The sequence below is a fragment of the Ralstonia sp. 22111 genome, assembly GCF_052045895.1.
GTDB lineage: Bacteria > Pseudomonadota > Gammaproteobacteria > Burkholderiales > Burkholderiaceae > Ralstonia > Ralstonia wenshanensis.
This window is the reverse complement of record NZ_JBQEPR010000002.1, coordinates 508668-565097: the sequence shown is the minus strand read 5'-3', so window position 1 is coordinate 565097 and position 56430 is coordinate 508668. Positions and strand designations below refer to the sequence as shown.

Below are 56430 nucleotides of genomic sequence, written 5' to 3'. Positions count from 1 at the left end.
ACGGCCGCCATCAAGGCTTCGTCGCCCTCGTGGCCACCTTCTTGCAAAAGGATTTCCAGACGGCGCGCAACCACGGCAGCCACCCGGCGGCCGAGCGCGAGATCCGCAAAGACATCTTCACGCGCCTTGTTGCCCGTCCACTGCACGATGCGTTCCCACACCTGGGCGGACACGGCCTTCATGTCGATGCCGATCTGACGCAGCGCCTGTTCGAGCAATCGCTCGCCGAGTTGAATGGCCTCATCCAGCTTGGCCGTCTTGAGGAAGTGCCGGATTGCCGCGCGCGCTTTGCCGGTGCGTACGAACGTGAGCCACGCCGGGTTCGGCTTCGAGTACGGCGCCGTCACCACCTCGACGATGTCGCCGTTTTTCAGCTCCGTGCGCAGCGGCAGCAGCTCGTTGTTGATCTTGACCGCCACACACTGGTTACCCAGGTCACTATGCACCGCGTAGGCGAAGTCCAGCGCCGTAGCACCGCGTGGCAGCGCGCGGATCTCGCCCTTGGGCGTGAACACGTAGACCGCATCCGGGAACAGGTCGATCTTGACGTGCTCCAGAAACTCCTGCGAGTCGCCCGTCTGGCTTTGAATGTCGAGCAGCGATTGCAGCCACTGATGCGCTTGTTGCTGCGCCCGATCAGGCTCATCGTGGTGCTGCTTGTACATCCAGTGCGCGGCCACGCCGGCCTCCGCGATCTGGTTCATCTCGCGCGTGCGGATCTGAAACTCGACCGGTGTGCCGAACGGGCCCACCAGCGTCGTGTGCAGCGATTGATAACCGTTGATCTTGGGGATAGCGATGTAGTCCTTGAACTTGCCGGGCATCGGCTTGTACAGGCTGTGCAGCGCACCCATCGTCATGTAGCACTGCATCTGCGTGTCGACCACCACACGGAAGCCATACACATCCAGCACCTGCGAGAACGACAACTGCTTGTCGTGCATCTTCCGGTAGATGCTGTAGAGCGTTTTTTCGCGGCCCGTCATCTCGGCCGGGATGCCTGCGTCGGCCAGCGCACGCTGAGCCGTTTCAAGAATGCGGCTCACAACCTCGCGTCGATTGCCGCGCGCGGCCTTCACCGCCTTCTCAAGCGTGGCGTACCGGAACGGTGAGCCGATGCGGAAGCTCAGTTCCTGCAGCTCACGATAGGTCGTGTTGAGCCCAAGGCGGTGCGCGATCGGCGCGTAGATCTCCATCGTCTCGCCCGCAATGCGGCGGCGCTTTTCCGGCGGCACGTGGTCGAGCGTGCGCATGTTGTGCGTACGATCGGCGAGCTTGACGAGAATCACGCGCACATCGCGCGCCATCGCGAGCAGCATCTTGCGGAAGCTCTCCGCCTGCGCCTGCTCGCGGCTCTGGAATTCGAGCTTGTCCAACTTGGTCAGGCCATCGACCAGTTCTGCGACTTTGGGGCCGAACTTCTCGGCCAGCTCGCTCTTGGTCACGCCCTGATCTTCGATCACGTCGTGCAGCAGCGCCGCCATGATCGATTGCACATCCAGCTTCCAGCCCGCGCAGATCTCTGCCACGGCCACGGGATGCGTGATGTAAGGCTCGCCGCTCTGGCGATACTGCCCGAGGTGCGCCTCGTCGGAGAAGTGAAACGCTTCCTTCACCAACTTGAGATCGGCCGGCTTCAGATACGAAAGCTTTTCGGTCAGCCCCGAAATGGAAACCACTTGCTGCCGAGGCGGTGCCGCCGGCTGCGAGGTCGGGCCAAACAGATGGCGATAGGTTTGCTCCAGCACCGCATCGATGAAGAGCGTGTCCGCGCCTTCGGACTTGGCCGTCTCCTCGGGTGCATCAGCACTTGCGCCCTTGTGCGATTTTGGCGGCAGGGCCGCCCGCTCCCCGACCAGGTCGGCACCACGCGGATCAGGCAAGTTCGGCGCGCCCGTACGAGGCGACGCAGGGCCGGAGCCGGAAGCGGAGGACGGCATGGAAACGATGGAAGCGGTGGAAGACCCGGAGGGACCCGTGGAGACGCCCAGCGCAGGACCGGACGACCTCGCGGACGATTCCACCGACGGCACGTTGTATTCGTGCGTGGCGGAATGTTCGGTCCTGGGCGAAGAAGCGGGCGAGGTAGGCATGCCGGGGTCTAGTGCGTTCGCGGCTTTTACATCCACGAAAGATCGCAATAACGATCAGTGACCGAGGCAGCGTACCACGCCAGGTAATGCCAAGTAACGCGTGTCAGCTCAGGACGGAACCTTCTTGAGCATCTCGATACCAACCTGGCCGGATGCGATTTCGCGCAATGCGGTCACGGTCGGCTTGTCCTTGGCATCGACCTTGGGCGTGTGGCCCTGCACCAACTGACGGGCGCGGTACGTTGCGGCCAATGCCAGTTCGAAGCGATTCGGAATCTGTTTCAAGCAATCTTCGACGGTAATACGCGCCATGAAAACTCCACCTGGTGGCAAATCTTGTTGATCTCGATATTTTAGCAGCAGCGCAGCACTTCCCTCGGACAGCGCGGGGAAGCGGGCGCTACCACACTTTCGCAATCGCGCTGAAAAACGCGATTGCGCTGCTTGCTCAATGAATACCCAGCTCGACGAACAGCTCGCCGTGGCGCGCCTTCTGGGCACCGAAGCGCAGACGCGTGGCCTGCACCACGGTGCGCAGCTCGGCCAATGCGGTATCGAACACTTCGTTGATGATCACGTAATCGGCTTCAGGTGCGTGCGCCATCTCGGAGCCCGCCGCCAGCAGGCGGCGCACGATCACGTTAGGCTCGTCCTGACCGCGCTTCTTCAGACGCTCTTCCAGCGCCGTGAGCGACGGAGGCAGGATAAAAATTTCGACCGCGTTGGAGAAACGCTGGTGCACCTGCTGAGCGCCCTGCCAGTCGATTTCGAGCAGCACGTCGGTGCCGGCGCGCATCTGCTCTTCGATCCATACGCGTGAGGTGGCGTAGTAGTTGCCATGCACCTCGGCCCATTCGAGAAACTCGCCGCGATCACGGCAAGCCTTGAACTCCTCGACGGTCATGAAGTTGTATTCGCGGCCGTGCTGCTCGCCCGGACGCGGCTTGCGCGTGGTCGCTGAGACCGACAGGCGGATCGAGGAATCCTGTGCCAGCAGCGCATTCACCAGCGTTGACTTACCGGCGCCCGAGGGCGCCACGACCATGAACAGGCTGCCCGGAAAGTGATTCTCGATGGGCGTATCGACGGCAGAGTGCGCTTGAGAGGATGGCATGTTCTAGTTCTATCGTTTCGAGTTATTCGAGGTTCTGGACCTGCTCGCGCATCTGCTCGATGAGCAGCTTGAGTTCCATCGATGCATCGGCCAGCTCCTTGGCGGCGGCCTTCGAGCCGAGCGTGTTCGCCTCCCGGTTCAGCTCTTGCATCATGAAGTCCAGGCGCTTGCCGATCTGGCCGCCCTTTTCCAAGATGTGGCGCGTTTCGCGCAGGTGCGCCTGCAGGCGCGAGAGCTCTTCGGCGATGTCGATGCGGATGCCATAAACGGTGGCTTCCTGGCGAATGCGCTCGGACAGCTCGTCGCGCGTCAGTGCCGGAGTGCCTTCGGGCGCTGCCAGGCCAAACGCCTCGCGCAGGCGCTCGGTCAGCTTGTCCTGATGCTGCTGGATCAGGACCGGCACCATCGGCGTGAGTCTGTCGACGATGCCGAGCATTGCGTCCGCACGGTCAAGCAGCACGGCCTTGAGCGCATCGCCTTCGCGGCGGCGCGATTCGAGAAGTTGCTTGAGCGCCTCTTTGGCCGCCTCGATCACGGCGTCGCGCAAAGCGTCCTGTGTCAGTTGCGGCTCGGCCAGGACACCCGGCCAGCGCAGGATTTCGCCCATGCGCAGCGAACCCGATGCCGGCAGGTGGCGCGTGACCGCCTGCTCCAGCTTGGCCAGTTGTTGCAGCAGGTCCACATTGAGCGCCGCGACATCGCTCGCGGCTTCCTGGCGCTGCAGGTTGATCCGGCACTCCAGCTTGCCGCGCGACAGTGCGCTCATCAGCATTTCGCGCAGGGCCGGCTCGAAGGCGCGGCATTCCTCCGGGGCGCGGAACAGCAGGTCGAGAAAGCGTGAGTTGACGGTGCGAAATTCGACCGAGACGGTAGCGACGCTCCCGCTGGGTGCGCCATGGGCGTCGGTAAAGGCTGCCTGGCGTGTGGCAACGCCGTAGCCGGTCATGCTGTGGATCATGGAATCGTGGTGTGTTGTTCTTGGTCGAATCAGGAAATCCGGCGGCGGTTATTTAACGCCCGGAATTGGCGGGGAATCCCCCACCTTTTGTCGCTTTACAACGTGTGGACTGGTCAGGGAGAATCCGACAGCCATTTCGCCACACAAACCCATGACAGAGTCAAAAGGCTCAGGACAGCCGCGCAGTGCCCCGTTGCCGGTCGGTACCTTGCTGTCCAATTATCGTATTGTAAAGAAGTTGGCCAGCGGGGGGTTCAGCTTCGTCTATCTTGCGACCGACGAACATGGGACGCCGGTGGCCGTGAAGGAATATTTGCCGTCTTCGCTGGCGCGTCGTGCACCGGGCGAATTGATTCCTGTCGTGCCTGAAGAAAGCGGGAGTGCATTCCGCCTCGGGCTGAAATACTTCTTTGAAGAAGGCCGGTCGCTGGCCAAGATTTCTCACCCTGCCATCGTGCGCGTGCTCAATTTCTTCCGGGAAAACGGCACCGTCTACATGGTGATGACGTATGAGCAGGGTAAAACGCTGCAGGAACACATCCTCACCGCGCGCCAGCAGGGCAAGTTGAAGATGCTGCGCGAGCGCTTCATCCGGCAGGTCTTCCATGACCTGATGAGCGGCCTGCGCGAAGTCCACATCCACAAGCTGCTGCACCTCGACATCAAGCCCGGCAACATCTACCTGCGCGAAGACTTTTCACCGATCCTGCTCGACTTTGGCGCCGCAAGGCAGACGCTCACCGCCGAGGCCTCGCGCTTCCAGCCGATGTACACGCCGGGCTTTGCCGCGCCGGAGCTGTACCGCAAGCACAATGAGCTGGGCCCGTGGACGGACATCTACAGCATCGGCGCCACCATCTATGCCTGCATGGCCGGCACGCCGCCCCAGGAAGCCACGCAGCGCGAGAAAGACGACAAGTTGGAAGAAGGCCTGGAGCGCTTGCGCAAGGTCTATACGGCCAGCCTGATCGATCTGGTTGGCTGGTGCCTGAAGATGAAGCCGGAAGAGCGTCCGCAGAGCGTGTTCCGCCTGCAAAAGGTGCTGCGTGAAGAAAGCAACGCGCTGACAGAGTTGCAGGCATTGACCGCCGTCACGCAGGGCGGCCCGGTGCCAGAAGAGAAAGAGGCGTTGACGACACGTTTCATGAGCCGCCTGTTGCGCCGCCGGGACAGTTGACCGCCCAGTCGCCGCCCATAGGCGGAGTATGATTCCAAAACGGTGTAACACCAGGCGCGACGTGCCGGTGCACCGCATCCCTCACCGAATATTTATTTAGCCGCAATGCGATTCTCGGTTTATCAGGAAAGCAAAAAAGGCGCGCGACGCGTCAACCAGGACCGCATGGGCTACTGCTTCACGCGCGATGCCATGCTCATGGTGCTGTGCGACGGCCTGGGCGGGCATTCCCTGGGCGAAGTTGCGGCCCAGCAGGCTTTGCAGACCATGGCGCGCCAGTTCCAGCGCCACGCCCGTCCGTCGATTCGCAATCCGCGTGATTTCCTGCACGAGAGCATCATGCTCGCGCACCGCGACATCCATCGCTATGCCGAAACGAACGGCCTGCCGGATGCGCCGCGCACGACGATCGTTTGCGCACTGGCCCAGCGCGGGTCGCTGCATTGGGCGCACGCCGGTGATTCGCGCATGTATCTGATGCGCAAGGGCGAGCTGGTGACGCGCACGCGCGATCACTCCAAGATCGAAAACCTGCTGCAACAAGACCGCGTGCTGCCGATGCAGGTCGCGAACCACCCCGAGCGCAACAAGATCTACAACTGCCTGGGCTCGCCCAATCTGCCGCTGATCGACATCGGCGGGCCGGTCAACCTGGAACCTGGCGACGTCGCCATGCTGTGCTCTGACGGCCTGTGGGGCAGCGTGGAGGAAGACGAACTGATCGACACCTGCACCAGCTTCTCGGTCACGCAGGCAATTCCCGAACTGATTGCCCGTGCGCTGCGCAATGCCGGCGACACGGCCGACAACACCACCGCCATCTCCATGATGTGGGAGCTGGACGCCGTAACCACCACGCAGGATTCGGTGCAGACCGACACCCTCCCCCTGAACGCCTTCACCACGTCCATCCTGGACGCGCCGCAAAGCGAATCGGGGCTGATGTCGGAAGAGGAAATCGAGCGCTCCATCGCGGAAATCCGCGCCGCCATCGACAAGACCAGCAACCTGACGCGCTAAGCACGTCGCGCAGTCCTCATCCGGCCCGCCCTGCCGAGCGCAGCGCGGGCCGGTATCATGTCGGGCTATCCGTTTTCTTAAGCGAGACCCCCAATGCGACCCAGCGGCCGCCAGCCCGACCAACTCCGTCACGTCACCCTCACCCGCAACTTCACGCGCCACGCCGAAGGCTCGGTGCTGGTCTGCTTTGGCGACACGCAAGTGCTCTGCACGGCCAGCGTGCTGCCCAAGGTGCCGCCGCACAAGAAAGGCAGCGGCGAGGGCTGGGTGACGGCCGAATACGGCATGCTGCCGCGCTCGACGCACACGCGCTCCGACCGGGAGGCCGCACGCGGCAAACAGACCGGCCGCACGCAAGAAATCCAGCGCTTGATCGGCCGCGCGATGCGCTCGGTGTTTGATCTGCGCGCGCTGGGCGAGCACACGCTGCATCTCGACTGCGATGTGCTGCAGGCCGATGGTGGCACGCGCACGGCCAGCATTACCGGCGCGTTCGTCGCCGCATATGACGCTGTCTCGGTCATGCGCGAAAAGGGCCAGTTGGTGGGCAACCCGGTCCGCGACTTCGTGGCCGCCGTATCGGTGGGCGTGGTGGATGGCGTACCGGTGCTCGACCTGGACTACCCCGAAGACTCGGCGTGCGATACCGACATGAACGTCGTCATGACGGGCAGCGGCGGCTTTGTGGAAGTGCAAGGCACGGCGGAAGGCACGCCGTTCTCGCGCGCTGAAATGGACGCACTGCTGAATTTGGCCGACCAAGGCATCCGCACGCTGATCGGCCTGCAAAAGCAGGCCTTGGGCCTGTGAACGACACTGCCATGCGCAAGATCGTTCTGGCATCGAACAACGCCGGCAAGCTGGCCGAGTTCAACGCGCTGCTGGCCCCCCTCGGTTTCGACGTGACGCCGCAAGGCGCGCTCGGCATTCCCGAGGCGGAGGAGCCCTATGCGACCTTCGTTGAAAACGCGCTCACCAAGGCACGCCACGCGAGCCGTGTCTCCGGCCTGCCTGCGCTGGCAGATGACTCCGGCATCTGCGTGCATGCGCTGGGCGGCGCGCCGGGCGTGTATTCAGCGCGCTATGCGCAACTGGTGGGCGAGCCCAAAACGGACGCCGCCAACAACGCCCGCCTCGTCCGTGAACTGGCCGGCAAGGCGGACCGCGGCGCGCACTATGTTTGCGTGCTCGTCTACGTGCGCCATGCCGATGACCCGCAGCCGATCATTGCCGAAGGCAACTGGTTTGGCGAGGTGATCGACACCCCGCGCGGCGACGGCGGCTTCGGCTACGACCCCCACTTCCTGCTGCCTGATCTCGGCAAGACCGCTGCCGAGCTGACCAAGGCCGAGAAGAACAGCGTGAGCCATCGTGCACAAGCCCTCGCGCAGCTTGTCGAACGGCTGCGCACCTTTGAAAACGCCTGAAGTTCCGATGATCCCGATTCACCCCGCCGGCGCAGCCAAGACGCCTTCCTCAACTGCCGCTGAGACTGGTGACAAGGTCACCTCCGTCTTCCTGCAGCCGGGCAAGATCAGCCTGCCCGCTTCGCCGCCGCTGTCCTTGTACGTGCACGTGCCGTGGTGCGTACGCAAGTGTCCGTACTGCGATTTCAACTCGCATGCGGAGCCGGACCAGGGCATCCCGGAAGAGCGCTTTCTCGCTGCCGTGCGTCAGGATCTGGAGGCCGCGCTGCCGATGGTGTGGGGCCGGCATGTGCATACGATCTTCATCGGTGGCGGCACGCCCAGCTTGTTGTCGGCACAGGGGCTGGATCGTCTGCTGTCGGACATCCGCATGCTGCTGCCGGTCGACGCCGACGCCGAGATCACCATGGAAGCCAACCCGGGCACGTTTGAGGCAGAACGCTTCCGCAGCTATCGCGCCAGCGGCGTGAACCGCCTGTCGATCGGCATCCAGAGCTTCAACGACGCACACCTGCAGGCGCTTGGCCGCATCCACAGTGCCGCCGAAGCGCGCGCCGCGATCGACATCGCCCGCGCGCATTTCGACAACATCAACCTCGACCTGATGTTCGCCCTGCCGGGCCAGACACTCGCCGAATGCGAGGCTGATGTGGAGGCCGCGTTGTCGTGCGATACGAACCACGTGTCGCTGTACCACCTGACGCTGGAGCCGAACACGTACTTCGCCAAGTACCCGCCCGCGCTGCCGGATGACGACACGGCGTTTGCGATGCAGGACTGGATTCACGCGCGGCTGGCGGCGGCGGGTTACGAGCACTACGAGGTATCGGCGTATGCCAAGGCGGGCAAGCGCTGCAAGCACAACCTGAATTACTGGCAATTCGGCGATTACCTCGGCATCGGGCCAGGCGCGCACGGCAAGCTGAGCTTTCCGCACCGGGTCATCCGCGAGATGCGGCACAAGCATCCCGACACGTATCTGCGTCAGGCTGAGACGGCCGGCGGTGCGGCGGTCATGCAGGAGCAGCGCGAAGTCGACGCCGCCGACCTGCCGTTCGAATTCATGCTCAATGCGCTGCGTCTGACCGACGGTTTCCCGGTCACGCTGTTCCAGGAGCGCACCGGCCTGCCGCTGCGCTCCATTGAGCGACAACTCGACGCCGCCGAGCAGCGCGGCTTGCTGACGCGCGACCATGTCGCCATCCGCCCGACCGAGCTGGGCCAGCGATTCCTCAATGATTTGCAGGAATTGTTCTTGGCTGACGACGAAAACTGACGGTAACCGGTGCCAAGTTGCGCCAGGTGCCGTTACAATGGCGCCCTTGCTCGCAACGAGCAGCGCAGTACGAAGGAAGCGTGGCCGAGTGGTTTAAGGCAGCAGTCTTGAAAACTGCCGATGGGGTGACCCATCCGTGAGTTCGAATCTCACCGCTTCCGCCAGTCTTTGCCTTGCCACAGGGCGCTCCAGATTTCTCCAGCACGCCCTCGCCGCGTCGATTGACAACGCCGTGCGGCGGGCATTTCCGCTTTTACCAGTTCCGGGTCTTCAATAGCGCATGCCGTGTTAGTGCCGCGCCATTGGCCAAAGCGCATCGGGATCTTGTCCAAGCGCCTTGGCAATGGCCAGACGAACGCGCTTGGCCCCACTGCCCGCGATGGAAGACGACAGCAGTTGCGGAGTGACGTCGTCCAAACCCAGCTTTTCTGAAAGTTCACGCAAGGTGGCCTTGCCGAAACGCTCGTTGAGGAGGCGTTTTACGGTGGGTATGGCGCGGGGAAATTCGCGAGGAGCGGACGTGCCGCCGCCTGCCTGGCTAGCGCTCTTGCGCTCCTTCGGCTCTATCGACAAATCGGCCGACTGAGGCAGAGAATTCTCGGCCATTGAACGGCCTAAATTGGTCAAAGCTTCAGCTGCGTCTCGCCCTGTGCTGGAGCACATCGTGTCCGGTGCGACCAACACCGCAAAATAGCGTCCACGGTCTTGGTACAACCTCACCTTGCAAATCAAATCCATAGTATTCGGGCGCAAAATAAAAACCGGCTTATTGATTATTCTTTTTTTTTAAATGGAATAACCTGACCGCGACTGCTACGCGCCGTTAACCAGAGCCAAGAACGCAAGCGCCGCCCCAAGCCCCCCCGGGCTTGGGGTTGGTCGAGCGCATGAAGACTCTTCCCCGTTCTTCAAAAAAGGTACAACTCTTTTTATTTTTTCTCACCAATAAGCTTATTGGTGAGGACTTGCGCATCAATGCCGGAGCAATGTCGCCGGATCGCCAACTCGAAAAGACCCGGAAGAATCCGCTTACCCCCGTGTCAGCGCGTCGGGCTTGGCCTGTGACGGCCAGACGACTTGCTATTTTCCCCGTTACCCGCCCCGCATCGATTCCATGGAATCGCGAGGGCGCTGAACATTGTTATTAGGCATGATGCTGACACCGCATATTGTGGGCAACGATAGCAGACGCTATTCTGAGTGGCACCCTGCTAATTAGAGGGCATGAACCTGCCAGTAGATGCCGTTCGTGCCTGCTGCTTTTTGGTGCAGCGGGCTCGAATCAGCATATTCCGGGGCGCCGTAAACGCTGGCAGCGCTGTCAATGATCACTGCCTTGTGCACTGTTTGTTGCTGCCTGGGATTGCGACCCTGCTTGGTCATGCACATCGGCGCCGGCCACCACTTCTTTTGTATTGCAACCAAACGCGGCAGACCATGGAAGTCCTCAATGATGTGAGCGCGATCGCTTTGGCCAATAGCCTTCCGGATGGCGTCTTCCTGGTCGACGAGCGGGGGCGGATCCGTCACGCCAACGCGGCCTGGCAAGACCTCCTTGGTTATCGGCCATCCGAGCTGGTCGGGCAATGCATGCTTGAACTCGTAGCGCCGGACGACCGCGACAGAACCCGAAGGGAGGCCGGTCGCGTTCAGGCGGGTGCAAAGTGCACCGGATTCGAAAATCGCTATCGCCACCAGCTTGGCACCGATGTCCAGTTGTCATGGTCGGCGCAGTGGAGCGTCGAGCACCGACTGCGCATCGGCGTGGCGCGTGACGTCACCGCAACGCGGGCCCTGGCCGAGCAGAGCCAGCTGGCGCAACTGCAAGCGCGTCTGGCGCCTCACGAATCCCGGGTATTGCAGTTGTTGTTGACGGAGGCCGCGGAAAAGCAGATCGCGGAACAGCTCGGCCTGGCCACGTCGACAACGCACTCTTACATCACGAATATCTATCGCAAATTCGGCGTGCGTGGCCGCGCTGGGCTAATGAGCCTGTGGCTCAAAGAGATGCAGAACCGCTGATACCCGCTTTGTTCATGGCTGGGCCTTGGTAGAGGAGCGCTTGCGCTCACCGGTTTCCTGTATCGCCGGTACGCCAACTCCACCTTGTGCCCGGCCACCCGTCGATATCACAACACCATCTGGCACAAATGGCCCACGCACCCTGGGCTATACTGCCGCCCGTCACGCACACAACGTGACCTCGGATTGGCGTCCGGGAATATCGCAGGCGGGTACGACCGCCGGTTGGCGGTTTTTTTACGCCCGTACATCAAGCGCCTCCTCTGGTCGGGCCTTGGTGGGGGAGCGCTCGCGCTCGCCGGTTGCCTGCGATACCGGTACGCCAACTCTACCTTGTGCCCGGCCACCCTGATTGGCGTCAGGGAGCGGGATACCAACCCATCGCAGGAGGCCACAACGTGCGCCATGCCATCGCTCGCCCCGAGCAATCGCAATCCCCCTCCCCAGACGGCAGCCGCAAATTCCAGCGCGAGATTGAATCGCTTCAACAGCAACGTGCCGACCTCGTGCGAGCGCTGGCAGCGGCCGAAGCATCCGTAAGAAGATTTCCCCTCGGCTCATTGCAACAGGCCAACGCGCGGGCCCGTGTCACGCGTTTGCAGAGAGAATTGCGACGCTTGAAAGCCGCGCTTGGCACGCCAAAGCGGCATCAGGACGTGGGCGACTTCCTGATCGAGATGTTCCGCGAGCGCGTCTCCTTCAGTGAATGGCAGTGCATCGTCGCCGAAGCCCGACGCCGCCACGACTCAAAAGCGACTGAAGGTCAAATCGGTACGCTCCCTGCGGGGCTGGGCGCACAAAGCTGATATAGTCGCGTCGCCTCCGATTTCTGAACTTTGCGATGTCTCTCGTACTCCGCCGAACCGTCCTCACGTTCGTTGCCGCAGCCTCGGTTGCAGGCGCCGGCTTGGTCCACGCGCAAGCCAGTGCGGCACAAGCGCCAGCAGCGTCCACGGCTGCATCGGGCGGTACCGTCGCTGAACTGAAGCAGTTGCTGGCGCAGAAACGCCTGACCGAACTGCGCACGACCTACAACGGTGATTACGGCACCAGCCTGCTACTCGTCAACGAAGACACCACGGCCTACGTTGCCCTGTCGTATCGCAAAGAATTGTGGCGCGTGTACAAGTTTGCGTCGGTCGCTCCGGCCGAAGGCGCATACGACACGCTGGCCAGCCAGACTCGGACGTGGGCCGAAGATGATCTGCGCCGCGCCGTCACGGCGGGCCAGAAGGCGCAACTGGAGCGCGAAGCCCAGGCGGCTCAGCAGCGCGCCGAATCGCTCAGCCAGGAAGTGCGCATCATGCAGGCGCAGCGTCAGAAGATGCTGACCGAACAGCAGACCATGCGCCAGGAAACCAAGGCGCTGGACATTGAGCGCCGCGCGTATCAAACCCAGGTTGAATCGCTGCAGCAGCAGATCCGCCTGCTGGAAAAGCAGTTGAATGATCCGCACTGGTCGCCTGCGCCGTAACGATCTTTGACGCCACCTCCCTGGCCTGCGCGAGAGCGGCGGGCCAGCGACCTCTCCGCGCTAGATGCAGCACGCATCGACTTAAGACCAGTCTGATCGACCACCGTCCATCTGCCGCTTAGCATGGCGCCTGCTTGCGCAGCCGGCTTGGATGTCCGCTGCGGCCATCAGCGGAGACGGCCTTGGAATCCCCCAACTTCATCATCGACGGACACCTGCGCCTACCGGGTCTGGTGCGTATGCCGCCGCCCTTCGGGCCAACGCTCGATAACGTGCAGGCCAACGCCGCTACACAGGTCAGCGCGCCGATCGATCCCGCAGCCAACACGTGGGGGGACGCTGGTGCTGCGGACCACGGGCAGTGGCGTCGACGCGTGACTGTGCTGTCGATTGGCATGGCGTGCACATTGGCGGCTGCGCTGCTTGGCTGGCAGACCGGGCAGCATCGGCAACCCGCTGCACAGCTTGATCAAACAACCGTGGCCGCCCTCCCCCCGCAGACCGCATCGCCACGTTCACTCGATCATTCTCTTGCATTGCCGGCGGCGCTCGTGGAAACCAACGAAGCCACGGAGCCGCATGCCGCCACCACGGCAGCAGCCGCAGCCAACGTTGCCCAGGCGACCGATATGACTTTCGACGAAACGGAAGTTGCCGCGCCGGTCATCGCTGCAACACCGCCGGCCGCGACGCCATTGCCGGTGAAGCCGCGGCCTCGAGCGCTGGCGCAGGCCGTCGCGCGCCCGCCGACGGCGTCCGAATTGCAGCACACACCCGTGTTGCACGACGAAACGCCAGCGTCCATCGAAGCCGAATGGGCCACGGCCGACACGGCGCCGATCACCTCAGCCTATGCAGCGCCGGGCACACCGGTGCACATCGAACTGCAACGGCATAAGCGCTTCACGGACTGATCCGCGCGCTGCGCCGTCGCGCAGGCTCAGTGCAGCTGGCCGCCCGTTTCGCGTACGTCGTGCAGCGTGCGCAGCGTTGTCTCGATGGCGATGCGCAGGCCTGTGACGATGGTGTCGTGCGCCATGCTCGGTTGCCCCGGGTGCTTGGCTGCCTGCGACGGCAGATACGGGATGTGGATGAAGCCGCCGCGCGTGAGCAGCTTGTGACGGGCGATGGCATGCATCAGCCCATAGAAGACGTGGTTGCAGACAAAGGTGCCCGCCGTCTGCGAGACCGACGCAGGAACACCGCCCGCACGCAACTCGCGCACGATGGCCTTGATCGGTAGCGTTGAAAAATACGCGGCCGGTCCGTCGCTTGCGATTGCGATATCGATGGGCTGTTTGCCTGCGTTATCGGCAATGCGGGCGTCGTCGACATTGATGGCGATGCGCTCGATGGCCATCTCGGCGCGGCCACCGGCCTGCCCCACGGCGATCACCACATCCGGCTGCAGCGTCTGCAGCAACTTGCCGAGCACTTTGTTGGATTCACCAAAGATGGTCGGCAACTGGCGCGCGACGATGTCGGCGCCGGCGATTCCCTGCCCATCGAGGGTGCGCACGGCTTCCCACGACGGATTGATGGGTTCGTTCTCGAACGGATCGAAACCGGTGACGAGGACGGTAGGCATGACGTTCTCCCTGCGTGCTGCGTAAGACTAAAACGATGATAAACGTCCGTCGAACATCATGCCCAAGCGCGTTGCGGCGTCAGTTGGCCTTGCTGCGCTTGTTCTCGAAGTTCAACAGGATGTCGACTTCTTCCGTGCCTGCGGTGTGCAGCCATTCGCGCGTCAGACGCTCGCCCAGGCGGCGCATGTCGCCTTGCAGCGTCACGTCCGGATTGAGCACGCGCACGCCGGTCTTGGCGAGCTCGGCTTCATCGCGCTCATAGGTCTGGCGGCTGGAATCCCAACCCCGCGTCTCGTAATCCTTGGCGAGCTTGAGCACGGTCTGCTGCATCGCAAGCGGAAGCTTGGCGAAGCGCGCTTCGTTGACGAACACGGCGTTCTTCGGGATCCACGCGTTGACCTTGTAGTAATAGGTCATGCGCTGGCCAGCCTTCGTTTCCAGACCGGTGGACGGCGAGGTGACCATCGTGTCGATCCGCCCGCCGGCGATCGCGGCGGTCAGATCGGCGGCTTCCACCTGCACGGCCTGCGCACCGTACAGCTCGGCAATGCGTTTTTGCGCCGCGTTATACGTGCGCAAACGATGTCCCTTCAGGTCGGACAAACGGGCGATCGGTGTTTCGGAATACAGGTTCTGCGGCGGCCAGGGTACGGCGTACAGCAGGCGCAATCCGTTGGCCTTCATCAACGCTTCGATGTGGCTGCGCGAGGCATCCCACAGCAGGCGCGCATCGTTGTAGCCCGACACCACGAAGGGAATCGAATCCACGCCGAATAGCGGATCGCGCTGGGCCAGCGTCGAAAGCATCACCTCGCCCGCCTCGGCTTTGCCGTCCTTGACGCCGTCAAAGATGGCGGCCGGCTTGAGCAGCGTACCGTTCGGATAAACCTCAAGCTTGAGCCCGCCGTTGGTGGCGCTGCTGACGGCGCTGGCGAAGGCCTGCAGGTTTTGCGTATGAAAATTGAGGGCCGGATACGGCGTGGCCACTCGGAGCGTTTCCGCGCTGGCGTGCGCGGCGGAAATCAGCGACAGGGCGCTAACTGCGAGAACACAAAGAAAGCGGCGTCCCGACATGGAACGGCCGCTCGTCATCTGGCTGCTCATGAATCCCCCCGGAGAAAGAGCACGATGCGAGGTCTACGACCGCATGCCCTTGTCTCGCGGGCAGCGATCGCGCTTGGTGACGTCGGCGGGGGAAGAACCGCCCGCGTGACGCACACCGCACGCGACGCATTAAACACGATTAGTGAAGCATCAGGAAGTACAAGAGCAGGATATTGGCTGTAAGCAACAGCAGCGCGGTCGGGACTTGCGCTTTGATCACAGCGTTCTTATCGGACAACTCCAGCAGCGCAGCTGGCACGATATTGAAGTTCGCCGCCATCGGGGTCATCAGCGTGCCGCAGTAGCCCGAGAACATGCCGATGGCCGCCATCACCGCCGGGTTGCCATGGAACACGCCCACCAGGATCGGCACCCCCACGCCGCCGGTCATGACCGGGAAGGCCGCAAAACCGTTGCCCATGATGACGGTGAACAGCGCCATGCCCACGCAATAGACAACGACCGCAACGAGGCGATAGTCCATGTTGATGTAGGCGGTGGTCAGGTGCGCAACAGCCTTGCCCACACCGGCATCGGCGAAGACGAGACCCAGCATGGCCAGCATCTGCGGTAGCACCAGCGCCCAGCCGAGCGACTCCGTCAGCCGACGCGATTCACGCATGGCTTGCACCGGTGTGTCGCGCGTCAGCCAGCACGCCAGCGCCAGCGAGATGATGCAGCCCAGGCCCAGCGAGACGAAGGTCTGGTTCTTCGGATCGAGCAGCAGATCGCCACCGATCTTGATGTCCTTCAGGAACACGCTACCGATGACGGTGACCAGCGGAATGGTCAGTGCCGGAATGAACAGACGGTTGCCCAGGCGTTTGGCGGATGCTCGGCGCTCTTCTGCCGGCAGTTCGCCATGCTTGCCCAGCGTTACACCGCCCGTGCCGGCCAGCAGCGCCATCACCACGGCGCCGATGCCCACCGCGATCGGCGGGATCTTGTCGCCAACGAGAAAGATGACGGCGAAGATTGCCCAGAACAGGCCCGTGGTCCAGCGACGCGGGTGGTTCTTGTCGGCAAAGGTCATCAGCGCGGTGATCGTCAGGATGATCCCGGCCAGCCAGTACAGATAGTTGATTGAGAGAATCATGGCTTACCCCTGCTTGGCCGCGGCCGCGTTGGTGTTAGCGGCAGCGCCCATTTCACGGGCAAGCCAGCCGTCCAGGCGCTTGAGGCGCACCGAGTGGATCACGAACGCGCAGACCGCGGTCGGGATGCCCCACACAGCGATGTGCAGCGGTTCCACGTCGATGCCCGAGCCGAGCAGGAACGTGTGCATCAGCGCGATGGCGCCAAAGGCCACGAAGATGTCTTCGCCGAAGAACAGGCCGACGTTGTCGGTGGCGGCGCAGAAGGCCAGCAGGCGTTCGCGCACCGGCGCCGGCAGTTTGCCGAAGCGGTTTTCGGCGGCACCTTCGGCCATTGGGGCCAGCAGCGGACGGACCATCTGCGGATGCCCACCGAGGCTCGTCAGACCGGCAGCCGCCGTCAGCTCGCGCACGGCGAGGTAGACGATCAGCAGACGGCCAACCGTGGCCGATTGGATGCGCGAGATCCAGTTCTGCGCGTGCTCACGCAAGCCGTGACGCTCGAGCAAACCCACCACCGCGAGCGGCAGCAGGATGATCAGCGGCAACGTCCGCGTCTTGATGATGCCCGTCCCGATCGCCGTCAGGATTTGGTCGATGGACATCGATGCCGCAAAGCCGGTGGCGATGGCGGCCACGGCCACCACCAGCATCGGATTGAATCGCAGGATGAACCCCGCGATGATGACGGCCACCCCGATCAGCGGCCATAGATTCACTGCCGTACCCATGTGGTGCTTCCCCCCCAAGTTAATAAAAAGCCCCGCTGGAAGGACGGGGCCGTGGCTCAGGCGCCGGCGCGAACAGCGATACCCTCGCTGCCAAGCCGTTCCCGAATGCGTCGCGCGAACGCCAGCGCATGCGCGCCGTCGCCGTGCAGACAAACCGTTTCCGCGCGGATCGGAACCCACGTGCCATCGATGGCCTTTACGCGCTGCTCACGCACCATCGTCAGCGTCTGGTCGAGCGCGGCATCTTCGCTGTCGATCAGGGCACCCGGCGTGCCGCGTTTGACGAGCGAGCCGTCCGCGTTGTAACCGCGATCGGCAAACACCTCTTCCTTGGCCTGCAGGCCAAGCTCGCGCGCGGCCTTGACCAGCTCACCGCCCGCCAGGCCAAACACCACCAGCGACGGATCGAAATCACGGATCGCGCGCACGATGGCGACGGCCAGAGGCCGGTCACGCGAAGCCTGGTTGTACAGCGCGCCATGCGCCTTCACGTGGGCGAGCTTGCCGCCCTGCGCGCGCACGATGGCAGACAGCCCACCGATCTGGAACAGCACGCCCGCGTAGATTTCATCCGGCGGGAGGTGCATTTCAGTGCGGCCGAAGTTTTCGCGATCAGGAAAACTCGGATGCGCGCCGATCGATACGCCCTGGCGAAGCGCCCAGCCGACGGTCTGGCGCATCGTGTTGACGTCGCCGGCGTGCCAGCCGCAGGCGATGTTGGCGGAACTCACCAGCGTGAGGAGCGCCTCGTCGGTATCGCAGCCTTCGCCGAGGTCGGCATTCAGATCAATTGCAGTCATGGTGTTGTCTTCCGGTGCATCAGGCGTTCAGTCGCGTCTTGGCGGTGCGGTGCGCGCTCGACAGAATGCCCTGGCGCTGCCAATCCAGCGCGGTTTCAATTTGCTGCAGATACCGTGCCACGTCGGCGCGGGCGGCTTCGGCCTGCTCCAGCGTCACGCGCTCGAAGCGCACGCGCGTGCCAAGCGGAATCTGCGCCAGCCGCCATTGGTCGGCCAGGATGACGGAGCCGATCTTCGGATAGCCGCCCGTGGTTTGCGCATCGGCCATCAGCACAATGGGCTGGCCAGACGGCGGCACCTGGATCACGCCCGGCACCACGCCGTGCGAGAGCAGATCGCCGCTGCGCTGCTTCTTGCGCTTGAGTTCCGGCCCTTGCAGGCGAAAGCCCATGCGGTTGCTGTTGGGCGTGAGCGTCCAGTCTGATTCCCAGAACGCGGCTTGCGCATCGGCAACGAAATCGTCGTATTCGGGACCCGGCAACACGCGCATGACGGGCGTGTCCTTCTGCGCGCGGTCGAATGTCCAGCGGGCTGCCTTCACGGCAACGGTATCGCCGCTGATGTCGGGGGCATACGTCGTATCAGCGGGCAGCACGGGCAGCCTGTCGCCGTCCTTCAGCGGGCGCCCTTCAAGGCCGCCGAATCCGGCTTTCAGATCGGTGCTGCGCGAGCCCATCATCTCTGGCACATCAATGCCGCCGGCCACGCAGAGATACGCACGCACGCCGCCCTGTGCCACACGCAAGGTCAGCGTCTGACCGCGCTGCACGGGAATGGCGCGCCATGCATGCACCGGTGCGCCGTCAAGCGTGGCGCGGCAATCCGCACCCGTCAGCGCGATCAGGCCATTGGCGTGGAAGCGCAGCGTGGCGTTGCCCAGCGTGAACTCGATGCCCGCCGCATCGCTCCGGTTGCCGACCAGGCGGTTGCCCACATACAGCGATAGCGGATCGAGCGCGCCCGACGTGCATACGCCAAAGCGGCGATAGCCGGTGCGGCCCAGGTCTTGCACGGTGGCCAGCACGCCGGCCCGCACGATCTCGATCATGGGTTGGGGTTTCGAACTCATGCGCGCACCTTCGAGGCAACAAAACGGATGCGGTCTCCAGGCGAGAGCAGCGTGGGGGGATTGCGCTGCGGCATGAAGAGCGCCGCGTCTGTACGGCCCAGCAGTTGCCAGCCACCGGGGGATGCGGCCGGGTAGATGCCCGTCTGCTCACCGCCGATGCCCACCGAGCCGGCCGGCACGGCCATGCGCGGCTCGGCGCGGCGCGGCGTGGCGAGCGACTTGTCGAGCCCGCCCATGTAGGCAAAGCCGGGCTGGAAGCCCAGGAAATAGACGATGTATTCGGGCGCGGTGTGACGACGCACGACTTCGGCCGTGCTCAGGCCAGTGTGCCTGGCCACTTCGCGCAGGTCGGGACCTTCGTCACCGCCATACGCGACTTCGATGTCGACGAGTTTGCCGTCAGCCACCAGCGCCTGGCTTTCTTCCCAGGCTTCGCGCAGTTGGGTGGCCAATCGCTGCGCATCGGCCATTGGGCCGAACACGAGCGTGAGGTTGTTCATGCCGGGCACCACGTCGACCACGCCCGTCCAGTTGGACGCGCGCGAAGCCATCGCCCAGATGCGCTGCTGACAAGTCAGGGTGGCCGGTGGCGGCACTTCGCACAACAGCGCCAGTTCTCCCAGCCGGTGAATCGTGCACTGCAACTTGACCCCCGTCTCGTGTGCACCGTTGGCGGGAAGATCCCAGCAAAACGATGCGCGATTGAAAACGAAAGCGATACGTTAATAAATTGTCGATAAATTCTGTATAAGAAGTAACCCTTAGTCACTCAGGGCCAACTCGCGGCGGAACGCGGTCCGGCTGCACTCATCATAGGTGCCGGACACGGTCAGCGTGACGGGCATGTTATGCCCGAGTCACATGAAAAGAGGAAGACGCCCCTGGAACAAGAGGCGTTAAGGAACAGCGGGAAGCGCGAAAATCAGGCGCTGGGCTCTTCGCGCGTGATGCGCAGGCCCAGAACCAGGGCGGCAACGGCGCACACCGCCATCATGCCCAGCAGCGGCAGCGCGGTCTGGCCAATGGCGGCGACCACCGTACCCGTCACCATGCCGAGGCCGAATTGCATGGCGCCCATAAGCGCCGAGCCCGTACCCGCACGCGCGCCCTGCCCCGCCATTGCCAGGGCGCCGGTGTTGGGCGAGATGCAGCCGATCGACGCGATGTAGCAGAACAGCGCTGCCAGCACGAGCGGCAGCGGCGTATAACCCGCCGCGGCGGCGGCAGCAGCCAGCACGCTGGTGATAACCGGCACCCACAGCGCCCGGCGCAGCACGCGCGCCGGCGAGTACTTGCGCACCAGCCGCACATTCACGCGCGATGCTGCGATCATCCCCGCCGCGTTGCTGCCAAACACCCACGCATAGTGCGAGGGCGTCAGCCCATAACCGTCGATCAGCACGAACGACGACACGGTGATGTACGCAAACATGCCTGACAGAAACACCGCGCCGCACCACATATAGGCGGCGTAGTGGTGATCGCGCAGCAGCTCCCAGTAGTCCCGCAGCACATGGCTGACTGCCAGCTTGCGCGCCTGCTCGGGCGCCAGCGACTCGCGCATCAGGTAGTGCACGGCCACCAGCGACAGCACCCCAAACGCCGTCAGCAAGGCAAAGATGACCCGCCACGTTGCGAACTGCAGCACCGCGCCGCCAATCATCGGCGCGAGGATGGGCGCCACCCCCATCACCAGCATCAGCGTGGAATACGCCTGCGCGGCGCCGGCCGGGTCCATGCGATCACGCACGGCAGCGCGTGCGATGACCATGCCCGCGCAGCCGCCAAAACCCTGCACGCCGCGCAGCACAGCCAGCATCGTGGCGTCCTTGGCAAATGCGCAGCCAATGGATGCCGCCACGTACATCGCCAGACCGATATAGAGCGGCGGCTTGCGGCCAAACCGATCGCTGGCCGGGCCGTAGATAAGCTGGCCGATCGCCAGGCTGATCAGGAAGACGGTCAGCGTCAGCCCCGCCGCAGCCGACGACGTATTCAGATCGCGCGCGATGGTCGGCAGGCTCGGCAGGTACATGTCGACCGACAGCGGGCCGATGGCCGTGAGCGCGCCAAGCAGCAGGAGCCAGCCTGGAATCGGGCCTGGCATGCGGGATCGTGCGGGAGCGGGAGCAGTCATGAAGGGAGAGCGGGACGCGGCAGCTGACGTGCGGCCCGCGCCGAAGCAAACCGAGGACTTTAGCGCAAAGTGGCGCCCCACGGGCGCGCACCGGTCAGGTGCAACTCAGCTCGTGCGCCCCACCCGAGGGCTGCGCATGCAACCTGCATACGTCGGCATGACAAGCTGGAACCCGCAAATGGGCCCGATGAGCCCGGCACGGGATTTGCACTCTGCCACCCCTCGTACGAGGCAGTCGCAAGCGGGCTGAAATCCCCGTCTGGAGCGGTGCCGGACGATATAATTTGTGGTTGATGGCAAGCATCACGCAACCATGATGATTGCTGCGATGCGTCGGCGCGAACCTGCATCGGCGTTACCTGTTGTGAAGTGTCGTCAACACCCAAAAAGAGACCGCCTCCGTTGCGCATCCGCACGGTGAGCGGCACGGAAACCACGAGCCAACCTGTTGTGACACCACTCCCACCACGCCTGTCGCTGACGGGCATGACCAAGCGCTACCCGAGCGTGGTCGCCAACGACGGCGTCAGCCTGACTGTCGCGCCGGGCGAGATCCATGCCGTGCTGGGCGAAAACGGCGCCGGCAAGTCGACGCTGATGAAGATCATCTTCGGCACCGTACAGCCCGACGCCGGCGAGATGCTGCTCGACGGCCAGCGCGTTGAGATCGCCAATCCGCACCAGGCCCGCGCGCTGGGCATCGCCATGGTGTTCCAGCACTTCTCGTTGTTCGACACGCTCACGGTGGCAGAGAACATCCTGCTCGGCCTGCCCGCTGGCACCGACCTGCGCCACGTGGCCGAACAGGTGCGCAGCACGGTCGAGAAATACGGCCTGCCGCTGGAGCCGCATCGCCATGTGCACACGCTGTCCGTGGGCGAGCGCCAGCGCGTGGAAATCGTGCGTGCACTGCTCACCAAGCCGCGCCTGCTGATTCTTGACGAGCCGACCTCGGTGCTGACGCCGCAGGCCGTCGAGAAGCTCTTCCTGACGCTGCGCCAGTTGGCGGCAGAAGGTACGAGCATCCTCTACATCAGTCATAAGCTCGACGAGATTCAAGCCCTGTGCCACGCCGCCACGGTGATGCGCATGGGCAAGGTCACGGGCGTGTGCGACCCACGCCAGGAAACGGCGGCGTCGCTGTCTCGCATGATGATCGGTGGCGAGCCGCCGCGCGAATTGCGCCCGCAGACCACACCGGGCGAGGTGCGCATGGAGGTGGCCGGCCTGTCGCTGCCCAAGTCGCACGCCTTTGCGACGGAACTGCGTGACATCGCCCTGCAATTGCGCAGCGGCGAGATCGTCGGCATCGCGGGCGTCTCGGGCAACGGGCAGCAGGAACTGCTGGCCGCCCTGTCGGGCGAAGATACCCGCGCCTCGGCACAGACCATCAGCATCGGCAACGAGCCGGTCGCCAAGCTGGACCCGCGTGCGCGCCGCAAGCGGGGGCTGTCATTCGTGCCGGAAGAGCGCCTGGGGCGCGGCGCCGTGCCATCGCTGTCGCTGGCCGCCAATACGCTGCTGACGCATCAGCGTGCGCCGCAGGTGCGTGGCGGCCTCATCGACAAGAAGGCTGCCGCCAAGCTGGCTACCGGCATCATCAGCCGCTTTGGCGTGAAGGCCGGAGGCCCCGATGCGCTGGCCAAAAGCCTATCGGGCGGCAACCTGCAGAAATTCATCGTCGGCCGCGAAATCGAATGCGCGCCGCGCGTGCTCATCGTCGCGCAACCTACCTGGGGCGTGGACGTGGGCGCGGCGGCGCAGATCCACAACGAAATCCTCGCGCTCAAAGCCGGGGGCTGCGCCATCCTCATCGTGTCGGAAGAACTCGACGAACTCTTTGCGCTGTGCGATCGCCTGCACGTGATCGCCAACGGGCGCCTCTCCCCTTCCACCCCCACGCACGCCACCGACCGCGAACAGATCGGCCTTTGGATGAGCGGCATGTGGGACAAGACCGCGGCTTCGGCGGCAGCAACCTCGGAGGCGGCCCATGGCTGACGTCATGCATGGCAGCCGCCTGGCGCTGCCGGTTTCGCTGGAGTTGCGCGCAATCCCGTCGCGCACCATGGCCTATGCCTCGCCGCTGATCGCGCTGGTGCTGACGATGGTGTTCGGCCTGCTGCTGTTCGCGTTGCTGGGCAAAGACCCGGTGGCGGGCCTGCGCGTATTCCTCGTCGAGCCGCTGGCCAGCAAACGCGCGATTGGTGAAGTGCTGCTCAAGACCGTGCCGCTGGTGCTGTGCGCGCTCGGCTTGTCGGTGTGCTATCGCGCCAACGTGTGGAACATCGGCGCGGAGGGGCAGCTCATCGTCGGCGGCATCTTCGCGGCGGCCACGATCATTTACTTCGATACGCCCACGCCCGCCATCCCAGGCGGCTTTGCGCTGGTGCTGGCCGTCGTTGCCGGCCTGATCGGCGGGGCACTGTGGGCCGCCATTACTGCGCTGCTGCGTGATCGCTTTCATGCCAACGAGATCCTCGTCTCGCTCATGCTCACGTACATCGCGCAGTTGCTGCTGCTGTACGTGGTCAACGGGCCGTTGAAGGACCCGAACGGCATGAACTTCCCGCAGTCGATCGTGTTCGACAGCGCATTCGTTCTGCCGACGCTCGTAGCCGGCACGCGTCTGCACGTCGGCTTTCTGTTCATGCTGGTGATGACGGCGGCGATGACGTTGTTCGTGTTCCGCAGCTTTGCGGGTTACCGGCTGCAAGTGGGTGGGCTGGCACCGCAGGCGGCGCGCTACGCGGGCTTCTCGTCACGTGCGGCGCTGTGGACGGCGCTGCTGGTGTCGGGCGGCCTGGCAGGCATTGCCGGCGCCTTCGAGGTCACGGGCCCGATCGGGCAGCTGCTGCCGTCCATTTCCCCGGGCTACGGCTTTGCCGCCATCGTGGTGGCATTCGTCGGTCGGCTGAATCCGGTTGGCACCGTGCTGGGCGCGATCGTGATGTCGCTGTTCTATATCGGCGGCGAGCTTGCGCAATCGCGCCTGGGCCTGCCGTCGGCCATTACCGGAGTGTTCCAGGGCATGCTGCTGTTCTTCCTGCTCGCCTGCGACACGCTCATCGAATACCGCCTGCGCTGGCGCGCGCATCACTGATCAGGCCTCACACATGGAAAGTCTCGCTCCCCTGATCGCCGCGTCGATCAACGCCGGCACCCCGCTGTTGCTGGCCGCCCTGGGCCTCTTGATGAACGAGCGCTCCGGCGTGCTCAATCTCGGCGCCGAAGGGATGATGCTGGTGGCCGCCGTGGTCGGGTTCATGGTCGGTTACCAGACGCAGATTCCGCTGCTGGGTTTTGCAGCCGGCGCGATTGCCGGTATGGTGATGGCAGCCCTCTTCGCGTGGCTGGCGCTGGTGCTCGTCACCAACCAAGTCGCAACAGGCCTCGCCTTGTCGATCTTCGGCACCGGGCTGTCCGCCTTCATGGGGCAGCGCTTTGTCGGCATGTCACTGCCGGCGCAGGCGCACGGCATTCCGGGGCTGGAGTCGATTCCGTTCGTCGGCCCTGCCCTGTTCGCGCACCACTGGATGGTCTATTTCAGCCTGCTGCTGTGCGGCGCGATTGCCTGGTTCCTGTTCAAGACGCGCGCGGGGCTCACGCTGCGCGCGATCGGTGAATCACCGGAGTCGGCTCACGCGCTCGGCTACCCGGTGCGCACCATCCGCTTTGGCGCGCTGCTGTTTGGCGGCGCATGCTGCGGGCTGGCCGGCGCATACCTGTCGCTCGTCTACACGCCAATGTGGGTCGAAAACATGGTCGCCGGCCGCGGCTGGATTGCCCTCGCGCTGACCACCTTTGCAACCTGGCGCCCCATGCGCATCCTGTTCGGCGCGCTGCTGTTCGGCGGTGTGACGATCCTGCAGTTCTACCTGCAGGGGATGGGCGTATCGGTGCCGTCGCAAATTCTGTCGATGGCGCCGTTTGCCGCAACCATCGTCGTGCTGGCCATCATCTCGCGCAATCCGGATTGGATCCGCCTGAACATGCCCGCTTCGCTCGGCAAGCCGTTCCGCCCAGGGGCTGCCTAAACTGCTGCCCAAGGCTTCTGCATTCCCGTCTTTTGCTTCAAGCTTCAACACAGTCAACGAGCCACACAACAGGAGAAATCGATGAACGTTACCCGCAGGATCACGCTGGCCGCCCTGGCCGCCGGTGCTGCCCTGACCCTCTGGGGTTGCGGCAAATCCAACGAAGGCGCAGGCGACAAGACCGCCGCGCCGGCCGCTTCCTCGGCCCCCGCCGCTGCCGCGCCGGCACCGGCCAATGAGCCGCTGAAGGTCGCGTTCGTCTACGTCGGCCCGGTGGGCGATGCGGGCTGGACATACGCTCACGACGCCGGCCGCAAGGAAGTTGAAGCGAAGTTCGGCGACAAGGTGAAGACCAGCTTTGTCGAAAACGTGCCCGAGAGCGCTGCTGACGCCGAGCGCGTGTTCCGCGACCTGGCCACCCAGGGCAACAAGGTCATCTTCGGCACGAGCTTCGGTTTCATGGAATCGATGCTCAAGGTCGCCAAGGAATTCCCGGACGTGAAGTTCGAGCACGCCACCGGTTTCAAGACCGCAGACAACCTCGGCCAGTACGACGTGCGCACGTACGAAGGCGCGTATCTGGCGGGCGTGGTGGCCGGCAAGATGAGCAAGTCGGGCAAGCTGGGCGTGGTGGGTTCGGTGCCCATTCCTGAGGTGATCCGCAATATCGACTCGTTCACGCTGGGCGCGCGTAGCGTCAACCCGAAGGCCACCACCCGCGTGGTGTGGGTCAACAAGTGGTTCGATCCGGGCAAGGAGCGCGAGGCTGCCACTACCCTCATCGGGCAAGGTGTCGACGTGCTGATGCAGAACACCGACTCCGCAGCAGTCGTACAAACTGCACAAGAGAAAGGTGTCTACGCGCTTGGCTGGGACAGCGACATGACCAAGTTCGGCGAGAAGGCCCACCTGGCCGCCTCGATCAACAAATGGGGCGTGTACTACACCAAGGTCGTCGGCGACGTGCTTGAAAACAAGTGGAAGCCGGAAACCGTCTGGTGGGGCCTGAAGGAAGGCGCAATCGATCTGGGCGCGTACAACGCCGTGGTACCGGAAGACGTGAAGGCGCTGGTCGAGACCCGCAAGAAGGGCATCATCGACGGCTCGGCACCGATCTGGAAGGGTCCGCTCAAGGACAACACCGGCAAGGAAGTCCTGCCTGCCGACAAGGTCGCCGACGACGGCTTCCTGCATGGCATCAAGTTCTACGTGGAAGGCGTGGAAGGCAAGATTCCGGGCTAAGTTCTACTCGTTGAGGCAAAAGCCGGCACCTCGCAAGAGGGCCGGCTTTTTTCATGGACGGTGGCGCCTTATCTTGAAAACCGGGCCGTCTCCCCAAGCTGATACGATGGTCCGCCGGTCAAACGCTCTCATGTGACGCCGGCTTTTCATCAAGGAGCCCACGATGTTCGGACGCCTCATCCGCCTGTGGAGCGTGGTGCGCAACGATGCGCGCCTGCTGTGGTTTGCGCTGCGCCATCCGGACAAGCCGTGGTGGCTCGCCCCGGCTGCGCTGCTGCTGGTGGGCTATGTGGTATCGCCAATCGACCTGATTCCGGATGTCATCCCGGTGATCGGGTGGGTGGACGACATCGTGCTGGTACCGTTCGCGTTGCACATGCTGCTGCGCAGCCTGCCCGACCGCGTGCGCGAGGATGCGCGCTTTGCCGCCGCCCGGCGTGTGAAGCCCACCGGGCGGTAACGTCCCACCTTACGGCAAGAGGATCGTCGACCCGGTCGTCTTCCGCGCTTCCAGATCGCGGTGCGCCTGCGCCGCGTTCTGCAGTTCGTAGCGCTGGTGAATTTCGATCTTCACCTTGCCGCTGCTCACTACATCAAACAACTCTGCCGCCATCGGTTCCAGCAGCTCGCGCCGCGCTGTGTAGGTCATCAGCGTCGGGCGCGTGATCTTGAGCGAGCCTTTTGCGCTCAGCACACTGAGGTCAACCGGTGGCACAGGCCCCGATGCGTTGCCGTAGGTCACCATCATCCCGCGCGGTGCGAGGCAATCCAGCGAACCCGTAAACGTGTCTTTGCCAATGCCGTCGTAGACCACCGGCACGCCCTTGCCGCCGGTGATTTCGCGCACGCGTTCGGTAAAGTTCTCGCGCGTGTAGACGATGGTGTGATCGCAGCCGTGCGCGCGGGCAAGTTCAGCCTTCGCATCGCTGCCGACGGTGCCAATCACCGTGGCGCCGAGCGCCTTCAGCCACTGGCACGCAATCAAACCCACACCGCCAGCGGCTGCGTGAAACAGCACCGTATCGCCGGGCTGCACGCGGTAGCTGTCGCGAAGCAGGTACTGCGCGGTCATGCCCTGCAGCATCATCGCGGCGCCGGTTTCAAAGTCGATCGCATCCGGCAGGCGCACGAGGATGTCGGCCGGCATTGTGCGCACCGCAGCGTAGGCGCCGGTGGGGCGACCGGCATAGGCGACGCGGTCGCCGGGCTTGACGTGCGTGACGCCCTCGCCCACCGCTTCCACGACACCCGAAGCTTCCATGCCGATGCCGCCCGGCAGCGGCTGCGGATAGAGCCCGGTGCGGAAATAGACGTCGATGTAGTTCAGGCCGATGGCGTGCTGCTTGATGGTGGCCTCGCCGGGGCCGGGCGCGGGCACGTCGACATCGACGTACTGCATCACTTCCGGACCGCCGGTCTCAAAGATGCGGATGGCTTTCGCTTGCGTCATGCGTGGATCTCCTTCGGATCGGGCGCCACCCGTTGCAGGGCAGACATCACCAGGTCGGCGGTGGCCAGGTTGGTGGCGCAAGGGATGTTGTGGACGTCGCAGGCGCGGACGAGCGCGTTGATATCGGGTTCGTGCGGTTGCGGCGTCATCGGGTCGCGCAGGAAGATGACGGCGTCGACGCGGCCTTCGGCCAACTGCGCGCCAATCTGCAAGTCGCCGCCCCACGGGCCGGACAGCATGCGCTGCACGGTCAGGCCGACTTCTTTCTCCAGGCGGCCACCGGTGGTGCCAGTCGCCAGCAGATCGCATTGCGACAGGAAGGCTCGGTGCGTTTGTGCGAAAGCGACCATGTCGTCTTTCTTGTGATCGTGTGCGATCAGGGCGACGCGGCGTTTGCGGGCTGCGCTTTCGGGCGTAAGAGTGGTCATCGTGATTGGCTTAGAAGGTGCCAGGGAAGCTGCCGCCATCCAGCAGGATGTTTTGCGCATTCAGGTAGCCAGCATGCTGGCTGCACAGGAAGGCACACACGGCGCCAAATTCGGCCGGTTGGCCAAAGCGTCGAGCCGGATTGCCCTGCCGCTTGCGGTCGAAATTCTCTTCTGCGCTGATGCCGGCGGCCTTGGCGCCCGCTTCCAGCGTCTTGGTCAGGCGATCGGTCTCGAACTGGCCCGGCAGCAGATTGTTGATGGTCACGCCGTGCTTGGCGACTTCACGCGCCAGGCCCGCCACGAAGCCCGTCAGCCCGGAGCGCGCGCCGTTGGACAAACCCAGCACGTCGATCGGCGCCTTCACGGCACCGCTGGTGATGTTGACGATGCGGCCCCAGCGGCGCTCGATCATCTTGTCGACGGTGGCTTTGATGAGGTCGATGGGCGTGAGCATGTTGGCGTTGAGCGCGGCATTCCAGGCGTCGCGGTCCCAATCGCGGAAGTTGCCTGGCGGGGGGCCACCTGCGTTGTTGATGAGGATGTCGGGCGAGCCGCCCAGGCGTTCGCACGCGAGTAGCGCCTCAGCGCGGCCTTCCGGCGTGGTGATGTCGGTGGCGACCGCTTCGACGCGCACGCCGTGCGCCGTGCGGATGCGCTCGGCGGCTGCCGACAACGCTTCGGCACCGCGCGCGACGATCACCACGTCCACGCCTTCGGCGGCCAGCGCGTCGGCACACGCAAAGCCCAATCCCTTGCTTGCGCCGCACACCAGCGCCCGCTTGCCTTTCAGCCCCAAGTCCATCCTGTCTGACTCCTTGTGATTGTTATTTCGATTGGCCGCCCGTCAGCCGCGACGGCGTGACAGCAGCGCCATCCCGGAAAGCACCAGCGCGCTGCCGGCAATCTGCCAAATCGTGATCGGCTCGCCCAGCAGCCACCAGCCCAACAGCAGCGTCGACACCGGCCCGATCATGCCCGCCTGCGACGCCACCGGCGCACCCACACGCGCCACCGCCATCATCGTCATCGTGACCGGCGCCACCGTGCAGAACACCGAGTTGATGGCCGACAGCCCATATACCTGCCAGGGCAGCACCAACGCTGAAACCGGCCGCAACACCAGAAACTGGACGATACAGGCCGCGGTCGACACGCACATCGCATAGGCAACCAGCCGCATTGACCCAACACGCTTGACCAGCTCACCGCTGGCCAGCAGATAGATACCGTAGCTGATGGCGCTGGCGAGCACCAACCCGCCGCCCAGCCACACGTTGTTACCGCCCAGGTTCAGGTCGTGCGCGAACACCAGCACGATGCCGGCATAGGCCAGCGCCAGCGACACCCACTGCAAGCCGGTGATGCGCCGCTTGAAAACCGTCGATGTAATCAGCAGCACGAACGACGGCGTCAGAAACAGGATCAGCCGCTCCAGCCCTGCCGTGATGTACTGCAGGCCGAGGAAGTCGAGAAAGCTGGAGAGGTAATAGCCGATGAGCCCCAAGCCGACGATGCGCCAGCGGTCTGGCACGGTGAGCGGCTCGGCCCCGCGCGACTGCCACCACCCCATCGCCATGAACAGCGGCGCGGCCAGCAGCATGCGCAGAGTGATGACCATGACGGCATCCACCTGATAGCGGTACATCAGCTTGGCGACGATGGCCTTGGCGGAAAACAGGACGGCGCCCGCGGAGGCAAGCAGCAGGCCGCCGGTGTCGGTGGTTCTTGCGGAACGGGAAGACGCAGAAGACGCGGTGGTCACAGCGGGGCGCGGGAGAGAAGCGAGCGGCGTTGGAGAGCGTCGTCGATTGTATTGGAATTCAACAAAACGTTCCGGCGCGGGGTGCGCTGCGCGTGGCACAGGTTTCGCTTGGATACGCCCGGGGCCGCCGTACAATCGCGCCTGCATTCCGAAAATCTACAACGACAACGGATCCAACATCGACATGAGCCAAACCACCACTTCCGCGTTCCCTGCGGACACCGCCGGGGCACCCGACCCGACCCTCTGGAACGAAGACCTCAACCCCACCCCGCAGGCTGCCCGCACCTGGACGGCGACCAATTACGCCGCGCTGTGGGTATCGATGGTGGTGTCGGTGCCAGCCTACATGCTGGCGTCGGGCCTGATGAGCGAGGGCATGAATTGGTGGCAGGCCGTGCTGACGGTGTTTCTCGGCAACCTCATCGTGCTCGTGCCGATGGTGCTGGTGGGCCACGCTGGCACCAAGTACGGCATCCCGTTCCCTGTGCTGGTGCGGGCGTCGTTCGGCGTGCGCGGCGCGCAGTTGCCGGCCATCCTGCGGGCCATCGTCGCATGCGGCTGGTTCGGCATCCAGACGTGGCTTGGCAGCCAGGCGATCTACACGATCCTCAACGTCGTCACCGACAACATGCTGGTCGGCAGCAACATTCCGGGGCTGGGCATCAACCCCGGCCAGGGATTCTGCTTCCTGCTGTTCTGGGCGCTGCACATCTGGCTGATCACCAAGGGGCTCGAATCGATCAAGCGCTTCCAGGCGCTGGCCACCCCGTTGCTGATCCTGGCGGCGCTGGGCCTGGTCTGGTGGGCGTATATCAATGCGGGCGGCTTCGGGCCCATGCTGTCTGCGCCGTCGGCGTTTGCGGCGGGCGGCAAGCGCGCCGGCGAGTTCTGGGGCTTCTTCTGGCCGTCGCTCACGGCCATGGTCGGCTACTGGGCCACGCTGGCGCTGAACATTCCCGACTTCACCCGCTTCGCACGCAGCCAGCGTGATCAGCTGGTCGGCCAGGCAATCGGCCTGCCGCTGCCGATGGGGCTGCTGGCGCTGGTGGCCGTTCTGGTCACGTCGTCCACGGTGGTCATCTACGGCCAGGCCATCTGGGATCCGGTCACGCTGGCCGGCAAGATGACGGGCCCGTCGGTCATCGTCGCGCTGCTGGCGCTGATCACCGCCACGCTGATGACGAACATCGCAGCCAACGTGGTCTCGCCGGCGTATGACTTCTCGAACCTGGCACCGCACCGCATCTCGTTCCGCATCGGCGGCTACATCACGGCGGGCATCGGCCTGGCGATGATGCCGTGGAAGATCCTGGAAACGACCAAGGGCTACATCTTCACGTGGCTGGTCGGTTACGGCGCGCTGCTGGGCCCGGTGGCCGGCATCATGATGGTCGATTACTTCCTGGTGCGCCGCACCGTGCTCAAGACCGGCGAGCTATTCCGCGTGGACGGCCCTTACGGTTACGGAAACGGCTGGAACGGCCGCGCCATCGCCGCGCTCGTCATCGGCGTGCTGCCCAATCTGCCGGGCTTCTTCAAGCAGGCCGGGTTCGTCGCAAGCGTCCCGGGCGTGTTCGAAGCGCTGTACACGTATGCATGGTTCGTTGGCCTGGCGATTTCGGCCGTGGTGTATGTGATCCTGATGCGCGGCCGCCGTTGAGCGCCTCCACAATCGGCACGGGGCGCGCCGGTACAATGCGCCCCATCTGAGAATCCCTTGCCGCCATGAAACAAGATCCGCGCTTTCCGAACCTGTTCATCCTCAATCACCCGCTGATCCAGCACAAGCTCACGCACATGCGCGACAAGGACACGTCGACGCGCACGTTCCGCGAGCTCCTGCGCGAGATCACGCTGCTGATGGGCTACGAGATCACGCGCAACCTGCCGCTGACCAGCCGCCACATCGACACGCCAATGGGCCCGATGGAAGCGCCCGTCATCGCCGGGCGCAAGCTGGCCGTGGTGCCGGTGCTGCGCGCGGGCGTCGGCATGAGCGACGGGCTGGTCGAACTGATTCCGTCGGCGCGCATCGGCCACATTGGCGTGTACCGTGATGAGCAACACCGCCCGGTGGAATACCTCGTGCGGCTGCCGGACCTGGAAGACCGCACCTTCATCCTGTGCGATCCGATGGTCGCCACCGGCTACTCGGCCGTCCACGCTGTCGACGTGATGAAGAAGCGCGGCGTGCCCGACGAGAACATCCTGTTCCTCGCGCTGGTGGCGGCGCCCGAAGGTGTGGAGGTGTTCCAGAAGGCGCATCCGAACGTGAAGCTGTTCGTGGCCTCGCTCGATTCGCACCTGGATGACAACGCCTACATCATCCCCGGCCTGGGTGACGCGGGCGACCGCCTCTTCGGCACGAAAAACTGATCGCGCATTCCCAGTGCAAACAAAAACAGCCGGCAATGCCGGCTGTTGTCTTTGGTGCGTCGAATGCGCTCAGCGCTTCTTCGACCCGCCCAGAATGCTGCCCAGCACGCCGCGCACGATTTCGCGCCCGACAGTGGAGCCGATGGTGCGCATCGTCGACTTGGCCAACGTTTCGACAATCGAATCGCCACGGCCGCTGCGGCCCGTACCCTTGGTCAGGATCGAGCCGACATCGCCAAGCCAGCCGCCACTTTCCTGCTGGGCGGGCGCAGGCGCCGGTGCGGGTGCCGAGCCCGTCGATGCACCGAAATCCGTGCCGATGGAACCCGGTGCGGGCGCCGATGCTGGCCCGCCCTTTGCCATACGCCCGCTCAGGATTTCGTACGCCGATTCGCGGTCGATTGCCGCCTCATAGCGGCCGGCCACCAGCGAATTGGCCATCAGCTCGCGGCGCTCTTCGTCCGAGATCGGCCCGATGCGCGATGCAGGCGGCACGACAAACGCGCGCTGCGTGATCTCCGGGCGGCCGCCCTCGTCCAGCATGGAGATCAGCGCCTCGCCCACAGCCAGTTCGCCGATGGCCTCTTCGATGCTGAACTCGGGGTTCGCGCGCATCGTGGTGGCCGCCGCCTTCACGGCTTTCTGATCGCGCGGCGTGAAGGCCCGCAGCGCATGCTGCACGCGGTTGCCGAGCTGGCCGAGCACCGTGTCGGGCACGTCGGCGGGGTTTTGCGTCACGAAGTACACGCCCACGCCCTTGGAGCGGATCAACCGCACCACCTGCTCCACCTTCTGCAGCAGCGACGGCGGCGCGTCATTGAACAGCAGATGTGCTTCGTCGAAGAAGAAGGCGAGCTTGGGCTTGTCCACGTCGCCCACCTCGGGCAGATGCTCGAACAACTCGGAGAGCATCCACAGCAGGAACGTCGCGTACAACTTGGGCGCGTTGAGCAGCTTGTCGGCCGCCAGGATGTTGATCACGCCCTGGCCGCGTACGGTCTGCATCAGGTCATTGATATCGAGCATCGGCTCGCCGAAGAACTGGTCTGCCCCCTGCTCTTCCAGCGCGATCAGGTTGCGCTGAATGGCCCCGATGCTGGCCGACGAGATATTCCCGTACTTGTTCGTGTAGTCCGAAGAATGCTCGCCAACGTGCTGAAGCATCGCGCGCAGGTCTTTCATGTCGAGCAGTGCAAGACCCGAGTCGTCCGCAATCTTGAAGACGAGGTTCAGCACGCCGGTCTGGATGTCGTTCAGCTCCAGCATGCGAGAGAGCATCAGCGGGCCCATGTCGGACACGGTGGCGCGCACAGGGTGGCCACGCTCGCCGTACACATCCCACAACGTGACGGGGCAGCTGGCCCATTGCGGCTCTTCCAGGCCGCGTTCCTGCAGGCGGGCCTTGAGCTTGTCGTTCGGCTGACCGGCTTGCGAAATGCCGGTCAGATCACCTTTTACGTCGGCCAGGAAAACCGGTACGCCGATCTTCGACAGGCCCTGGGCGATCGTTTGCAGGGTGACGGTCTTGCCGGTGCCGGTAGCGCCGGTGATCAAGCCATGCCGGTTGGCGAGCTGGGGCAGCAGCACCAACTCCGCTTTGGCGTTCTTGGCAATCAGGATGGGATCGGTCATGGCGTTTGGACGAGGATCAATCTGGGGGGATGACACACCAGCAAGTCGACCGGATGGACGGGGCGGCGGGCGTGTGCAGCATGCTAAAATCCGCGACCGATTATAGAGCGTGCAGGTGGCGTCAAACCGCCATCTGGGCGCCAGATTCCACTGCATTCCGCTCGGAGAGTTTCATGGCCGGTCATTCCAAATGGGCCAATATCAAGCATAAGAAAGCCGCTGCCGACGCCAAGCGCGGCAAAATTTGGACGCGCCTGATCAAGGAAATCACCGTGGCGGCCCGTCTGGGCGGCGGCGATGCCGACTCCAACCCGCGCCTGCGCCTGGCCATGGACAAGGCCACCGACGCGAACATGCCCAAGGACAACATCAACCGCGCCATCCAGCGCGGTGTGGGTGGTCTGGAAGGCGCGAACTACGAAGAAATCCGCTACGAAGGCTACGGTATCAACGGCGCAGCCGTGATCGTCGACTGCCTCACCGACAACCGCACGCGCACCGTGGCCGAAGTCCGCCACGGGTTCGACAAGTACGGCGGCAACATGGGCACATCGGGCTCCGTCGCGTTCCTGTTCGACCACATCGGTCAGTTCATCTATGCTCCGGGCACGCCGGAAGACAAGCTGATGGACGCCGCGCTCGAAGCCGGCGCCGACGATGTCGTCACCCATGAAGACGGCTCGCTCGAAGTCATCTGCCCGCCCAACGATTTCACCAAGGTCAAGACCGCGCTGGAAGCCGCAGGCTTCAAGGCGGAACTGGCCGAAGTCATCATGAAGCCGCAGACCGAAGTCGAGTTCACCGGCGAAGACGCGGTCAAGATGCAGAAGCTGCTCGACGTCCTGGAAAACCTGGACGACGTGCAGGAAGTCTTCACCAACGCGGTCTTCGGGGAATAAGCCCCGGGACACGCGCATAACGGCGATCGACCTCACGATCGCCGTTTTTGTTTTCCAGATTTCGAATTTTTGAGTAGGTACAGCATGAAAGTGATGGTGGTCGGTTCGGGCGGTCGAGAGCACGCCCTGGCATGGAAGCTGGCACGCTCGCCCAAGGTGCAGGTGGTATACGTGGCCCCCGGCAACGGCGGCACGGCGCTCGACAAGCGCCTGCAGAACCTCCCGATCACGGATCCGGAAGTGCTGGCAGCCTTTGCCGAGCGCGAAGGCATCCACTTCACGGTGGTCGGGCCAGAAGCGCCGCTGGCCGCCGGCATCGTCGACCTGTTCCGCGCCAAGGGCCTGCGCATCTTCGGCCCGACCAAGGCCGCCGCGCAGCTCGAATCGTCGAAGGATTTCGCCAAGGCGTTCATGCACCGCCACGGTATTCCGACCGCCAAGTACCAGACCTTTAGCGATGCTGCGCAGGCACACGCGTACATTGACCAGGAAGGCGCCCCGATCGTCATCAAGGCCGATGGCCTGGCCGCCGGCAAGGGTGTGGTCGTGGCAATGACGGCCGAAGAAGCGCACAACGCCATCGACATGATGCTGGCCGACAACCGTCTGGGTGACGCCGGTGCGCGCGTGGTGATCGAAGAATTCCTCGCCGGCGAAGAAGCCAGCTTCATCGTGGTGTGCGACGGCAAGAACGTCGTGGCACTGGCCACCAGCCAGGACCACAAGCGCCTGCTCGACGGTGACGCCGGCCCCAACACGGGCGGCATGGGTGCCTACTCGCCCGCGCCGGTGGTTACGCCCACACTGCACGCCCGCGCCCTGCGCGAGATCATCCTGCCGACCATCCGCGGCATGGAGAAGGATGGCATTCCGTACACCGGTTTCCTGTATGCCGGCCTGATGATCGACGCAGAAGGCAACCCCAAGACGCTCGAATTCAACTGCCGCATGGGCGATCCGGAAACGCAGCCCATAATGGCGCGCATGAAGACCGACCTGTACGACGTGCTGGACCGCGCCATCGACGGCAAGCTCGACGGCATGGAGCTGGACTGGGACCGCCGCACCGCACTGGGCGTGGTCATGGCCGCACACAACTACCCGGACACGCCGCGCAAGGGCGACGTCATCACCGGCATCCCGAAGGAAACCGAAGACAGCGTCACCTTCCACGCCGGCACCACACTCAAGGACGGCGTGTTGACGACCAACGGCGGCCGCGTACTGTGCGTCGTTGGCCTGGCCGATACCGTCAAGGCGGCCCAGCGTGCGGCGTACAACGCCATCGAGCAGATCCACTTTGACGGCGCACAGTACCGGACCGATATCGGCCATCGCGCCATCCGCCATTGAGCGATAGCCAGCCGCGCTGATGCCCCACCATGGGGCAGGCGCGGCATCCGTCACCCCGGGTGATCCCCGACTTGCCCCGGCTGCGCGCCCGCTACAATGGTGACAACCGTATGACTCGGCCTGACTCGCCCCTTCGAGCGGCCCCTTCTGATCGCATGGATACCCAAGTCGTCCGCGCCTACCTGCTGGACCTGCAGGACCGCATCACCACTGCCGCCAGCGCCCTGGACGGCGGCACGTTCGTCACCGACGCATGGGAGAAGCCGCCCACCGAGCGCCTGCGCGGCAGCGGTCGCACCCGCATTCTGGAAGGCGGCGCGCTCCTTGAGCGCGGCGGCGTCGGTTTTTCGCACGTGATGGGTGACACCCTGCCCCCCTCGGCGACCGCCAACCGGCCAGAATTGGCGGGGCGCGGTTTTGAGGCGATGGGGGTGTCGCTGGTCTTCCACCCGCGCAACCCGTACGTGCCGACGGTGCATATGAATGTGCGCTGCTTCGTCGCCGTGCGCCCCGACGCCGAGCCCGTCTGGTGGTTCGGCGGCGGCATGGATCTCACGCCTTACTACGGTTTCACCGAAGACGCGTCGCATTTCCACCGCACCTGCCAGGGCGCCCTGGCCCCCTACGGCGATGAGCTGTACCCGCGCTTCAAGCAATGGTGCGACGATTATTTCTATCTGAAGCACCGCAAGGAAGCGCGCGGCGTCGGCGGCATCTTCTTCGACGACTTTGCGGAGCTGGGCTTCGAGCGCAGCTTCGAGATGATGCGCTCGGTCGGCGACGCCTTTCTGCCCGCCTGGCTGCCTATCGCCGAACAACGCCACGCCACACCCTACGGTGAGCGCGAACGCGCCTTTCAAGCCTACCGCCGTGGCCGCTATGTCGAGTTCAATCTGGTATTTGACCGTGGCACGCTGTTCGGCCTGCAAAGCGGCGGCCGTGCCGAATCGATTCTGATGTCGATGCCGCCGGTCGCCAACTGGCGCTACGACTGGCAGCCGGAACCGGGTTCGCCGGAGGCCGCGCTGTACACCGATTTCCTGCCGGCGCGCGACTGGGTATGACGCTTCCCACATTCGTGCGCCCCGATCTCGATCGCCCCTATCGACTTGGCTTGCTGGGCGGCACGTTCGACCCGCCGCACGTTGGCCATATCGCCCTGGCCGAACTGTGCATCACCCGCCTCGACCTGGATGAGCTGCTGTGGATTCCCACCGGCGTGTCCTGGCAGAAAGCCTCCGACATCACGCCCGCACCGCTGCGCTTTGCCATGACCGAACTGGCCGCCAAAGCGGTGCAGGGTGGCCGCGCCCGTGTCCATGTGAGCAGCATGGAAGTTGACCGCCATGGCCCCAGCTACACCATCGATACCGTGCGCGAGTTGCGCGGCGTCTACGGCCCGGACACCTCCATGGCGTGGCTCATGGGTGCCGACCAGCTCGTCGGCCTGGACACCTGGCACGGCTGGCAGGACCTGTTCGAATACGTCCACTTGTGTGTCGCCACACGCCCCGGTTTCGACCTTCAGGCGCTGCATGCGCCAGTGCAGCGCGAACTCGATGTGCGCCGGGGCGACACGGCATTGATACAATGCGCACCCGCCGGCCATATGTGGATCGACCAGACCCTGGCCGTCGACCTGTCATCCACGCGCCTGCGCCAGCAGCTTGCCAGCGGCGCGCGCTGCGACGCCGACCTGCCCGCCGGCGTGGCCGACCTGATCCAATCGCATTCGCTGTACCGCCGTGCCAATGGCACGGTCAGTGCCTGACCGCGTGATTGACCACGCGCTTTTTCGACCTTTTTTCTCGCCCTTTAAACGTTCTTCTCACTCAGTATGGATATTCGCAAACTACAACGCGTGATCGTCGACGCGCTCGAAGACGTCAAGGCGCAAGACATCAAGGTCTTCAATACGACCCACCTGACCGAACTGTTCGACCGCACGGTCATCGCCAGCGGCACATCTAACCGCCAGACTAAGGCCCTCGCCGCATCGGTGCGTGACGCCGTCAAGGAAGCCGGCGGCCACGTCATCGCCGTGGAAGGCGAAGACGTGGGCGAATGGGTGCTCGTCGACTGCGGCGACGCCGTGGTCCACATCATGCAGCCGCAACTGCGCCAGTACTACAACCTCGAGGAGATCTGGGGCGACAAGCCGGTGCGCATCGAGCTCGGCGGCACCGGCAAGCGCGGTCTGCCCAAGGCCACCGAAGGTTACGACGACGAGGAAGACGAGCCTGAAGAGGTCACGCCGGCCAAACGCCGCACCACCAAGCCGAAGCTGGCAGGTGAGCGCCCGACCAAGGCCGCAGCACCGGCCAAGAAGGCTCCCGCCAAGACAGCCGCCAAGAAGCCGGCAACCAAGCGCGCAACCGGTACCGGCAAGACCGCCGCAAAAACGGCCACCAAGACGGCAGCCAAGCGCGCTCCGGCCAAAAAGCGCGCAGCGTAACGTCGAGCACGCAGTCTCGCCATGCAGTTGCTGATCGTTGCCGTCGGGCACAAGATGCCGTCCTGGATCGAGGACGGCTTCTCTGAATATGCCAAGCGCATGCCGCCCGAGCTGCGCATCGAACTGCGTGAGATCAAGCCCGAGCAGCGCTCGGGCAGCCGCACCGCCGCCACCGTCATGCAACTTGAAGCCGCGCGCATTGAAGCCGCGTTGCCCAAGGGCTGCCGCATGATCGCGCTGGATGAGCGCGGCAAAGATCTCACCACCGTCGCACTGGCAGAATCCCTCACCGGATGGCAACAGGAAGGCGGCGACATCGCCTTCGTGATCGGCGGCGCGGATGGGCTGGACCCGGCGCTCAAGGCAAAAGCCCGTACGCTGATCCGCCTGTCGAGCCTGACGCTGCCGCATGGCATGGTGCGCGTGCTGCTGGCCGAGCAGCTCTATCGCGCGTGGAGCATCACGCAGAACCACCCGTACCACCGCGTATGACCATGGATGCACCCGGCGCGCCACACCTCTATCTCGCCTCGCAAAGCCCGCGCCGGCAGGAACTGCTGCGCCAGATCGGCGCGCGATTCGAGCTGCTGCTGGCCGCCGACGATGAAGATGTCGAAGCGCTGGAAGCCGCGCTTCCCGGCGAGACGCCAGATGACTACGTCCAACGTGTCTGCGCGTTGAAGGCACAGGCTGCGGTGCGCCGCCGCATCGCCCGCACCCTCCCTGCCCTGCCGATCCTCACATCCGACACCACGGTATGCCTGGGCGGTGAGATCCTCGGCAAGCCGACCGACGCCGCCGATGCCCACCGCATGCTGCGCGCCATGTCTGGCCGCGAGCACCGAGTGCTGACCGCCGTGACGGTCGTCACCGCCAGCGGCACGCCGATGCACGCGCTGTCCATTTCCGACGTGCGCTTTGCCGTGATGACGGACAACGACATCGCCCGCTACATCGCCAGCGGCGAGCCCTTTGGCAAGGCCGGCGCATACGGCATCCAGGGTCGCGCAGCCGCCTTTGTGGCCCATATCTCGGGAAGCTATTCGGGTATCATGGGCCTACCCTTGTTCGAGACAGCAGCGCTGCTCGCACAGGCGGGCATCACGCTGTGAACCACGCTGTAACTCGCGCTCTCTGACCGGCCATTGATGCACGCGCCGGACAGCGTGCGAGGGCCGGTTTCAAGACACGCTTCGGGCAACGCTGTCCGGCCCAGAGGCGGGTGCTGAAACCCGCTCTCCAGGTATCCCCATGTCCGAAGACATCCTCGTCAATATCACGCCACAAGAAACGCGCGTGGCCATCGTCCAGCAAGCCGCTGTTCAAGAGCTTCACATCGAGCGCACGCTGACGCGCGGCCTGGTCGGCAACATTTACCTCGGCAAGGTGGTGCGCGTGCTGCCCGGCATGCAGTCGGCCTTTATCGATATCGGGCTGGAGCGCGCCGCGTTCTTGCACGTGGCCGACATCTGGCACCCGCGTGATGCCAAAGACGCGCCGCCTACACCGCAGGTCGCCATCGAAAAAACGCTCTTCGAAGGCCAGGCGCTGATGGTGCAGGTCATCAAAGACCCGATCGGCACCAAAGGGGCGCGGCTGTCCACTCAGGTCAGCATTGCCGGCCGCACGCTGGTGTATCTGCCGCAAGACCCGCACATCGGTATCTCGCAAAAAATCGGCAACGAGGCCGAACGTGAAGCGCTGCGTTCGCGCGTGACCGCCATGGTCCCAACCGATGAGCGCGGCGGCTTTATCGTGCGCACCATCGCCGAAGAGTCGACCGACGAAGAGCTTGCTAACGACGTTGCGTACTTGCGCAAGATCTGGGCGACCATCCGTCACAACGCGACGACCCTGCCCGCCCCGTCGATCCTGTATCAGGACCTGAACCTCGCCCAGCGCGTGCTGCGCGATTTCGTGACAGACGAAACGCGCAGCATTCAGGTCGATTCGCGCGAGAACCATCAGAAGCTCGTCGAGTTTGCGCAGGAGTACACGCCGGCCGTGGTCGAGCGCCTGACGCATTACACCGGCGAACGGCCGATCTTCGACCTGTACAACATCGAAGCGGAAGTGGAGCGTGCGCTGTCGCGCCGGGTCGACCTGAAATCGGGCGGTTACCTGATGATCGACCAGACCGAGGCGATGACGACCATCGACGTCAACACCGGCGGTTACGTGGGCGCGCGCAACTTCGACGACACGATCTTCAAGACCAACCTGGAAGCAGCCCACACCATTGCGCGTCAGCTGCGGCTGCGCAATCTGGGCGGCATCATCATCATCGACTTCATCGACATGGAGTCGGCCGAGCATCGCGATGCGGTGCTGGCGGAACTGCGCAAGGCGCTGTCGCGCGACCGCACGCGCATCACGGTCAACAGCTTCTCGCAACTGGGCCTGGTGGAAATGACGCGCAAACGCACGCGCGAATCGCTCGCGCATGTGCTGTGCGAGCAGTGCCCGGTGTGCCAGGGCAAGGGCCAGGTGAAGACGCCGCGCACCGTGTGCTACGACATCCTGCGCGAGATCATGCGCGAGTCGCGGCAGTTCAATCCGCGCGAATTCCGCATCCTCGCGTCGCAGTCGGTAATCGATTTGTTCCTGGAAGAAGAAAGCCAGCACCTTGCGATGCTGGGGGATTTCATCGGCAAGCCGATTTCGCTGCAGGTGGAATCGTCGGCGGCCAGCCAGGAGCAGTACGACATCATCCTGATGTAGTGCTGCCCACAGGCGCCGGCAGTTACGGTTTGACCGGGCTGCCGTGCGAAACCGGCGCGGCTGCCAAGGATGCTCGCGCACGCTCGGTCAGACGTGGAATTTGCTCGCGCATGGCGAGCAGCGCGGCCAACACCACCAACATCACGATCCCGAGCATGGCCAGATAGGCCGCCGACCCGCCGGCGGTGATGACCATCGCCCCAGCAAATGCGCTGAGAATCGCGCCCAGCCGACCGAACGCCACCGCCGACGCCGTGCCCGTTGCGCGCACCGCTGTCGGATAAACATAGGCACAGAGCGCATACATCGTCGACTGCACGGCGTTGACGAACAGCCCGTGCAGCCCAAGCCCGACGATCAGTAGGTTCGTGTTCAGCTTGGCGTCGACACCCTGCAACGCAAAGGCGCTCGCGGCCGCGCCCACGCAACACAGCGCCATTGGCCAACGCGAACCCCACCGTGCGATCGTCACCGCGCAGACCAACGCGCCGATCACCCCGCCAAGGTTGTACGCCGTGAGCCCCGAGCCCGCCACGCTCACGCTCAAGCCTTCTGAAGCAAGCATCGTCGGCAACCAGCTGAACGCTGCGTACACGGCGAGCAGACACATGAAGAAGGCCGCCCAAAGCGCCACCGTATCGCGCGCCTGCCCCGGGGCAAAAAGCGAGCGGAAGCTCGCGTGCTGAATGACCTTCTGACCCGCCACATCCGCAAACGCGGTATTGGCGGGCACATCGCGCCCCATCTTCGATAGCAGATGCGCCAGTTGTGGCCAATGCGATTGGCGACGCGCCAGGAAGCGCGGCGATTCTGGCAGCGCGGCCACCAACACAAAACCAAGCACGAGCGGCAGCGCACCGCCAATCCAGAACAGGCCGCGCCAGCCATAGAGCGGCAGCACGTGGCCCGCAAACAGACCTGCCACCATCCCGCCCAGCGGCACGCACACGATGGTGGCCGTCACCGCCAGCGTGCGGCGACGCGCAGGCGTGAACTCCGCCGTCATCGTCGTGGAGCTTGGCAGCGCGCCACCAATACCCAGACCGGCGATAAATCGCAGCGCGGCAATTGTCGCCACATTCGGTGCAAAACCGATCGAGCACGTCGCCACGCCAAACACGAATACGCTGCCGATCAACGCCCAGCGTCGCCCGAAGCGATCGGCAAGCAGGCCCGCCAGCGCGCTGCCGAGCCCCATGCCAATCAGGCCCGCAGCCACCGCCGGTGCAAACGCGTTGCGCGTGATGCCCCACTCCTTGATGAGCACGGGGATGGCAAAGCCGATCAACTGGCCGTCAAAACCATCCATGACGATTGCAAAGGCTGCCAGCAGCACCGCCATCTTCTGCGCGAAGGAAAACGGTCCATCATCGAGGACCGTACCGATATCGAGCGTGGTCTGGTTCTGGCTCATGCCGGCCTCCGCGGGGGCGTAGAGCATGCGAACGCGCAACGCGATACCACCACTGCGCTCAACAATTTGGAACTGCACTTCATGGGGTTGTCTCCGTTGAGGTGGCGTCTGCGCGCCATCGAATGAATCCCTAGGTACCTCGTCCTGCTAGGGCGCCCGCTGGTGCACGGCGCTCGCCTGCACCAACCGCACCAACTGCATCAACGTCTCGGTGTGCGGCACGGGCACGCCATGCCGGCGTGCCGTCGCCACCACGGCGCCGTTGATGGATTCGATCTCGGTCGGACGCCCGGCAAGCACGTCCTGCAGCATCGACGGCTTGTGCCCGCGATGCGCGACGATGGCGTGCCGCACGTTGTCGTTCACCTTCGCGGCGTCAACCGTAATGCCGCTCGCGCGTGCCACGGCCAGCACTTCGTCCACGATGGTCAGCGCCAGCATTGGGCCGTCTTCCACCGCACCCAGCGCGTCGACGGGCTGATTCAGCACCGTGCACAGCGGGTTCAGCGCGGCGTTGAAGGCGACTTTCTCCCACACGGCGCCCCACACGTTGGCATCGGCCTGACAGTTCAGGCCGGCGGCGCTGAGCGTATCGACCACGCGTGCCAGCATCGGACGCGGCGTGCCGTCTGCGGTCATCAGCCGGATCACGCCCGCGCCGTGGGAGCGCACGTGGCCCGGCCCAGCAAGATCCGCTGGCCACGTCGTCACGCCAACGAAGATGCGCTCCTGTGGCACGATCGACGCCAGCGCCTCCACATTGCCGAGCCCATTCTGCAGCGTCAGGACATGCGTTGAGGCGCCGATGAGATGACGCACGCTCGCCCATGCGGCCCGTGTGTGCATCGCTTTGGTGAAGACGATCAGCACATCGGGTACCTCTGTCGCATCGCCCGGACGCAGCGCCTGCAGGTTCCGCACGTGACGATCGCCGCGATCGGTTTCCAGCCGCAAACCGTGCGCAGCAATGGCGTGCAAATGCGCGTCGTTGATGTCGAGCAGCGTGACGTGCTTGTCGGCTTCGGCCAGCAGCCCGCCAAACAGCGAGCCCATTGCGCCCGCGCCGAGGATTGCGATCTTCATCGGCATCGTGGTTCAGAACGGGTAATGGCGCGGCGTGGTCTGCACCGTCATCCAGCGCAGTTCGGTGAACTCCGCCACACCGGCGCGGCCGCCAAAGCGCCCGAAGCCGCTCGCCTTGACGCCGCCGAACGGCATTTGCGCCTCGTCGTGCACGGTCGGGCCGTTGACGTGGCAGATGCCGGATTCGATGCGGCGCGCAACGTTCATCGCCCGCGCCACATCGCGGCTGAACACGGCGGACGACAAGCCATACGCGTTGTCATTCGCGCAGGCGATGGCGGCATCGTCACCGCTCACGCGCACGATGCCCTTGACCGGACCGAATGATTCTTCCGCGTAGATCAGCATGTCGGACGTGACGTGGTCGAGCAGCGTGGCGGGCATCAGTGTGCTGTCTGCCTTGCCGCCGCACAGCAGCTTCGCGCCCTTGGCGAGTGCGTCGTCGATGAGGTGATTGCAGCGTTCGACCGTGCTCATGTCGACCACCGAGCCCAGCACCGCCGGCCCCTTGCGTGGATCGCCCAGCGGCAGCGCTGCAGCCTTGGCAGCCAGCTTCGCGACAAACGTATCGGCGATGGATTCGTCGACGATGATGCGCTCGGTGGACATGCAGATCTGGCCAGAATTGGCGAATGCGCCAAACGCCGCACCATCGACAGCGGCGTCGATATCGGCATCTGCCAGCACGAGCAGCGGCGCCTTGCCGCCCAACTCCAGCACAGCAGGCTTCAGATACGTCGCGCACATCTGCGCGATGAGGCGACCCACGCGCGTGGAGCCCGTAAAGTTGACGCGCCGCACGGCCGGGTGGGCAATCATCGCCTCCACCACTGCCCCCGCGTCGGCCGGCGCATTCGTCACAAAATTGACGACGCCGCGTGGCAAGCCCGCCTCCTGCAAGGCTTCGATGATGAGCCCGTGCGTGGCGGGCGAAACTTCCGAGCCCTTGAGCACGACGGTGTTACCGCACGCCAGCGGCAACGCAATTGCACGCACCGCGAGGATGACCGGCGCATTCCACGGCGCGATGCCCAGCACAACGCCTGCCGGTTGGCGCACGCCCATGGCGAGGCTGCCTGGCACATCGGACGGAATGATCTCGCCCGCAATCTGCGTGACCATGGCGGCAGCTTCCCGCAAACCGCTCGCAGCGAGATGCACGTTGAAGCCGGCCCACAGCGCGGAGGCGCCGGTCTCCGCGGCCATCGCCGCAGCCAAAGCATCGCCCTTGGCTTCGAGCGCTTGCGCAGCACGCATCAGCAACGCGCGGCGTTCCGTCGGTCCTATGGCTGCCCAGGCGGGGAAGGCTGCAGCGGCGGCGTCGACAGCGCGACGGGCATCGTCCACGGTGGCGGCTGGCGCTCTCGTGGCCACGGTGCCGTCAAGCGGATTCCGCCGCTCGAACACCGCACCACTGGCGGCGTGCGCGCGTTCGCCGTTGATGAGCATCGAGATGGTCTGCACCGCATCCGGCGCGGCAATGTTCGTATTCGTCATCAAGCGATCTCCACTTCAATCAAGGTTGGTCCGGCGGATTGCAGCCCTGTACGCAGTACGGATTCCAGCGCACGCGGGTCGCTCACGCGCTGGCCAGTGCAACCCATCGCGCGAGCCAGGCCTACGAAATCGATGCCGTGCAGATCCGTGCCCTGCACCGCGTCGGTTGGCGCAAAGCCGAATACCGGGGCGAAATCCTGCAGGGCGGCATAGCGGCGGTTGTTCAGGATCACGAACGTCATGGGCAACTTGAGCAGCGCCGCGCTCCACAACGCCTGGATCGAATACATGCTCGAACCATCGCCAATCAAGCCGATGACACGCTTACCAGGGGTGGCCAGAGCAACTCCCACGGCGGCGGGCATGCCGTAGCCCAAGCCGCCGCTGTCCATCGTGTAGAAGGCGCCGGAGCGGCGCATCGGCAGATAGGCCTGCATGGTCGCCCGGGCACTCGGGGCTTCTTCGACAACGATGTCTGTGGGTCCGCGTACAGCGTCGAGCGTCTGTAGAACAAAGGCCGCCGACATGGGCGACGCCGGCTCGGCGCGCGGCGATTCGACGCGTGGCGCGGGCAGCGGCCGTGCCGGTGGCGCGGGGCGGGCGAGCAGATCCAGCACACCCAGGCGGATGTTGCCAACGGCGGAAATGCCCTCCGGCGTCCACGCAGCGGTCGCTGGATCGTCGATCAACTGCACGAGCTTCGCCCCGACCGGCACATGCGGCCCATGGCCTTCCACGTGATACGTAAACGCCGGGGCGCCGAGCGCGAACACCACGTCATGTCCCTGCAGGAGGCTGACGATCTTTTCACGCATGGCGGGAAGAAAACCGGCGAAAAGGCGGTGGTCTTCCGGAAACGCCCCGCGCCCTGCCATCGGCGCGGTGAACACGCGCGCGTTGTGGGTCTCGGCGAGTTGCACGACGGCATCCCAGGCGCCAGCGCGATCGACCGCGGCCCCAACCACGAACGCCGGCCGCTGCGCCGCGTCGAGCAGGTCGCCGATGCGCGCCAGCATGACCGGATCGGGCCGCACCGCTGTCGCCACTTCGTGCACGGCAACAGGCGCGGCAGGCTGGTCCCAGTCATCCACGGGAATCGACACCAGCACGGGGCCGCGCGGCTCCTGCATCGCAATGTGATATGCGCGGGCCAGCGCCAGCGGCACATCTTGCGCACGCGCGGGCTCAGCGCTCCACTTCACATACGGCTTGGGGAGTTCCGTCGCCTGGTTGGAAGCCAGGAACGGATCAAATGGCAGGATGGACCGCGCCTGCTGCCCGGCGGTAATCACAAGCGGCGTACGGTTCTTGAAGGCCGTGAAGATATTGCCCATGGCATTGCCGACACCGGCCGCCGAATGCAGGTTCACCAGCGCGGCATTGCCCGTTGCCTGCGCAAAGCCGTCCGCCATGCCGACCACCACGGCTTCCTGCAAGCCCAGGATGTAGCGGAAATCCTCCGGAAAATCGCGAAACATCGGCAGCTCGGTCGAGCCCGGATTGCCGAACACGTAGGTCATGCCGAGTCGGCGCAGCAAGTCGATCGTGGCGTCGCGCACGGTGGTCAGCGCGAGCGAAGTGCGGGTCATACAGGCAGTCTCCTTGAAACAGGCTGCCAGTATGGAATCCGTAGCGATTAACGCGATATTGAATTATTTCGGAAAAGTCATTACCTTCTAGCATGACTTTCGATCTGCGCCAGTTGCGCGCCTTCACCACCATCGTTTCCACGGGCAGCCTCGGGCGTGCGGCAGAGGTGCTGCACGTCACGCAACCTGCGCTCAGCCGCATCGTCAAGCGGCTGGAAGACGAAGTGGGCGCCCCGCTGTTCGAGCGGCATTCCAAGGGAATGCAACTCACGGCCATCGGGCAGGCGCTCCTGCCGCACGCGTCGCTGCTCCAGCACGAGGCCGATTACGCACAGGAAGAGATCAACGCGATGCGCGGCCTTGCCAAGGGCACCATCCGCGTGGGTGCGGTGGGCAGCATCGCAAGCTATGTCTTGCCGCTGGCCGTCGGCACGGTGGTAGCCCGCTGGCCGAACCTGCGCGTAGAGATCTTGGAAGGCGTATGGGACCGGCTGGCCGAAGGGTTGGTCAAGCACGAGATCGACCTCGCGCTTTCCATGGCGATGGCGGACACCGATGAAATCATCGCCATCGCGGATTGCCGCTGGGAGGATGCGAGTTTCGTGGTCGCGTCGCCGGAGCATTCGCTACGCCATCGCCCAGGCCTGACATTGGCCGATACGCTGGATGCATTCTGGGCCGTTCCGCCGCGCGGCACCGGCCCGTACGAGCACATGCGCCAAGTATTCGAAGCCGCCGGTCTTGGGCTGCCGAACATCGTGGTGGAAACGCGCTCGGTGACGGCACTCAAGAGCCTGGTGGCGCGCTCCGGCTTCCTGAGCTGGATGGCCGAACCGATGATCGATGCCGAGCGCCGCGCCGGCGTGATCGAGCCGTTGCCGATTCCCGGCCTGGTGGCACGCCGCACGCTCACCGCGTTCCGCCGCCGGCACGGCATTCTGCCGAGCCCGGCCGTCAAGCTGCTCGAAGCGTTGCGCGAGCTGACGGCGTAGGCGGCCTGCGCCCTACTTCTTCTCGCGCGGCACGCGGCCAAGCAGGAAGAATTCGTCATTGGGCCGCATCGAAATCACATTCGCCATGCGATTCGACAGGCCAAAGAAGGCGGTGATGCCGGTGATATCCCAAATGTCCTCATCATCGAAGCCGTGCGCGCGCAGTGCTTCATAGTCGGCGTCATTGACGGTGTGCGATTCGGTGCAGACCTTCATCGCAAAGTCGAGCATGGCGCGCTGGCGGGGCGTGATATCGGCCTTGCGGTAATTGACGGCGATCTGGTCGGCCACCAACGGCTTCTTCTCGTAGATGCGCAGGATGGCGCCGTGTGCGACCACGCAATACAGGCACTGGTTGGCGGCGGACGTAGCGACCACGATCATCTCGCGCTCGCCCTTGGTGAGGCTGCTGCCTTCGCGCAGCATCAGGGCATCGTGGTATGCAAAGAAGGCGCGGCACTCGTCGGGCCGATGCGACAGCGCCAGGAAGACGTTCGGCACAAAGCCGCTCTTCTCCTGCACCTCCAGGATGCGCGCGCGGATATCTTCGGGAATGTCTGCCAGTTCAGGAACGGGGAACCGGCTGATGGGCGGCGTTGTGGTCGTCACGATGTCTCCTTTGTTGTGAGCATCCTGAGCACGCCGCCCGAAAGGCAAGGCTTACTGGGTGGCGAACTGGATGCGATGCAGTCCAGCATACAACCCATCGCGCTCGATGAGTTCGCGGTGCGTGCCGGCTTCAGCAATCTTGCCGTGCTCCAGCACGATGATGCGGTCGGCGTTTTCGATGGTCGACAGACGGTGCGCGATCACGAGGGTCGTGCGACCTTCCATGAGCCGTTCGAGCGCGGCCTGCACCTGGCGTTCGGACTCCGAATCCAGTGCGGACGTCGCTTCGTCCAGGATCAGGATCGGCGCGTCTTTGTAGATCGCGCGTGCAATCGCCAAGCGCTGGCGCTGGCCACCAGACAGCTTCGAACCGTTGTCGCCGACATTGGTATCGATACCCTCGGGCAGGTTGTCGACCACATCGGTCAGGTAGGCTGCTTCCAGCGCACGGCGCACGCGGGCCATGTCGATCTCGGAGGCGTCTCGCGCGCCATAGGCCACATTGGCTGCAATGGTGTCGTTGAACAGCACCACATCCTGGCTCACGAAGGCAATCTGGCGGCGCAGGTCGTGCAGCGCCAGATCCGCTAGCGCTTCGCCGTCGAGCGAGATCGTGCCCGAGGTGGGATCAAAGAAGCGCGGCAGCAGGTTCACCAGCGTGGTCTTGCCGCTGCCCGATGGCCCGACCAGCGCAACGACCTCGCCCGGCTTGACGTGCAGGTTGACGTTGTCAAGCGCTGCCCGGCCGTCTTCGCCATAGCGGAACGTGACGTTGTCAAAGCGGACGTCGCCACGGGCGCGATCAATCTTCTTGCCACCTTCTTGCGGTTCGATCGGTGTGTCGATCAGGCCGAAGATGAACTCGGCGGCGGTCAGGCCGCGCTGCAGCGGCTGATTCACGTCGGTCAAGTGCTTGAGCGGCGAGATCAACAGCAGCATCGCCATCACAAAGCCGGTAAAGCCGCCGACCGTGGTCTGGTTGGCCTGCGCCTGCATCATGGCAATGGCCAGGATGATCGACAGCGCCAGCGCCGCCAGAAACTGCGTCACCGGCTGGTTCAGGCCACCGGCCACGGCCACGCGCATGGCGTAACCACGCAGACGATTCGTCATGGCATTGAAGCGCAGCGATTCATACGCTTCGCCGCCATGCAGCTTGACGACCTTGTAGCCGCCCACGGCTTCTTCCACCACATAGGCGGCCTGGTTGGTCAGGTTCTGGCTCTCGCGGTTGAGCGAGCGCAGCCGGCGGTTGATACGCGACATCAGCAGCCCGATGATCGGCAAGATCACCGCCACCACCAGCGTCAGGCGCCAATTGGTATAGAAGAGGAAGATCAGCAGCGCCAGCACGGTCATCGAATCGCGCACCAGCGTGATGAACACGCCGGTCAGCACCTGCAGCACCTGGTTCACTTCAAAGATGACCGCGTTGATGATCGACGCCGCCGTATTGCGCTGATAGTACGAAGCCGGCGCCTGCAGCAGGCGCTCGAACATCTTCATCCGCAGATTCAGCAGCACCTTGTTCGACACCAGGCTCAACAGATACGTCGACGCAAACTGCGCGATGCCGCGCACCACGGCAATGCCCACCAGCATGGCCGGCACCTGCCACAGCCTGCCGGCGTATTCACCGCCGAAGCCCTGATCCAGCAAATCCTTTACGACCTTCGGGATGATCCCCTCAGTGGCCGCTACCACGCCCATGGCGACCATTGCCAGGATGAAGGCGGTCAATTCGGGGCGCAGGTAGCCCCATAACCGCTTGAGCATCGGCTTGGCGGGCGCTGGGTGATCAGACTTTGCTTGTATACTCACGGCGTTTTCAAATGAGGGTGGGCAGCTTGCGTCGCATGGCGGTCAGCGCCGCCGACATAAAGTGCGTTGCAGCAGCTGTCATCCGACAGACGGGCGACCCGGCATTTTAGCGGCAATCGACCACCCGGCCCATCCTGCTGCGCAATCCCAGGTCCAGACTGGCCTTCGCATCATCTGACGCTTCTGCAATGAGCTCGCGCGTTCCCACGTTTTTCATCAATCTTGAGCACGACGCCGGACGCCGCGAGGCACTGGAACGCCAGCTCGATGCGCTTGGCCTACCGCACAGCCGCTTCCCCGGTGTGTACGGCAAGGCGCTCCCCGCCGACGAACTTGCGCGCCACTACGATCAGGCGCGCGCGACGAGTCAAAGCCGCGAATTGACTGTCGGCGAAGTCGGCTGCGCGCTGAGCCACCTAGGTGTCTACCGGGCAATGATCGAGCAGGACCTGCCCTACGCGCTCATCTTGGAAGACGACGCGAAACTCGGGCCGGATGTGCCCGCCGTGCTCGACGCGCTGGCACAGAGCGCGTCACCCGACGAACCGGTCGTCACGCTGCTCACGCACATCGACCGTTACTACAAGCGCAGCGCCCGGCCGCTGACAGCTGACCACCGCACGGTCAAACTTGCCAACTACCAGTGGCTTGCGCATGGCTATTTCGTCACGCGCGCGGCAGCCAAGCGCATGGTCGAGCAGCTTTATCCCGTGTGGCTAGCAGCAGACTATTGGTACAAGTTCGAGCGCGAAGGCATCGTGCAGATGCGTGCGGTCGTGCCTTATGTGATTGGCGTGCAGAACTTCGATAGCGGCTCCAACCTGGAAGCCGATCGCGCCATCAAAAGCCGTGAAGCCGACAACCGGCTCGGGGTCGGCCATCATCTGCACCAGATCGTGGTGCGCAAGTTCCTCTATCAGATCTTCGTGCGGCCGTTCCTCGGCATCGTGAAGCAGAAGAAGACCTGGTGAGCATGATGGCGCCCGCTCAGGCGCCTTGCTCTCGCAGTTCCGCAAGCCCGACTTCCGCGCGGATGATGTCGGTATTCCGGCGAGCCATCATGCGTTGATAGTTGGGGCTCTCCTGCGCGCGCGATTGTTCGCGATGCCATAGGTGAAAAACTTCGGTCGCGCAGAAGCCGCGCTTGCGCCGCACACCTGCGTTGTACAGGCGCACAACCAGATCGGCGTCTTCATGGCCCCACCCGACGAAGCTCTGATCGAAGCCGTTCACGCGCTCGAAATCGCTGCGCCACACGCCAAGGTTGCAGCTCTTGATGCCGCGCAGGCTGGTGTCCTTGAAAGTGCGCGGCACCGGCAAACCCGGTACCAATAGCGGCAGGAATTTGTTGATGCGGCCCGCGCGCCAAGCGGCAAACCAATACGCGCGGTTCTTCAGGTGGATATCGATCTGCTGGGCGACGACCTCACGCGTCATCGCTTCATTCAGGAGGATGCGGCTGCCGGACAGCAGGCGCCCCCGCTCCGCCAATGCGCGGTGCCGCGCCACGAAATCCGGACGCGGCACGCAATCGCCATCGAGAAAAACGAGGTAGTCGGCGTCTGTCGCCAGCACGCCGCGGTTGCGGATTTCGCCTGCGCGAAAGCCGTCGTCGGGATGCCAGACATGGCGCAGCGGATACGGCGCGGTCTCGGCAGCGGCCTCGACCGCCACGCGCGTGTCATCGCGCGAACCGTCGTCGGCGACGACGACGTCGAATGCGTGGTCGGTCTGTGCGCCACAGCCGGCCAGTACGCGAGCCAGCGCGTCCGGGCGGTTATACGTCGTAACGATGAGGGCGATGCGACGCGGCGGCTCAGCGCTTGCCATGACGATGCAGCATCATCAGCTTGATGTAGCGGTAGTACGTGCCCTCGGCGTTCGACACGGCGAGCATGAAGCCCTCCGCACCATCGAGGAAACCACGCTGGATGATGTACGTACGGATGAACGCCCACAGCCCGTGACCAATCGCACTGCCCAGCGACGCGCGCTTGCCCTTGGCATAGGCTGCGGCCGCACCGGCGGTCGAATAATCGTTCGCCTTGTCAAGCGCAGCCTTCAGGTCGGGAATCGAGTAGTGAATGATCGGCGCGCGGAAGTCGCCCACCGTACCCTCGAAGACCAGGTGCGAGTGCACCGGCGCATCGAAGAACGTCACCTGTTCACGCTTGAAGAAGCGGCGGATGCGGTCCGGCCACCAGCCCGAATGCTTCATGAAGCGGCCGCAGAAACTGGAGCTGCGCGGCATCGAATAAACAGTGTGTGAGCTACCCGATTCCAGGACGGCGATCATCTCGGCACGCAACTCGGGGCTGATGCGCTCGTCGGCGTCCAGCGAGAGCACCCAGTCGGTTCGCGCCTCGCGCAAGGCACGGTTGGACTGCTCGCCGTAGCCGGGCCAGTCGGTCTCGAACACGCGCGCACCTAGCTGGCGGCAGATGTCTTGCGTGCCGTCCGTGCTACCCGAGTCGAAGACGATGACATCGTCCGCCCAGTCGCGCACCGAGCGGATGCAGTCGCCGATATCAGCGGCTTCGTTCTTGGCGACGATGATGACGGCGAGCGTGGCTCGATTGGATGCGGACATGCGAAAGCGATCTCAGAGAACAGGAGCGGCGCCAAGCTGCTGCCGGCGCCGATGAATATGCGCGGTGAATATGGCCACCATCACGCTGTAGAACACGACCGTCTGCGCGATGATCAGCATCACTTCGGTCAGCCCGAACAATACGAAACCGACACATAACGTGAGGCCCATCGCTCCCGTGGTGCGTAGGATGCGATCGTCGCACAGCGCAGCGCGCAGAAAGTACGCGGCAGGCACCAAGTACAGCGCCAACAATGCGCCGATGCCCAGCACGCCAAGCGTGGCGCCATTGTATAGAAACTCGTTGTGGGCATGCTCGAAGGCAGTCGCTTCCTGTGTGATCAGCCCCTCCGCATGAATCGCCTTGAGAGCGGGCTCGAATTGGCCTCTTCCCACCCCGGCGAGCGGATGGCGCGTCAACATCAGCGTGGCCGCTTTCCAGAGTTGGAAGCGAATGCCGACCGAGGTATTGGTTTGACCTGCCTGATAGGCATGCAAATCACTGACTGCCTGATCGAAACGCGTACGAACCATATTCGACGATACGCATACCGCCGCCAACAGCGCGAAGAACACCAGCAAGGCGGACAAGCGCTTCTTCCAGCTCACATGGCGCAGCGTCGCCACGGCGATCAGCATTAGTACGGGGATTGCAATCCATCCACCGCGCGACTGGGACAGGTACGACGCATAGAGTCCAGCACCTCCCGCTGCCAGACGCAGCCCAATCAGAGGCCAACCGTCATTTTTCGCCCAACCGATCGATATCAATGCAAACAATCCCATCAACAACGATAAGTTGCCGAACGGAATGGTGTTAGAAAACGCGCCGACCGTGCCAGCTCTTCCGGCCCGCAGCTCAAGATACGACCACACCGCCGAACCGAGGGCCCCTGCAACACATCCCCACTGCACACTCTCCAGCTGTTTAGGCCGCAATTTCAACAGCGCAAAAAGCGCCAATCCGAACAACCAAAGCCTGCCATAGGCAAACGGCACAGTGCGCGGCGCGGCCGGGTTCAGCTGCGCACTGACCAGCATCGCAGTCGGCATGGCGGCCATGGCCAGGATCAGCCACCGATGTTCGCGCCACATCGCGCGCAATCGGTTCATGACTTCTGCAGGCGCGGCCAGCATCGACCAGAACGCGGCCACCAGCAGCAGCAAGAACGACAGAAACGCTGCGCCGCGCACCGACAGCATGAAAGCCGGGAGGATGGCAATTCCGAACACGGCCAGCGCCGCCGGCACGCTGGATATCAGCGTCCGGCCACGTTGCATCGAGCCGTTCATCGCAATGCCCCCGCGCCAGGTGCAAGCGCCAGCAAGGCATCGATGTGCGCAGTGATGCTGGGGTCATAGCGCAGATGCTCACGCGGATTCGCCAGGCGCGCCTGGCCGGCCTGCGCACGGGCAACAGCGGCTTCGATCGTGCGCGCCAGCGTGGCTGGATTGTCGAGATCGAAGGTGGGCGCCCCTTCTTCCGAGATCACCTCTGTGCAGGCGATGTTGGCTGCCAGCACGGCCGGCGTACCGCACAGCACGGACTCCACGCCAATCAGCCCAAACGGCTCGTAGTGCGAAGCAAGGATTGTGTAGTCCGCCGCGCGGTAGACGTTCTCGATGTCCTTGCGGTATCCCAGGTAGCGGATGTTGGGCGAGGACGACGACACCGGCCGTCCGATCACCGCCAGTTGCACCGGCAAATCCGTCTTGGAGAAGAACGCCTCCAGCAGCGGATAGCCCTTGCGCTTGTGGCTCGACGAGGGGAACACAAACGTGACGCGGTCCTTTGCAAAGCCCAGCTCATCGCGCAGCCGCTGACGCTCCGCTTCGCTCACCGGCGAGAACTTCGTCTCGCTCACCGGCGGGTACACCGTCTTCACCTTGGCCGCCGGAATGTCGTAATAGTCGAGCACTTCCTGCGCCATCAGCCGCGAGTGCGCAACGACAACGTGCGAGCGGACATAGTCTCTGCGCTCCAGCGCGATCTGTTGGCGGTCCCAGAAGGCGGCCTCTTTGGAAAAGCTCTTGAGATAACCGACGTGCGTACCGCCGCAAATGGCGATATCGGATGCCCCTGTGCGGTTGCAGCCGATCATCAGATCGATGTGCTCCCGCTTGGCCAGATAGCGCACTAGCCAGCCGAACGCGTGGTCATTGAATTTGCCGGGCAGTTTGCGCGTGGGCAATGCAACTGCCTTGACCTGGCGGTATTCGGGAAGCGCCTTGTCCACCATCTTGGCGAAGAACACGGGACGGATGGCGCGCTCATGCAGGCCGCGCACCAGGTCCATCGCGTAGCGCTCGCTGCCGCCGCTGTAGCCCAGCGCGTTGCACGAGATTCCGACGTTCATGGATGCTCTAGTAATAATCGTATTTGAGACTGCAGTCCTGCCGAGCGTGCGCCCGGCGATGGCGCCCCCTGCGCCATCATCAGACTACTCGTACACCGTTGCCACGTTCTCGGCGTCCAGCGCCTGACGCAGCGCGGCGATGGCGTCCTCGCTCGGAACAATGCGCCAGGCGTCACCGAGCACGGCTTCGCAGCGGGCCTGCTCGCAGACGTAGTTGATGCGCACCGAGACGCCATTGCCATCCGCCGCCACATGCGGCGAGAGCAGGTCGCGCAGCTTGGCCGCCGTTGAATCGCCGTTCATCGACAACCGGATGGCCCGCGCAAACTTGGCGCGCGCCTGGGTCATGTCCATGACCGATTCGGCCGTGACGCGCACGCCGCCAGTGAACATGTCGTGGCGAGCACTGCCCTGCACGATCAGCACTTCGTCTTCCTTGAACAGCGCGCGATTGGCTTCGAACACTTCGTTGAAGACCGTGACTTCGGTGGCTTCGCTGGCGGAGCCGTCGTCGAGCATGACGATCAGCATCTTGCCGCGCTGGGTCATCTGCGTGCGCTGCCCGACGATCACGCCTGCCACGGTCTTGTTACGTGCGTCGCGGCTGCCGTAACCGCCGCCATTGCCCTTGTCGGTCACTTCGCGAGCCAGCTCGGCCAGCGTCGTGCGCGCAAAGCGGCGCACTTCGTCGCGGCATTCGTCGAACAGGTGACCGGAAAGATAGAAACCCAGCGCCTGCTTTTCTTCCTGCAGCTTGCGCTTGGTCGACCAGGCCGGCTCGTCGACGAGTTCGGGGCGATGCTGCTCGGCATCGTCACCGCTCATCAGATCGAACAGCGACACCTGGTTGGCGGCCGCTGCCTTCTGCTCGGCGGCTTCCATGGCCAAGCCGATCGAAGCGAGCAGCTGTGCGCGGTTGGCGTTGAGGCTGTCGAAGGCGCCGGCGCGCACCAGCGCTTCGATTGTGCGGCGATTCACCTGGCGGCGGTCGACGCGCTCGCAGAAGTCGAACAAGTCCTTGAATGGGCCGTCTTC

Annotated in this window: 57 protein-coding genes and 1 tRNA gene (2 of these 58 running past the window's edge); 28 read left to right on the top strand and 30 right to left on the bottom strand. The window is 64.2% G+C overall.

All coding sequences use genetic code 11. The features are described from left to right. Positions 1-1940, bottom strand: partial view of a RelA/SpoT family protein gene (locus ACTJK4_RS08890; RefSeq protein WP_232040568.1) — the 5' portion only. 481 nt of this gene lie to the left of the window's left edge; only the first 1940 of its 2421 coding nucleotides appear in the window; the start codon lies at positions 1938-1940; the stop codon falls past the left edge of the window. On the opposite strand from ACTJK4_RS08890, the gene ACTJK4_RS08885 reads away from it, so the two are divergent. Then, on the top strand, positions 1939-2154 hold the full coding sequence (locus ACTJK4_RS08885; RefSeq protein WP_232040569.1) for a hypothetical protein: 216 nt from the start codon (positions 1939-1941) through the stop codon (positions 2152-2154). The genes ACTJK4_RS08890 and ACTJK4_RS08885 overlap by 2 nt on opposite strands. Before the next feature lie 47 nt (positions 2155-2201). Here ACTJK4_RS08885 and rpoZ read toward each other — a convergent pair whose 3' ends face one another. The 3 genes from rpoZ to ACTJK4_RS08870 form a co-directional block, all read right to left on the bottom strand. Further along, positions 2202-2405 carry a DNA-directed RNA polymerase subunit omega gene (rpoZ, locus tag ACTJK4_RS08880; protein WP_004630929.1) on the bottom strand — a complete coding sequence of 68 codons (204 nt, stop codon included), beginning with the start codon at positions 2403-2405 and terminating at the stop codon, positions 2202-2204. Between the two features lie 136 nt (positions 2406-2541). Then, on the bottom strand, positions 2542-3207 hold the full coding sequence (gene gmk / locus ACTJK4_RS08875) for a guanylate kinase (protein WP_024975230.1): 666 nt from the start codon (positions 3205-3207) through the stop codon (positions 2542-2544). A 22-nt stretch (positions 3208-3229) separates the two neighbouring features. Next, complete coding sequence (locus ACTJK4_RS08870; RefSeq protein ID WP_260801870.1) at positions 3230-4165, bottom strand: YicC/YloC family endoribonuclease; 936 nt, start codon at positions 4163-4165, stop codon at positions 3230-3232. 151 nt (positions 4166-4316) lie between these two features. On the opposite strand from ACTJK4_RS08870, the gene ACTJK4_RS08865 reads away from it, so the two are divergent. The 6 genes from ACTJK4_RS08865 (at position 4317) to ACTJK4_RS08840 (ending at position 9229) form a co-directional block, all read left to right on the top strand. Next, on the top strand, positions 4317-5342 hold the full coding sequence (locus tag ACTJK4_RS08865) for a serine/threonine-protein kinase (protein WP_024975228.1): 1026 nt from the start codon (positions 4317-4319) through the stop codon (positions 5340-5342). Positions 5343-5447: 105 nt separating this feature from the next. Then, positions 5448-6362 (top strand): PP2C family protein-serine/threonine phosphatase, encoded by a 915-nt coding sequence (locus ACTJK4_RS08860; protein ID WP_440817538.1) that lies wholly within the window; start codon positions 5448-5450, stop codon positions 6360-6362. A 93-nt stretch (positions 6363-6455) separates the two neighbouring features. After that, entirely contained in the window at positions 6456-7172 is a 717-nt protein-coding gene (gene rph / locus ACTJK4_RS08855) for a ribonuclease PH (protein ID WP_232040571.1), read from the top strand. A gap of 11 nt (positions 7173-7183) precedes the next feature. After that, on the top strand, positions 7184-7789 hold the full coding sequence (gene rdgB / locus ACTJK4_RS08850) for an RdgB/HAM1 family non-canonical purine NTP pyrophosphatase (RefSeq protein ID WP_232040572.1): 606 nt from the start codon (positions 7184-7186) through the stop codon (positions 7787-7789). 7 nt (positions 7790-7796) lie between these two features. After that, positions 7797-9065 carry a radical SAM family heme chaperone HemW gene (gene hemW, locus ACTJK4_RS08845; protein WP_232040573.1) on the top strand — a complete coding sequence of 423 codons (1269 nt, stop codon included), beginning with the start codon at positions 7797-7799 and terminating at the stop codon, positions 9063-9065. Positions 9066-9139: 74 nt separating this feature from the next. Then, positions 9140-9229, top strand: a tRNA-Ser gene (locus tag ACTJK4_RS08840). 124 nt (positions 9230-9353) lie between these two features. Here the strand turns inward: ACTJK4_RS08840 and ACTJK4_RS08835 are convergent. Then, positions 9354-9671, bottom strand: coding sequence for a hypothetical protein (locus ACTJK4_RS08835; protein WP_440817533.1), 318 nt, complete (start codon positions 9669-9671; stop codon positions 9354-9356). Between the two features lie 609 nt (positions 9672-10280). After that, positions 10281-10448, bottom strand: a complete 168-nt coding sequence (locus tag ACTJK4_RS08830) for a hypothetical protein (protein ID WP_316869884.1) — start codon at positions 10446-10448, stop codon at positions 10281-10283. Positions 10449-10502: 54 nt separating this feature from the next. On the opposite strand from ACTJK4_RS08830, the gene ACTJK4_RS08825 reads away from it, so the two are divergent. The 4 genes from ACTJK4_RS08825 (at position 10503) to ACTJK4_RS08810 (ending at position 13475) form a co-directional block, all read left to right on the top strand. Next, complete coding sequence (locus ACTJK4_RS08825) at positions 10503-11087, top strand: PAS domain S-box protein (RefSeq protein WP_232040575.1); 585 nt, start codon at positions 10503-10505, stop codon at positions 11085-11087. Between the two features lie 398 nt (positions 11088-11485). Then, positions 11486-11893: a hypothetical protein gene (locus ACTJK4_RS08820; RefSeq protein WP_316869885.1), complete on the top strand. Its 408-nt coding sequence runs from the start codon at positions 11486-11488 to the stop codon at positions 11891-11893. 35 nt (positions 11894-11928) lie between these two features. Further along, positions 11929-12561 (top strand): DUF2968 domain-containing protein, encoded by a 633-nt coding sequence (locus ACTJK4_RS08815; RefSeq protein ID WP_440817529.1) that lies wholly within the window; start codon positions 11929-11931, stop codon positions 12559-12561. 182 nt (positions 12562-12743) lie between these two features. Beyond that, complete coding sequence (locus ACTJK4_RS08810) at positions 12744-13475, top strand: ribonuclease E (RefSeq protein ID WP_440817526.1); 732 nt, start codon at positions 12744-12746, stop codon at positions 13473-13475. A 26-nt stretch (positions 13476-13501) separates the two neighbouring features. On the opposite strand, the gene pcp is transcribed toward ACTJK4_RS08810, so the two are convergent. The 8 genes from pcp to ACTJK4_RS08770 form a co-directional block, all read right to left on the bottom strand. Next, on the bottom strand, positions 13502-14149 hold the full coding sequence (pcp, locus tag ACTJK4_RS08805) for a pyroglutamyl-peptidase I (protein ID WP_316869888.1): 648 nt from the start codon (positions 14147-14149) through the stop codon (positions 13502-13504). Positions 14150-14228: 79 nt separating this feature from the next. Next, positions 14229-15254 (bottom strand): TRAP transporter substrate-binding protein, encoded by a 1026-nt coding sequence (locus tag ACTJK4_RS08800; RefSeq protein WP_440817523.1) that lies wholly within the window; start codon positions 15252-15254, stop codon positions 14229-14231. Positions 15255-15393: 139 nt separating this feature from the next. Further along, entirely contained in the window at positions 15394-16350 is a 957-nt protein-coding gene (locus tag ACTJK4_RS08795; protein WP_232040581.1) for a DUF979 domain-containing protein, read from the bottom strand. A 3-nt stretch (positions 16351-16353) separates the two neighbouring features. Beyond that, complete coding sequence (locus tag ACTJK4_RS08790; protein WP_316869889.1) at positions 16354-17079, bottom strand: DUF969 domain-containing protein; 726 nt, start codon at positions 17077-17079, stop codon at positions 16354-16356. Positions 17080-17135: 56 nt separating this feature from the next. Continuing rightward, positions 17136-17879, bottom strand: a complete 744-nt coding sequence (gene pxpA / locus ACTJK4_RS08785) for a 5-oxoprolinase subunit PxpA (RefSeq protein ID WP_024975214.1) — start codon at positions 17877-17879, stop codon at positions 17136-17138. A 19-nt stretch (positions 17880-17898) separates the two neighbouring features. After that, on the bottom strand, positions 17899-18948 hold the full coding sequence (locus ACTJK4_RS08780) for a biotin-dependent carboxyltransferase family protein (RefSeq protein ID WP_316670750.1): 1050 nt from the start codon (positions 18946-18948) through the stop codon (positions 17899-17901). Continuing rightward, positions 18945-19592: a 5-oxoprolinase subunit PxpB gene (gene pxpB, locus ACTJK4_RS08775; RefSeq protein WP_322017310.1), complete on the bottom strand. Its 648-nt coding sequence runs from the start codon at positions 19590-19592 to the stop codon at positions 18945-18947. Before pxpB ends, ACTJK4_RS08780 begins: the two co-directional genes overlap by 4 nt. A gap of 278 nt (positions 19593-19870) precedes the next feature. Next, positions 19871-21085 (bottom strand): multidrug effflux MFS transporter, encoded by a 1215-nt coding sequence (locus tag ACTJK4_RS08770; protein ID WP_045206106.1) that lies wholly within the window; start codon positions 21083-21085, stop codon positions 19871-19873. Positions 21086-21571: 486 nt separating this feature from the next. Between ACTJK4_RS08770 and ACTJK4_RS08765 the strand changes: the two genes are divergently transcribed. From ACTJK4_RS08765 to ACTJK4_RS08745, 5 genes are all read left to right on the top strand, one after another. Further along, a complete protein-coding gene (locus ACTJK4_RS08765) occupies positions 21572-23086 on the top strand; it encodes an ABC transporter ATP-binding protein (protein ID WP_440817622.1) in 1515 nt (504 codons plus the stop codon). Beyond that, on the top strand, positions 23079-24188 hold the full coding sequence (locus tag ACTJK4_RS08760; protein WP_316654959.1) for an ABC transporter permease: 1110 nt from the start codon (positions 23079-23081) through the stop codon (positions 24186-24188). The genes ACTJK4_RS08765 and ACTJK4_RS08760 overlap by 8 nt, the downstream gene beginning before the upstream one ends. Before the next feature lie 13 nt (positions 24189-24201). Continuing rightward, complete coding sequence (locus tag ACTJK4_RS08755; protein ID WP_024975208.1) at positions 24202-25122, top strand: ABC transporter permease; 921 nt, start codon at positions 24202-24204, stop codon at positions 25120-25122. 81 nt (positions 25123-25203) lie between these two features. After that, entirely contained in the window at positions 25204-26364 is a 1161-nt protein-coding gene (locus ACTJK4_RS08750) for a BMP family ABC transporter substrate-binding protein (RefSeq protein ID WP_232040585.1), read from the top strand. 163 nt (positions 26365-26527) lie between these two features. Beyond that, a complete protein-coding gene (locus ACTJK4_RS08745; protein ID WP_232040586.1) occupies positions 26528-26824 on the top strand; it encodes a YkvA family protein in 297 nt (98 codons plus the stop codon). Between the two features lie 9 nt (positions 26825-26833). Here the strand turns inward: ACTJK4_RS08745 and ACTJK4_RS08740 are convergent, their stop codons facing one another. The 4 genes from ACTJK4_RS08740 to ACTJK4_RS08725 are packed head-to-tail and all read right to left on the bottom strand — an operon-like array spanning position 26834 to position 30004. Further along, positions 26834-27814: a quinone oxidoreductase family protein gene (locus ACTJK4_RS08740; RefSeq protein WP_316869894.1), complete on the bottom strand. Its 981-nt coding sequence runs from the start codon at positions 27812-27814 to the stop codon at positions 26834-26836. Next, complete coding sequence (locus ACTJK4_RS08735) at positions 27811-28242, bottom strand: methylglyoxal synthase (RefSeq protein ID WP_232040588.1); 432 nt, start codon at positions 28240-28242, stop codon at positions 27811-27813. The genes ACTJK4_RS08740 and ACTJK4_RS08735 overlap by 4 nt, the downstream gene beginning before the upstream one ends. A 10-nt stretch (positions 28243-28252) precedes the next feature. Next, positions 28253-29044, bottom strand: a complete 792-nt coding sequence (locus tag ACTJK4_RS08730; RefSeq protein ID WP_147214644.1) for an SDR family oxidoreductase — start codon at positions 29042-29044, stop codon at positions 28253-28255. Between the two features lie 42 nt (positions 29045-29086). After that, entirely contained in the window at positions 29087-30004 is a 918-nt protein-coding gene (locus tag ACTJK4_RS08725; protein WP_316869896.1) for a DMT family transporter, read from the bottom strand. Between the two features lie 184 nt (positions 30005-30188). Between ACTJK4_RS08725 and ACTJK4_RS08720 the strand changes: the two genes are divergently transcribed. Continuing rightward, complete coding sequence (locus ACTJK4_RS08720) at positions 30189-31667, top strand: NCS1 family nucleobase:cation symporter-1 (RefSeq protein ID WP_440076085.1); 1479 nt, start codon at positions 30189-30191, stop codon at positions 31665-31667. 65 nt (positions 31668-31732) lie between these two features. Beyond that, the gene (gene upp, locus ACTJK4_RS08715; protein WP_232040591.1) at positions 31733-32383 is read left to right on the top strand and encodes a uracil phosphoribosyltransferase; all 651 of its coding nucleotides are present in this window, start codon (positions 31733-31735) and stop codon (positions 32381-32383) included. Positions 32384-32452: 69 nt separating this feature from the next. Here upp and ACTJK4_RS08710 read toward each other — a convergent pair whose 3' ends face one another. Next, on the bottom strand, positions 32453-34015 hold the full coding sequence (locus tag ACTJK4_RS08710) for a helicase HerA-like C-terminal domain-containing protein (protein WP_440817513.1): 1563 nt from the start codon (positions 34013-34015) through the stop codon (positions 32453-32455). A 173-nt stretch (positions 34016-34188) separates the two neighbouring features. On the opposite strand from ACTJK4_RS08710, the gene ACTJK4_RS08705 reads away from it, so the two are divergent. The 8 genes from ACTJK4_RS08705 to rng all read left to right on the top strand — a co-directional run bounded on the left by ACTJK4_RS08705 (position 34189) and on the right by rng (position 41443). Beyond that, positions 34189-34914 (top strand): YebC/PmpR family DNA-binding transcriptional regulator, encoded by a 726-nt coding sequence (locus tag ACTJK4_RS08705; RefSeq protein WP_440817511.1) that lies wholly within the window; start codon positions 34189-34191, stop codon positions 34912-34914. 84 nt (positions 34915-34998) lie between these two features. Beyond that, positions 34999-36267 (top strand): phosphoribosylamine--glycine ligase, encoded by a 1269-nt coding sequence (gene purD / locus ACTJK4_RS08700; protein ID WP_316878949.1) that lies wholly within the window; start codon positions 34999-35001, stop codon positions 36265-36267. A gap of 155 nt (positions 36268-36422) precedes the next feature. Further along, a complete protein-coding gene (hemF, locus tag ACTJK4_RS08695; RefSeq protein ID WP_232040595.1) occupies positions 36423-37331 on the top strand; it encodes an oxygen-dependent coproporphyrinogen oxidase in 909 nt (302 codons plus the stop codon). Continuing rightward, the gene (locus ACTJK4_RS08690; RefSeq protein ID WP_322017319.1) at positions 37328-38038 is read left to right on the top strand and encodes a nicotinate-nucleotide adenylyltransferase; all 711 of its coding nucleotides are present in this window, start codon (positions 37328-37330) and stop codon (positions 38036-38038) included. The genes hemF and ACTJK4_RS08690 overlap by 4 nt, the downstream gene beginning before the upstream one ends. A 66-nt stretch (positions 38039-38104) precedes the next feature. After that, positions 38105-38722 (top strand): ribosome silencing factor, encoded by a 618-nt coding sequence (rsfS, locus tag ACTJK4_RS08685; protein ID WP_414560845.1) that lies wholly within the window; start codon positions 38105-38107, stop codon positions 38720-38722. Between the two features lie 21 nt (positions 38723-38743). Next, positions 38744-39214: a 23S rRNA (pseudouridine(1915)-N(3))-methyltransferase RlmH gene (rlmH, locus tag ACTJK4_RS08680; RefSeq protein ID WP_027680941.1), complete on the top strand. Its 471-nt coding sequence runs from the start codon at positions 38744-38746 to the stop codon at positions 39212-39214. Continuing rightward, positions 39211-39834 (top strand): Maf family protein, encoded by a 624-nt coding sequence (locus ACTJK4_RS08675; protein WP_322017321.1) that lies wholly within the window; start codon positions 39211-39213, stop codon positions 39832-39834. The genes rlmH and ACTJK4_RS08675 overlap by 4 nt, the downstream gene beginning before the upstream one ends. A gap of 139 nt (positions 39835-39973) precedes the next feature. Beyond that, complete coding sequence (rng, locus tag ACTJK4_RS08670; protein WP_232040599.1) at positions 39974-41443, top strand: ribonuclease G; 1470 nt, start codon at positions 39974-39976, stop codon at positions 41441-41443. Positions 41444-41465: 22 nt separating this feature from the next. Here the strand turns inward: rng and ACTJK4_RS08665 are convergent, their stop codons facing one another. From ACTJK4_RS08665 to mdlC, 4 genes are all read right to left on the bottom strand, one after another. Next, positions 41466-42857: an MFS transporter gene (locus ACTJK4_RS08665; protein WP_440817506.1), complete on the bottom strand. Its 1392-nt coding sequence runs from the start codon at positions 42855-42857 to the stop codon at positions 41466-41468. 147 nt (positions 42858-43004) lie between these two features. Further along, positions 43005-43940, bottom strand: a complete 936-nt coding sequence (locus ACTJK4_RS08660) for a ketopantoate reductase family protein (RefSeq protein WP_440817503.1) — start codon at positions 43938-43940, stop codon at positions 43005-43007. Between the two features lie 12 nt (positions 43941-43952). Further along, positions 43953-45404, bottom strand: coding sequence for an aldehyde dehydrogenase (locus tag ACTJK4_RS08655; protein WP_440817619.1), 1452 nt, complete (start codon positions 45402-45404; stop codon positions 43953-43955). Positions 45405-45436: 32 nt separating this feature from the next. Further along, the gene (gene mdlC / locus ACTJK4_RS08650; protein ID WP_440817500.1) at positions 45437-47026 is read right to left on the bottom strand and encodes a benzoylformate decarboxylase; all 1590 of its coding nucleotides are present in this window, start codon (positions 47024-47026) and stop codon (positions 45437-45439) included. A gap of 92 nt (positions 47027-47118) precedes the next feature. Between mdlC and ACTJK4_RS08645 the strand changes: the two genes are divergently transcribed. After that, a complete protein-coding gene (locus ACTJK4_RS08645) occupies positions 47119-48018 on the top strand; it encodes a LysR family transcriptional regulator (protein WP_316878942.1) in 900 nt (299 codons plus the stop codon). Between the two features lie 12 nt (positions 48019-48030). Here ACTJK4_RS08645 and ACTJK4_RS08640 read toward each other — a convergent pair whose 3' ends face one another. Beyond that, on the bottom strand, positions 48031-48627 hold the full coding sequence (locus ACTJK4_RS08640) for a peroxidase-related enzyme (RefSeq protein ID WP_316869908.1): 597 nt from the start codon (positions 48625-48627) through the stop codon (positions 48031-48033). Positions 48628-48678: 51 nt separating this feature from the next. Further along, positions 48679-50403, bottom strand: coding sequence for a lipid A export permease/ATP-binding protein MsbA (gene msbA, locus ACTJK4_RS08635; protein WP_232043030.1), 1725 nt, complete (start codon positions 50401-50403; stop codon positions 48679-48681). A gap of 233 nt (positions 50404-50636) precedes the next feature. On the opposite strand from msbA, the gene ACTJK4_RS08630 reads away from it, so the two are divergent. Continuing rightward, the gene (locus tag ACTJK4_RS08630; RefSeq protein WP_440817497.1) at positions 50637-51419 is read left to right on the top strand and encodes a glycosyltransferase family 25 protein; all 783 of its coding nucleotides are present in this window, start codon (positions 50637-50639) and stop codon (positions 51417-51419) included. 16 nt (positions 51420-51435) lie between these two features. Here the strand turns inward: ACTJK4_RS08630 and ACTJK4_RS08625 are convergent, their stop codons facing one another. The 5 genes from ACTJK4_RS08625 to dnaE all read right to left on the bottom strand — a co-directional run. After that, positions 51436-52278, bottom strand: coding sequence for a glycosyltransferase family 2 protein (locus ACTJK4_RS08625; protein ID WP_440817494.1), 843 nt, complete (start codon positions 52276-52278; stop codon positions 51436-51438). Next, the gene (locus ACTJK4_RS08620; RefSeq protein WP_232040607.1) at positions 52265-53038 is read right to left on the bottom strand and encodes a glycosyltransferase family 2 protein; all 774 of its coding nucleotides are present in this window, start codon (positions 53036-53038) and stop codon (positions 52265-52267) included. The genes ACTJK4_RS08625 and ACTJK4_RS08620 overlap by 14 nt, the downstream gene beginning before the upstream one ends. A 12-nt stretch (positions 53039-53050) precedes the next feature. Next, positions 53051-54331: an O-antigen ligase family protein gene (locus tag ACTJK4_RS08615; protein ID WP_440817490.1), complete on the bottom strand. Its 1281-nt coding sequence runs from the start codon at positions 54329-54331 to the stop codon at positions 53051-53053. Beyond that, positions 54328-55395 carry a glycosyltransferase family 4 protein gene (locus ACTJK4_RS08610; RefSeq protein WP_440076095.1) on the bottom strand — a complete coding sequence of 356 codons (1068 nt, stop codon included), beginning with the start codon at positions 55393-55395 and terminating at the stop codon, positions 54328-54330. Before ACTJK4_RS08610 ends, ACTJK4_RS08615 begins: the two co-directional genes overlap by 4 nt. 84 nt (positions 55396-55479) lie before the next feature. Continuing rightward, positions 55480-56430 carry the 3' portion of a DNA polymerase III subunit alpha gene (gene dnaE / locus ACTJK4_RS08605; protein WP_440076096.1) on the bottom strand. It continues 2568 nt past the right edge of the window, so 951 of the gene's 3519 nt are visible here — the last part of the coding sequence; its start codon lies off the right edge, out of view; the stop codon is at positions 55480-55482.

Bases quoted from the DNA above. Each gene is read 5' to 3' on its own strand.
- upp (WP_232040591.1), top strand. From the start codon at position 31,733: ATGAAACAAGATCCGCGCTTTCCGAACCTGTTCATCCTCAATCACCCG.
- ACTJK4_RS08710 (WP_440817513.1), bottom strand. From the start codon at position 34,015: ATGACCGATCCCATCCTGATTGCCAAGAACGCCAAAGCGGAGTTGGTG.
- ACTJK4_RS08760 (WP_316654959.1), top strand. From the start codon at position 23,079: ATGGCTGACGTCATGCATGGCAGCCGCCTGGCGCTGCCGGTTTCGCTG.
- ACTJK4_RS08825 (WP_232040575.1), top strand. From the start codon at position 10,503: ATGGAAGTCCTCAATGATGTGAGCGCGATCGCTTTGGCCAATAGCCTT.
- ACTJK4_RS08615 (WP_440817490.1), bottom strand. From the start codon at position 54,331: ATGAACGGCTCGATGCAACGTGGCCGGACGCTGATATCCAGCGTGCCG.
- ACTJK4_RS08815 (WP_440817529.1), top strand. From the start codon at position 11,929: ATGTCTCTCGTACTCCGCCGAACCGTCCTCACGTTCGTTGCCGCAGCC.
- ACTJK4_RS08730 (WP_147214644.1), bottom strand. From the start codon at position 29,044: ATGGACTTGGGGCTGAAAGGCAAGCGGGCGCTGGTGTGCGGCGCAAGC.
- ACTJK4_RS08645 (WP_316878942.1), top strand. From the start codon at position 47,119: ATGACTTTCGATCTGCGCCAGTTGCGCGCCTTCACCACCATCGTTTCC.
- ACTJK4_RS08770 (WP_045206106.1), bottom strand. From the start codon at position 21,085: ATGACTGCTCCCGCTCCCGCACGATCCCGCATGCCAGGCCCGATTCCA.
- ACTJK4_RS08885 (WP_232040569.1), top strand. From the start codon at position 1,939: ATGGAAACGATGGAAGCGGTGGAAGACCCGGAGGGACCCGTGGAGACG.
- ACTJK4_RS08610 (WP_440076095.1), bottom strand. From the start codon at position 55,395: ATGAACGTCGGAATCTCGTGCAACGCGCTGGGCTACAGCGGCGGCAGC.
- rdgB (WP_232040572.1), top strand. From the start codon at position 7,184: ATGCGCAAGATCGTTCTGGCATCGAACAACGCCGGCAAGCTGGCCGAG.
- ACTJK4_RS08780 (WP_316670750.1), bottom strand. From the start codon at position 18,948: ATGAGTTCGAAACCCCAACCCATGATCGAGATCGTGCGGGCCGGCGTG.
- rsfS (WP_414560845.1), top strand. From the start codon at position 38,105: ATGGATATTCGCAAACTACAACGCGTGATCGTCGACGCGCTCGAAGAC.
- pcp (WP_316869888.1), bottom strand. From the start codon at position 14,149: ATGCCTACCGTCCTCGTCACCGGTTTCGATCCGTTCGAGAACGAACCC.
- rpoZ (WP_004630929.1), bottom strand. From the start codon at position 2,405: ATGGCGCGTATTACCGTCGAAGATTGCTTGAAACAGATTCCGAATCGC.
- ACTJK4_RS08660 (WP_440817503.1), bottom strand. From the start codon at position 43,940: ATGAAGATCGCAATCCTCGGCGCGGGCGCAATGGGCTCGCTGTTTGGC.
- ACTJK4_RS08740 (WP_316869894.1), bottom strand. From the start codon at position 27,814: ATGACGCAAGCGAAAGCCATCCGCATCTTTGAGACCGGCGGTCCGGAA.
- ACTJK4_RS08705 (WP_440817511.1), top strand. From the start codon at position 34,189: ATGGCCGGTCATTCCAAATGGGCCAATATCAAGCATAAGAAAGCCGCT.
- ACTJK4_RS08865 (WP_024975228.1), top strand. From the start codon at position 4,317: ATGACAGAGTCAAAAGGCTCAGGACAGCCGCGCAGTGCCCCGTTGCCG.
- hemF (WP_232040595.1), top strand. From the start codon at position 36,423: ATGGATACCCAAGTCGTCCGCGCCTACCTGCTGGACCTGCAGGACCGC.
- ACTJK4_RS08830 (WP_316869884.1), bottom strand. From the start codon at position 10,448: ATGACCAAGCAGGGTCGCAATCCCAGGCAGCAACAAACAGTGCACAAG.
- ACTJK4_RS08860 (WP_440817538.1), top strand. From the start codon at position 5,448: ATGCGATTCTCGGTTTATCAGGAAAGCAAAAAAGGCGCGCGACGCGTC.
- msbA (WP_232043030.1), bottom strand. From the start codon at position 50,403: ATGCTCAAGCGGTTATGGGGCTACCTGCGCCCCGAATTGACCGCCTTC.
- ACTJK4_RS08735 (WP_232040588.1), bottom strand. From the start codon at position 28,242: ATGACCACTCTTACGCCCGAAAGCGCAGCCCGCAAACGCCGCGTCGCC.
- ACTJK4_RS08795 (WP_232040581.1), bottom strand. From the start codon at position 16,350: ATGATTCTCTCAATCAACTATCTGTACTGGCTGGCCGGGATCATCCTG.
- ACTJK4_RS08675 (WP_322017321.1), top strand. From the start codon at position 39,211: ATGACCATGGATGCACCCGGCGCGCCACACCTCTATCTCGCCTCGCAA.
- ACTJK4_RS08690 (WP_322017319.1), top strand. From the start codon at position 37,328: ATGACGCTTCCCACATTCGTGCGCCCCGATCTCGATCGCCCCTATCGA.
- ACTJK4_RS08625 (WP_440817494.1), bottom strand. From the start codon at position 52,278: ATGGCAAGCGCTGAGCCGCCGCGTCGCATCGCCCTCATCGTTACGACG.
- ACTJK4_RS08720 (WP_440076085.1), top strand. From the start codon at position 30,189: ATGAGCCAAACCACCACTTCCGCGTTCCCTGCGGACACCGCCGGGGCA.
- ACTJK4_RS08750 (WP_232040585.1), top strand. From the start codon at position 25,204: ATGAACGTTACCCGCAGGATCACGCTGGCCGCCCTGGCCGCCGGTGCT.
- ACTJK4_RS08765 (WP_440817622.1), top strand. From the start codon at position 21,572: ATGACCAAGCGCTACCCGAGCGTGGTCGCCAACGACGGCGTCAGCCTG.
- ACTJK4_RS08790 (WP_316869889.1), bottom strand. From the start codon at position 17,079: ATGGGTACGGCAGTGAATCTATGGCCGCTGATCGGGGTGGCCGTCATC.
- ACTJK4_RS08755 (WP_024975208.1), top strand. From the start codon at position 24,202: ATGGAAAGTCTCGCTCCCCTGATCGCCGCGTCGATCAACGCCGGCACC.
- rng (WP_232040599.1), top strand. From the start codon at position 39,974: ATGTCCGAAGACATCCTCGTCAATATCACGCCACAAGAAACGCGCGTG.
- purD (WP_316878949.1), top strand. From the start codon at position 34,999: ATGAAAGTGATGGTGGTCGGTTCGGGCGGTCGAGAGCACGCCCTGGCA.
- ACTJK4_RS08835 (WP_440817533.1), bottom strand. From the start codon at position 9,671: ATGGCCGAGAATTCTCTGCCTCAGTCGGCCGATTTGTCGATAGAGCCG.
- mdlC (WP_440817500.1), bottom strand. From the start codon at position 47,026: ATGACCCGCACTTCGCTCGCGCTGACCACCGTGCGCGACGCCACGATC.
- ACTJK4_RS08870 (WP_260801870.1), bottom strand. From the start codon at position 4,165: ATGATCCACAGCATGACCGGCTACGGCGTTGCCACACGCCAGGCAGCC.
- rph (WP_232040571.1), top strand. From the start codon at position 6,456: ATGCGACCCAGCGGCCGCCAGCCCGACCAACTCCGTCACGTCACCCTC.
- hemW (WP_232040573.1), top strand. From the start codon at position 7,797: ATGATCCCGATTCACCCCGCCGGCGCAGCCAAGACGCCTTCCTCAACT.
- pxpA (WP_024975214.1), bottom strand. From the start codon at position 17,879: ATGACTGCAATTGATCTGAATGCCGACCTCGGCGAAGGCTGCGATACC.
- ACTJK4_RS08630 (WP_440817497.1), top strand. From the start codon at position 50,637: ATGAGCTCGCGCGTTCCCACGTTTTTCATCAATCTTGAGCACGACGCC.
- rlmH (WP_027680941.1), top strand. From the start codon at position 38,744: ATGCAGTTGCTGATCGTTGCCGTCGGGCACAAGATGCCGTCCTGGATC.
- ACTJK4_RS08745 (WP_232040586.1), top strand. From the start codon at position 26,528: ATGTTCGGACGCCTCATCCGCCTGTGGAGCGTGGTGCGCAACGATGCG.
- ACTJK4_RS08800 (WP_440817523.1), bottom strand. From the start codon at position 15,254: ATGAGCAGCCAGATGACGAGCGGCCGTTCCATGTCGGGACGCCGCTTT.
- gmk (WP_024975230.1), bottom strand. From the start codon at position 3,207: ATGCCATCCTCTCAAGCGCACTCTGCCGTCGATACGCCCATCGAGAAT.
- ACTJK4_RS08620 (WP_232040607.1), bottom strand. From the start codon at position 53,038: ATGTCCGCATCCAATCGAGCCACGCTCGCCGTCATCATCGTCGCCAAG.
- ACTJK4_RS08665 (WP_440817506.1), bottom strand. From the start codon at position 42,857: ATGAGCCAGAACCAGACCACGCTCGATATCGGTACGGTCCTCGATGAT.